General features: G+C 30.8%; 49 protein-coding genes and 8 pseudogenes (2 of these 57 cut by a window edge). 35 read left to right on the top strand and 22 right to left on the bottom strand.

All coding sequences use genetic code 11. The features are described from left to right. The 6 genes and pseudogenes from CM54_RS09705 to CM54_RS09680 form a co-directional block, all read left to right on the top strand. A protein-coding gene (locus CM54_RS09705; protein WP_037550830.1) for a two-component system regulatory protein YycI crosses the window boundary here: on the top strand, positions 1-384 show its 3' portion. 405 nt of this gene lie to the left of the window's left edge; 384 of the gene's 789 nt are visible here — the last part of the coding sequence; the start codon falls outside the window, past its left edge; its stop codon occupies positions 382-384. A 623-nt stretch (positions 385-1007) separates the two neighbouring features. Then, entirely contained in the window at positions 1008-1790 is a 783-nt protein-coding gene (locus tag CM54_RS09700) for an MBL fold metallo-hydrolase (RefSeq protein ID WP_002445012.1), read from the top strand. A 410-nt stretch (positions 1791-2200) separates the two neighbouring features. Continuing rightward, positions 2201-2680, top strand: coding sequence for a 23S rRNA (pseudouridine(1915)-N(3))-methyltransferase RlmH (gene rlmH / locus CM54_RS09695; protein WP_037550827.1), 480 nt, complete (start codon positions 2201-2203; stop codon positions 2678-2680). Between the two features lie 252 nt (positions 2681-2932). Further along, positions 2933-3418: a GNAT family N-acetyltransferase gene (locus tag CM54_RS09690; protein WP_037550825.1), complete on the top strand. Its 486-nt coding sequence runs from the start codon at positions 2933-2935 to the stop codon at positions 3416-3418. A gap of 180 nt (positions 3419-3598) precedes the next feature. Further along, positions 3599-3685: pseudogene (locus CM54_RS13155) on the top strand (hypothetical protein); the annotation flags it as partial. A gap of 460 nt (positions 3686-4145) precedes the next feature. After that, positions 4146-4961 (top strand): annotated as a pseudogene (locus tag CM54_RS09680) (restriction endonuclease subunit S); the annotation flags it as partial. On the opposite strand, the pseudogene CM54_RS12960 reads toward CM54_RS09680, so the two are convergent. Both CM54_RS12960 and CM54_RS09670 read right to left on the bottom strand, forming a co-directional pair. Further along, positions 4941-5226: pseudogene (locus tag CM54_RS12960) on the bottom strand (hypothetical protein); the annotation flags it as partial. The pseudogenes CM54_RS09680 and CM54_RS12960 overlap by 21 nt on opposite strands. 57 nt (positions 5227-5283) lie before the next feature. Further along, positions 5284-5781, bottom strand: a complete 498-nt coding sequence (locus tag CM54_RS09670) for a GNAT family N-acetyltransferase (protein WP_037550821.1) — start codon at positions 5779-5781, stop codon at positions 5284-5286. A 509-nt stretch (positions 5782-6290) separates the two neighbouring features. Here CM54_RS09670 and CM54_RS09665 point away from each other — a divergent pair. After that, a complete protein-coding gene (locus tag CM54_RS09665) occupies positions 6291-7418 on the top strand; it encodes a zinc-dependent alcohol dehydrogenase family protein (protein ID WP_037550819.1) in 1128 nt (375 codons plus the stop codon). A gap of 95 nt (positions 7419-7513) precedes the next feature. Here CM54_RS09665 and CM54_RS09660 read toward each other — a convergent pair whose 3' ends face one another. From CM54_RS09660 to ssb, 8 genes and pseudogenes are all read right to left on the bottom strand, one after another. After that, the gene (locus CM54_RS09660; protein ID WP_037550817.1) at positions 7514-7735 is read right to left on the bottom strand and encodes a hypothetical protein; all 222 of its coding nucleotides are present in this window, start codon (positions 7733-7735) and stop codon (positions 7514-7516) included. 14 nt (positions 7736-7749) lie between these two features. Next, entirely contained in the window at positions 7750-8253 is a 504-nt protein-coding gene (locus tag CM54_RS09655) for a DUF1643 domain-containing protein (protein ID WP_037550815.1), read from the bottom strand. 17 nt (positions 8254-8270) lie between these two features. Further along, a complete protein-coding gene (locus tag CM54_RS09650) occupies positions 8271-8582 on the bottom strand; it encodes a DUF960 family protein (protein WP_037550813.1) in 312 nt (103 codons plus the stop codon). A gap of 86 nt (positions 8583-8668) precedes the next feature. Beyond that, positions 8669-9019 carry an SAUGI family uracil-DNA glycosylase inhibitor gene (locus CM54_RS09645; RefSeq protein WP_037550811.1) on the bottom strand — a complete coding sequence of 117 codons (351 nt, stop codon included), beginning with the start codon at positions 9017-9019 and terminating at the stop codon, positions 8669-8671. Between the two features lie 516 nt (positions 9020-9535). Then, positions 9536-11161, bottom strand: a complete 1626-nt coding sequence (gene ccrB, locus CM54_RS09640; protein ID WP_037550809.1) for a cassette chromosome recombinase CcrB — start codon at positions 11159-11161, stop codon at positions 9536-9538. A 33-nt stretch (positions 11162-11194) separates the two neighbouring features. Then, on the bottom strand, positions 11195-12532 hold the full coding sequence (gene ccrA / locus CM54_RS09635) for a cassette chromosome recombinase CcrA (RefSeq protein WP_037550808.1): 1338 nt from the start codon (positions 12530-12532) through the stop codon (positions 11195-11197). A gap of 274 nt (positions 12533-12806) precedes the next feature. After that, positions 12807-14510, bottom strand: a pseudogene (gene cch1 / locus CM54_RS09630) (cassette chromosome replicative helicase); the annotation flags it as partial. Then, complete coding sequence (gene ssb, locus CM54_RS09625) at positions 14510-14806, bottom strand: cassette chromosome ssDNA-binding protein (protein WP_037550804.1); 297 nt, start codon at positions 14804-14806, stop codon at positions 14510-14512. The pseudogene cch1 and the gene ssb, both read right to left, overlap by 1 nt. 170 nt (positions 14807-14976) lie before the next feature. On the opposite strand from ssb, the gene CM54_RS09620 reads away from it, so the two are divergent. Further along, on the top strand, positions 14977-16554 hold the full coding sequence (locus tag CM54_RS09620; protein ID WP_037550802.1) for a hypothetical protein: 1578 nt from the start codon (positions 14977-14979) through the stop codon (positions 16552-16554). Positions 16555-16638: 84 nt separating this feature from the next. Here the strand turns inward: CM54_RS09620 and cstB are convergent, their stop codons facing one another. Together cstB and CM54_RS09610 are read right to left on the bottom strand one after the other, a co-directional pair. Further along, positions 16639-17967, bottom strand: coding sequence for a persulfide dioxygenase-sulfurtransferase CstB (gene cstB / locus CM54_RS09615; protein WP_037550800.1), 1329 nt, complete (start codon positions 17965-17967; stop codon positions 16639-16641). 18 nt (positions 17968-17985) lie between these two features. Next, positions 17986-19053 (bottom strand): DsrE/DsrF/DrsH-like family protein, encoded by a 1068-nt coding sequence (locus CM54_RS09610; protein WP_037550798.1) that lies wholly within the window; start codon positions 19051-19053, stop codon positions 17986-17988. 138 nt (positions 19054-19191) lie between these two features. Between CM54_RS09610 and cstR the strand changes: the two genes are divergently transcribed. The 6 genes and pseudogenes from cstR (at position 19192) to CM54_RS09590 (ending at position 23249) form a co-directional block, all read left to right on the top strand. Next, the gene (gene cstR / locus CM54_RS09605) at positions 19192-19452 is read left to right on the top strand and encodes a persulfide-sensing transcriptional repressor CstR (RefSeq protein WP_000456195.1); all 261 of its coding nucleotides are present in this window, start codon (positions 19192-19194) and stop codon (positions 19450-19452) included. Beyond that, entirely contained in the window at positions 19449-20207 is a 759-nt protein-coding gene (locus CM54_RS09600) for a sulfite exporter TauE/SafE family protein (protein ID WP_002473148.1), read from the top strand. Before cstR ends, CM54_RS09600 begins: the two co-directional genes overlap by 4 nt. A gap of 680 nt (positions 20208-20887) precedes the next feature. After that, positions 20888-21088: pseudogene (locus tag CM54_RS12795) on the top strand (hypothetical protein); the annotation flags it as partial. A 40-nt stretch (positions 21089-21128) separates the two neighbouring features. Continuing rightward, positions 21129-21299 (top strand): annotated as a pseudogene (locus CM54_RS13150) (copper-transporting ATPase); the annotation flags it as partial. Positions 21300-21313: 14 nt separating this feature from the next. Continuing rightward, positions 21314-22747 carry a multicopper oxidase family protein gene (locus CM54_RS09595; RefSeq protein WP_037550795.1) on the top strand — a complete coding sequence of 478 codons (1434 nt, stop codon included), beginning with the start codon at positions 21314-21316 and terminating at the stop codon, positions 22745-22747. Between the two features lie 19 nt (positions 22748-22766). Further along, on the top strand, positions 22767-23249 hold the full coding sequence (locus CM54_RS09590) for a YdhK family protein (RefSeq protein ID WP_002487267.1): 483 nt from the start codon (positions 22767-22769) through the stop codon (positions 23247-23249). A gap of 205 nt (positions 23250-23454) precedes the next feature. Here CM54_RS09590 and arsC read toward each other — a convergent pair whose 3' ends face one another. From arsC to arsD, 6 genes are read right to left on the bottom strand one after another with little or no spacing between them, the layout of a single operon-like run. Next, complete coding sequence (arsC, locus tag CM54_RS09585; protein ID WP_011274439.1) at positions 23455-23850, bottom strand: arsenate reductase (thioredoxin); 396 nt, start codon at positions 23848-23850, stop codon at positions 23455-23457. An 18-nt stretch (positions 23851-23868) separates the two neighbouring features. Beyond that, positions 23869-25161 carry an arsenite efflux transporter membrane subunit ArsB gene (gene arsB, locus CM54_RS09580; protein ID WP_037550792.1) on the bottom strand — a complete coding sequence of 431 codons (1293 nt, stop codon included), beginning with the start codon at positions 25159-25161 and terminating at the stop codon, positions 23869-23871. Further along, on the bottom strand, positions 25161-25475 hold the full coding sequence (locus tag CM54_RS09575; RefSeq protein ID WP_001830569.1) for an ArsR/SmtB family transcription factor: 315 nt from the start codon (positions 25473-25475) through the stop codon (positions 25161-25163). Before CM54_RS09575 ends, arsB begins: the two co-directional genes overlap by 1 nt. Beyond that, positions 25472-27136 (bottom strand): FAD-dependent oxidoreductase, encoded by a 1665-nt coding sequence (locus CM54_RS09570; RefSeq protein WP_037550790.1) that lies wholly within the window; start codon positions 27134-27136, stop codon positions 25472-25474. The genes CM54_RS09575 and CM54_RS09570 overlap by 4 nt, the downstream gene beginning before the upstream one ends. Further along, complete coding sequence (gene arsA, locus CM54_RS09565) at positions 27136-28857, bottom strand: arsenical pump-driving ATPase (RefSeq protein WP_197018905.1); 1722 nt, start codon at positions 28855-28857, stop codon at positions 27136-27138. Before arsA ends, CM54_RS09570 begins: the two co-directional genes overlap by 1 nt. Then, positions 28844-29191, bottom strand: coding sequence for an arsenite efflux transporter metallochaperone ArsD (gene arsD, locus CM54_RS09560; protein WP_002449502.1), 348 nt, complete (start codon positions 29189-29191; stop codon positions 28844-28846). Before arsD ends, arsA begins: the two co-directional genes overlap by 14 nt. Before the next feature lie 282 nt (positions 29192-29473). Between arsD and CM54_RS09555 the strand changes: the two genes are divergently transcribed. The 9 genes and pseudogenes from CM54_RS09555 to CM54_RS13145 form a co-directional block, all read left to right on the top strand. Then, the gene (locus tag CM54_RS09555) at positions 29474-29668 is read left to right on the top strand and encodes a hypothetical protein (RefSeq protein WP_002441924.1); all 195 of its coding nucleotides are present in this window, start codon (positions 29474-29476) and stop codon (positions 29666-29668) included. Between the two features lie 45 nt (positions 29669-29713). Beyond that, positions 29714-30034, top strand: a complete 321-nt coding sequence (locus CM54_RS09550) for an ArsR/SmtB family transcription factor (RefSeq protein WP_002449352.1) — start codon at positions 29714-29716, stop codon at positions 30032-30034. An 87-nt stretch (positions 30035-30121) separates the two neighbouring features. Continuing rightward, positions 30122-31006, top strand: coding sequence for a permease (locus CM54_RS09545; protein ID WP_037550786.1), 885 nt, complete (start codon positions 30122-30124; stop codon positions 31004-31006). Positions 31007-31019: 13 nt separating this feature from the next. After that, positions 31020-31148 carry a hypothetical protein gene (locus CM54_RS13060; protein WP_002449516.1) on the top strand — a complete coding sequence of 43 codons (129 nt, stop codon included), beginning with the start codon at positions 31020-31022 and terminating at the stop codon, positions 31146-31148. A 274-nt stretch (positions 31149-31422) separates the two neighbouring features. After that, positions 31423-32979 carry an RNA-directed DNA polymerase gene (locus tag CM54_RS09540; protein ID WP_037550784.1) on the top strand — a complete coding sequence of 519 codons (1557 nt, stop codon included), beginning with the start codon at positions 31423-31425 and terminating at the stop codon, positions 32977-32979. A gap of 43 nt (positions 32980-33022) precedes the next feature. After that, entirely contained in the window at positions 33023-33919 is an 897-nt protein-coding gene (locus tag CM54_RS09535; protein WP_037550782.1) for a hypothetical protein, read from the top strand. A 210-nt stretch (positions 33920-34129) separates the two neighbouring features. Further along, positions 34130-35686, top strand: coding sequence for a type I restriction-modification system subunit M (locus tag CM54_RS09530; RefSeq protein WP_037550780.1), 1557 nt, complete (start codon positions 34130-34132; stop codon positions 35684-35686). Next, on the top strand, positions 35679-36134 hold the full coding sequence (locus CM54_RS12955; RefSeq protein WP_051600356.1) for a hypothetical protein: 456 nt from the start codon (positions 35679-35681) through the stop codon (positions 36132-36134). The genes CM54_RS09530 and CM54_RS12955 overlap by 8 nt, the downstream gene beginning before the upstream one ends. A gap of 40 nt (positions 36135-36174) precedes the next feature. Beyond that, positions 36175-36888: pseudogene (locus CM54_RS13145) on the top strand (restriction endonuclease subunit S); the annotation flags it as partial. 233 nt (positions 36889-37121) lie between these two features. Here the strand turns inward: CM54_RS13145 and CM54_RS09520 are convergent. Further along, on the bottom strand, positions 37122-37934 hold the full coding sequence (locus CM54_RS09520) for a DUF6994 family protein (protein WP_037550779.1): 813 nt from the start codon (positions 37932-37934) through the stop codon (positions 37122-37124). A gap of 254 nt (positions 37935-38188) precedes the next feature. On the opposite strand from CM54_RS09520, the gene CM54_RS09515 reads away from it, so the two are divergent. The 7 genes from CM54_RS09515 to CM54_RS09485 all read left to right on the top strand — a co-directional run bounded on the left by CM54_RS09515 (position 38189) and on the right by CM54_RS09485 (position 49982). Further along, positions 38189-40195 carry an MrcB family domain-containing protein gene (locus CM54_RS09515; protein ID WP_037550777.1) on the top strand — a complete coding sequence of 669 codons (2007 nt, stop codon included), beginning with the start codon at positions 38189-38191 and terminating at the stop codon, positions 40193-40195. Beyond that, the gene (locus CM54_RS09510; protein ID WP_037550775.1) at positions 40182-41513 is read left to right on the top strand and encodes a 5-methylcytosine restriction system specificity protein McrC; all 1332 of its coding nucleotides are present in this window, start codon (positions 40182-40184) and stop codon (positions 41511-41513) included. The genes CM54_RS09515 and CM54_RS09510 overlap by 14 nt, the downstream gene beginning before the upstream one ends. A gap of 220 nt (positions 41514-41733) precedes the next feature. Further along, positions 41734-44886: a DEAD/DEAH box helicase gene (locus CM54_RS09505; RefSeq protein WP_037550773.1), complete on the top strand. Its 3153-nt coding sequence runs from the start codon at positions 41734-41736 to the stop codon at positions 44884-44886. 396 nt (positions 44887-45282) lie between these two features. Beyond that, entirely contained in the window at positions 45283-46980 is a 1698-nt protein-coding gene (locus CM54_RS09500; RefSeq protein ID WP_037550771.1) for an AAA family ATPase, read from the top strand. After that, positions 46980-48023 carry a 5-methylcytosine-specific restriction endonuclease system specificity protein McrC gene (gene mcrC / locus CM54_RS09495; protein ID WP_037550769.1) on the top strand — a complete coding sequence of 348 codons (1044 nt, stop codon included), beginning with the start codon at positions 46980-46982 and terminating at the stop codon, positions 48021-48023. The genes CM54_RS09500 and mcrC overlap by 1 nt, the downstream gene beginning before the upstream one ends. Positions 48024-48224: 201 nt before the next feature. Continuing rightward, positions 48225-49205: a sphingomyelin phosphodiesterase gene (sph, locus tag CM54_RS09490; protein WP_197018904.1), complete on the top strand. Its 981-nt coding sequence runs from the start codon at positions 48225-48227 to the stop codon at positions 49203-49205. 258 nt (positions 49206-49463) lie between these two features. Continuing rightward, positions 49464-49982 (top strand): dihydrofolate reductase family protein, encoded by a 519-nt coding sequence (locus CM54_RS09485; protein WP_037550766.1) that lies wholly within the window; start codon positions 49464-49466, stop codon positions 49980-49982. A 264-nt stretch (positions 49983-50246) separates the two neighbouring features. Here CM54_RS09485 and CM54_RS09480 read toward each other — a convergent pair whose 3' ends face one another. Both CM54_RS09480 and CM54_RS09475 read right to left on the bottom strand, forming a co-directional pair. Further along, on the bottom strand, positions 50247-50741 hold the full coding sequence (locus tag CM54_RS09480; protein ID WP_023350866.1) for an isoprenylcysteine carboxyl methyltransferase family protein: 495 nt from the start codon (positions 50739-50741) through the stop codon (positions 50247-50249). A gap of 219 nt (positions 50742-50960) precedes the next feature. After that, positions 50961-51938 (bottom strand): tRNA dihydrouridine synthase, encoded by a 978-nt coding sequence (locus tag CM54_RS09475; RefSeq protein WP_037550764.1) that lies wholly within the window; start codon positions 51936-51938, stop codon positions 50961-50963. 307 nt (positions 51939-52245) lie between these two features. Between CM54_RS09475 and CM54_RS09470 the strand changes: the two genes are divergently transcribed. The 3 genes and pseudogenes from CM54_RS09470 (at position 52246) to CM54_RS09460 (ending at position 55792) form a co-directional block, all read left to right on the top strand. Beyond that, positions 52246-53295 (top strand): ABC transporter permease, encoded by a 1050-nt coding sequence (locus tag CM54_RS09470; RefSeq protein ID WP_037550761.1) that lies wholly within the window; start codon positions 52246-52248, stop codon positions 53293-53295. Positions 53296-53307: 12 nt separating this feature from the next. Then, positions 53308-53969: pseudogene (locus CM54_RS09465) on the top strand (ABC transporter ATP-binding protein). 353 nt (positions 53970-54322) lie between these two features. Next, the gene (locus CM54_RS09460) at positions 54323-55792 is read left to right on the top strand and encodes a trypsin-like peptidase domain-containing protein (protein WP_051600357.1); all 1470 of its coding nucleotides are present in this window, start codon (positions 54323-54325) and stop codon (positions 55790-55792) included. Positions 55793-55938: 146 nt separating this feature from the next. On the opposite strand, the gene CM54_RS09455 is transcribed toward CM54_RS09460, so the two are convergent. Then, entirely contained in the window at positions 55939-56859 is a 921-nt protein-coding gene (locus tag CM54_RS09455; RefSeq protein ID WP_082243236.1) for a hypothetical protein, read from the bottom strand. Between the two features lie 328 nt (positions 56860-57187). Between CM54_RS09455 and CM54_RS12790 the strand changes: the two genes are divergently transcribed. Both CM54_RS12790 and CM54_RS09450 read left to right on the top strand, forming a co-directional pair. Then, positions 57188-57337 (top strand): hypothetical protein, encoded by a 150-nt coding sequence (locus CM54_RS12790; RefSeq protein ID WP_002454314.1) that lies wholly within the window; start codon positions 57188-57190, stop codon positions 57335-57337. A gap of 190 nt (positions 57338-57527) precedes the next feature. Beyond that, positions 57528-57671: the 5' end (the start) of a phosphotransferase gene (locus CM54_RS09450; RefSeq protein ID WP_037550757.1), read on the top strand. 813 nt of this gene lie beyond the right edge of the window; the window shows 144 of its 957 coding nt (coding positions 1-144); its start codon is at positions 57528-57530; the stop codon falls past the right edge of the window.

Below are 57671 nucleotides of genomic sequence, written 5' to 3'. Positions count from 1 at the left end.
AAAATCACTTACGAACAAACCTTTGAAGGTTATCCTATTATGAATAACAATAAAGCACGTTTAACCTTTAATTTAAATGATGGAAAAGCAACAAGCTACAAACAAACAGCGATGAATAATATCCATATCGCAGAAGGGTCAAATAGCACTAAGAAACAAGTCATTAGCCCACGTAAAGCCGTCGAAGCACTTTACTTCAACAGATATCTAAAACGAAACGACCAAGTCATCGACGCACGCTTAGGCTATTACTCAGTCGTTAAAGAAACCAACGTACAATTACTACAACCCAACTGGGAAATCAAAGTTAAACACCACGGCAAAGACAACATAGAAACCTATTACGTCGAAGCCACCACCAAAAACCCAAAAGTTATTAACTAGGTGCTGAGAAAAGCGCTTAGGTCGCGAGCAATAACTAGCATCAAGCGAAAATTGTTCCTCAAATTTTAGCGCGATGCGTATTATTGTCGAACGACCTGCTTTTCGAAGCCCGTCAATTAAGGTGCGAAAGTGAGCGGTTAGGTTTTGAGCAGAACCGAAAAGCGAGCAAAACTGTTCTTTAGTTTTGACGAGACTTTGAGAGTTTCTGCCGAAAAACCTGCTCACTGAAGCCCGTCCATCATTCCTGCAACACTCAGTACAATAACGTTCATCATAAACGACTACTCACCTCTGTAGAGTGGTCGTTTCTTTATGCTATGACGAAGCGGTCAGAAAATGATATTTCGCGACACTAATTATTCATAAACTGACAATTGGCACACACCTTCTAAAATTGGTATAGTATAATATAAAGGAATTTTAGAGAACGTTTCGTTTCGAGAATTCATATTTAGAATCAACACACCTCGAAACCTCATTTATAACTCACATTAACGTGCAAAAAAGTAAAATAAAACTCAAGAACTACTAGAACCAAATGCACGTCTCACCCGCATCACACAAACAATTCTCAAACAAATACAGATTGTACATATTAGAAAGGATGAAGCCGCTTGATACGTATGAGTGTATTAGCAAGTGGTAGTACAGGTAACGCCACTTACGTAGAAAGTGAGAAAGGTAGCCTACTAGTAGACGTAGGTCTAACCGGCAAGAAAATGGAAGAGCTATTTAGCCAAATTGATCGAAATATCAAGGATCTAAACGGCATTCTAGTCACACATGAACATATCGACCACATCAAAGGACTTGGAGTTCTCGCACGTAAATATAACCTTCCAATTTATGCGAACGAAAATACTTGGAAAGCCATTGAAAAGAAAGATAGCCGAATCCCAATGGATCAGAAATTCATCTTCAATCCATATGAAACAAAGTCTATTGCAGGATTCGATATCGAGTCATTCAACGTCTCACATGACGCGATTGACCCACAATTCTATATCTTCAACAATAACTATAAGAAATTCACGATGCTGACGGACACAGGCTATGTGTCAGACCGTATGAAAGGCATGATTCGTGGTAGCGATGCATTCATGTTCGAGAGTAATCACGATGTTGATATGTTACGCATGTGTCGTTATCCTTGGAAGACAAAGCAACGTATCCTCAGTGATATGGGACACGTGTCCAATGAAGATGCTGGTCTCGCTATGACAGATGTCATCACAGGCAACACGAAGCGCATTTACTTGTCTCACTTATCTCAAGATAACAACATGAAAGACCTGGCTCGTATGAGTGTAGGCCAAGTTTTAAATGAACACGATATTGATACAGAGAAAGAAGTACTTCTCTGCGATACGGATAAAGCTCAAGCAACACCAATTTATACTTTATAATTGAATAACAGTAAGACACCCGACCTACTTAAGTATTTTTTTTAAGTAGGTTCTTTTTTTTGAAAATATTCTGTGGAAAAGTAATGAAAAATGAGGAAAATAATACGTAAGTTAGTCTAAAAAGTAGGTTATATATGCTATAAATGTAATTATTGAGCTTAGACACCCTCGAAGTTATCCACTAAAATGTCCATAGTTATCCAGTATTGTGTACAATACACACAAAAATACCCACATTATACACAGAGTTATCCACAAAATAACAGGTTATTACACAGGGAATGTGCATAAATCTCAAAAATAATTAAGAAAGTATAAATATTATTGTTATAATAAGAGGTAATAGTGTGCACAAGTGAATAACTTGTGGATAAGTTAGATAAATCATACATATTTACATGGAGGATAAAATGAAAATTACAATCCTGTCAGTAGGAAAACTAAAAGAAAAATATTGGAAACAAGCAATAGCAGAATATGAAAAACGACTAGGACCTTATACCAAAGTTGAAATTATAGAAGTTCCAGATGAGAAAGCCCCAGAAAATATGAGCGACAAAGAAATAGAACAAGTCAAAGAAAAAGAAGGCCAACGACTACTCGCTAAAATCAAACCACAATCCACAGTCATCACATTAGAAATCCCAGGCAAAATGTTGTCATCAGAAGGATTAGCTAAAGAACTACAAACACGCATGACCCAAGGACAAAGCGACTTTGTTTTCGTCATAGGTGGATCAAACGGCTTACACCAAGACGTCTTAAACCGCAGCAACTACGCACTCTCTTTCAGCAAAATGACCTTCCCACACCAAATGATGCGAGTCGTCTTAATCGAGCAAATCTACCGCGCCTTTAAAATCATGCGCGGCGAAGCGTATCATAAATGATGCGGTTTTTTTAGCCGCTTCGTAAAGGGATTTTGAACGTATCATACTGTATGAGGTTTTTAAAAAGAGTACTTAAGTTTGCTTGAAGCATATCATAAGTGATGCGGTTTTTTTGATTGATAAAATGTATTGTGAAATATTTATGCTTGGTCAATAGTTTATTATATTTGAATTAAAAAATATTATGTAGAAAAAGCAGGCCTAGATGAATACTTAGCAAAGAGTATTTTTAAAAGCAAGGGGGATGATTTTATGAGCATTAATATTCAACGTTTTGAAGAAAAGGATGCTGAGGAAATTGTTAAGCTAATTCATCGAGCAATGTTTGAAACGAACATCTCTGATTATTCTAAAGAAGATTTGGTAAAAGATGCTGAGAATATAACTGTGTCGTCAATCATCGAAAGAGCTTCTTGGACTCACTTTTATGTATTTAGAGATAAGGAGATTATCATTGCGACAGGTGCAATTGGTCCCTATTGGGATAGTCTAACAGAGAGTAGTTTTTTCACTATTTTTGTTTTACCTGAATACCAAGGTAAAGGGATTGGAAAACTTATTATTAATACATTGGAAGACGATGAGTTTTATAAGAGGGCTAGCCGGATAGAGATACCAGCATCAATTACTGCAGTTCCTTTTTATCAGAAGTTTGGCTATAACTTCAAGGATGGAGTTAGTATTGCTGATGAGGAAGGTATAGTAAGAATGGAGAAAAAACTTTACGACTTAAATTAACGTTACAAGTTAAGTAATTTTTAGTAAAATTATTAGTCGGATTTACAGATAAAAAGTAATAAATATACTATATTTTAAAAAAGTTCGTTATTTATCTAGTATAAAATAACGCGTCCAATATTAATTATTACTAAATTTTGATATATTTAAAGAAAGATTAAGTTTAGGGTGGATGAATGAATGGCTTATCAGAGTGAATATGCATTAGAAAATGAGGTACTTCAACAACTTGAGAGTTTAGGATACGAACGAGTAAACATACATAACGTTGAATCAGAAACTAACGACTACCTCAAAAAACTAGGAGTGTTAAAACATGACTGAACAAATATGTACTCCAAAAACTGAGATTTCCAGAGTTTAGAGATGAATGGAAAATGAAAATTATTAAAGAATTATTTAATGTTGTTTCTGGCTCTACACCTCTTAGATCTAATACTTCTTATTATGAAAATGGAAATTTAAAACTACAGACTTAAATAATTCATTAATTAATGATACTTCTGAAAAAGTAACTGATATTGCTTTAAATAACTTGAAGCTTTTACCTAAAGATACCGTTACTAATAGCTATGTATGGTGGATTTAATCAAATTGGTAGAACAGGAATTTTGAATATCAAGGCAACTACTAACCAAGCAATTTCGACTCTAATAAAAAAGGTAATTATAATTCTAAGTTTTTGCAATCTTATCTCAATTTTAATGTAAAACAGTGGAGACGTTTTGCAGCAAGTAATCGAAAAGATCCTAATATTACTAAAAGGGACATAGAAAAATTTAAAATACCATATACATGTCTAGAAGAACAAGAAAAAATAGGAACTTTCTTTAGCAAACTCGACCGCCAAATTGAGTTAGAAGAAGAGAAACTTGAAATTTTAGAGCAACAAAAGAAAGGCTATATGCAAAAGATTTTTTCACAAGAGTTAAGGTTTAAGGATGAAAATGGAAATAAGTATCCTAAATGGACTAACACCTTATTAAAAGATTTTTTCATTAATAAAGGTGGCACTGCTTTAGAAAAAGAATTTGAAAATAATGGTGATTATAAAGTTATAAGTATAGGTAGTTATTCTATGAATAGTACTTATAATGATCAAAATTTAAGAATAAATAAAAATGAAAAGACTGAAAAGTATATTTTATCACAAGGTGATTTAGCAATGGTTTTGAATGATAAAACTAAAGATGGAAATATCATTGGTAGAAGTATCTTCATAGATAAAGATAACTACTATATCTATAATCAAAGGACTGAAAGATTAATTCCACTAAGTGAAAATGATAATAAATTTTTATGGTTTTTAATGAATACAGACATAGTTAGAAATAAAATAAAAAGTATGATGCAAGGTGCAACACAAGTTTATATAAACTACTCGTCTATCAAGAATATATCGCTTCAAATACCAAGTTTTGAAGAACAGATAAAAATAAGAGAATTTTTAGAAATATTATTACACTTGATTACTGAGCAAGATAATAAAGTTAAATTATTAAAACAACGTAAGCAAGGCTTACTACAAAAAATGTTCGTTTGATACTGATAAAAACCTATTATGTAAAGTGTTAAATAGAGATAATATTATGAAAGCGAGTCCGAGATATAAAGTTTTTGAATAAATAAAAAAGACAATTTCTATCAAATTAATATAGAAATTGTCTTTTTTCATAAATTTTTTGATTATTTTCAGCTGGTTGAGTCGCTACTTTTCTTATATTGAATGCCATTAGCACAAATCCTAGTTCTCTTTTGACTTTATTTATCCCTCGAACGGACATTCGAGTAAAGCCCATTTTGATTTTATTAGAAGTAATTTAGGTTTGAACCTACCTAAGTGAATATATGAGTTGTTTTTTATGCTATAAAATATATTCAGATTTCAATAATGACATAAAATAGGCATCTTTATATTTACCTTTAGTATAGAATTGCTCTTTGAGTAATCCTTCTGTTTTAAATCCTTGTGACTCGTATATATGCACAGCTTTTTTGTTATCTGTATCAACATATAGATAGATCTTGTGCATGTTTAATATATCGAATGCATAACTTATCGCTTTTTCGAATGCAAATTTTGCATAACCTTTACCACTGAACTCAGGTTTAATAATTATTTGTATTTCACAATTACGATGGATGTAATTAATTTCTACTAATTCAACAATACCTACGACTTGATTTTCATCTTCAACAATAAAGCGTCTTTCCGATTCATCTAATAAATGCTTATCAAATAAATACTGAAGTTCCGTTAAGGATTCATAAGGTTCTTCAAACCAATAAGACATAATAGAATATTCATTATTTAATTCATGAACAAAAAGTAAATCACTATACTCTAATGCTCTTAGTTTCATAATTCCACTCCCAAAATTTTATATATATATTTGCATTATAAATATAAATAAAGAATAAATCATCATTCACTGTGAACACTTTATTTTAATAATTCACTGAATACTAATTCTCATTTTCTTTTTACCCTCTAATATCTCAGATTTATTACTCAGTGAAAGATGCTCTATCTTTATCAGCATATAGTTTTTATTTTGATAGATACTGATTAATAATCGTATGTAAATTATTGTTAAGTAAGGTTGTGATAGCGTCGTTATTCATAAAATCTTCATAAAGTATATTAAGTATTTCTTCAATATATTTTTAATTTTCACACCTTAAATTCACTTGAAAACAAAATCACTTCTAAATTATGACTGTACATAATAAACGTTAATAATAAATTTTTAAAAATCGGTGTTATATAAAGTAATCAAAATAATCAGAATTTTTTGTAAATAATAATATTAAAGTGTAAAATAACAGATAAGAATAGACTTAATATATATAAATTAAAGGAGTGTTGGAAGTGAAAACTAGAGCAGCAGTTTTACATGAAATGGGAGCTAAAAAGCCCTATAAAGAATCTAAACCTTTAAAAATTGAATACTTAGAACTTGATGATCCTAGTGAACACGAAGTATTAATTAAAATTCATGCAGCTGGATTATGTCACTCTGATTTGTCAGTAATTAATGGTAACAGACCTAGACCTTTACCCATGGCACTTGGTCATGAAGCTTCCGGTGAAGTAATTAAAATTGGAAAAGCTGTTACAAGAGTTAGCGAAGGAGATCATGTGGTATGCACATTTATTCCAAGTTGTGGAAAGTGTATCCCATGTAAAGAAGGACGTCCTGCATTATGTGAAAACGGAGCAATATCTAATGAAAAAGGCGAAATGTTAGAGGGAGGAGTGCGTTTATCTAATGATGAAGGAAAAGTATATCATCACTTGGGGATATCAGGTTTTGCTGAATATTCTGTTGTCTCTGAAAACTCTATAGTTAAAATTGATAAAAAAATACCTTTTGAACGTGCAGCTGCATTTGGTTGTGCTATTATCACAGGTATCGGTGCTGTGGTGAATACAGCTCAAATCCGTTCTGGTAGTAATGTAGCGGTGGTTGGTTTAGGAGGTATTGGATTGAATGCTATTATTGGAGCTAAACTAGCGGGAGCCAATGAAATTATTGCTTTAGATATTAACGAAGATAAATTTGAATTAGCAAAGCAATTTGGGGCTACAGCAACATTTAATTCAAGTGATCAAGATATTGATGAGCAAATTAAAGAATATGTTCCTGGTGGAGTAGAATATGCTTTTGAAACAGCGGGTGTAGTGCCAGCTATGAAAGTTGCTTATCAGATTACCAAACGAGGGGGAACAACTGTAACAACAGGACTGCCTAATCCTAAAGATAATTTTTCTTTCCCTCAAGTTACTTTAGCGGCTGAAGAACGTACCATTAAAGGGTCATATGTAGGAAGTTGTGTGCCTGACAGAGATATACCAAGATTCGTTAGCCTATACAACCAAGGACGTTTAAATATTGATTCACTCATTAGTGAAGTTATCACTCTAGATGAAATAAATGAAGGCTTTGATCGTTTGTCTAATGGTGAAGTCGGCAGAATTATAATGAAGATACATTGAATATAAATATTTTAAAACTAGTTACTAATAACTTTTTTAGAATAAAAAAAAGATATAAGAGCATCCCTCACCGCAAAGTGAAGGATGCTCTATTTTTATTTTGATAGGTAGTGATTGATGATCTCTTGGAAATCATTGTTGAGTAAGGTTGTAATAGAGTCATCATTCATAAAATCTTCATAGATGTTATCCAATATTTCTTCATCTTCAATAGCTGTAAAATGATGTACTAGTCCTTTTACAATTGAAATATAATTTTGCGATGCTAAGCAACTAGCAACTGTTCGCCAGTCTGATTGTGTGGTTTCATGGTTCATAGATAATCCTCCTTTTATTTCAATGTCCATTTTTGACGTGCTTTAGGGTTAAGTGGATGCATGATTTCGTTCGTTACTGGATTAATGAGCTTTTTGACTTTCTTTTTATGAGGTTTTAACATTTCCATCACTTGCGCTACACGTTCGACTACAACAGGGCGCTTCGCATAGGCACCATAAGCAAGAATCACTGTTTCACTTTCACTTATCGCTTTCATCAAGTGAATGTCGGTGTGTTCATCGTATGGCTCGTTGATATGTTTGAGATTTTCTGGACTTTTAATATTAGAGAATAGATTTACAAGATATACAGCACCGTATCGTTCTGAATTCGCTAATTGATTGAGGATAAGAACAGTTGTGAGATCGAGTGATAATACACCATCTAAATGAGAGTACATCGTTATCACTGTACAAGCGGGTTTCTTTTCATCCCATGTTTTCTTGAGTAAATAGCGGTGTTTTTCATCCTTGCTAAATATAGCTTCTGTGTGTATCGTATTTTTAATTGTATTCATATATATAATCACTTCCTTTAGTATTCTTCTGGCAAAAGCATCACATAATAAAAAGTGTCTACGTCATCTTCTCGGATGACGTAGACTTTCTTAGGTAATGCGTTTTGATTTTTTTCATAGTTTGTATAGTGATATTCCAATTTGTAGGCGGGTTGTTCTTGTTCATGTGTGATTGAGAGTATATTCTCATCTTCTTGTAGTCTAAAAATGTGTAGGTAATCTGTATGGCCTTGATTATCTTTTTCTTTTACCATATTCCAAAGTAAGATTTGAATGTCTAGAGATAGTTGTTCACTAATGCCTCGTGTAATGTATCGATTGATTTTCATACTATTTTACCTCGTCTTGAATTTCTTTCATGATGATAATCGCTTGGCTAATAATCGTAACAGATATTTGTGCCACTTTGATCCAATTATTCATGGTGAGATCCTCCTTCTCTTAGTAGATGACGTTCATCGATAATCGTATTTTTAGTATCTGTAAGATATAGAAAGTCCATATCAAAATGATCGAGATAACCAATGCTGATGAGCTGGTTGTTAGCGTACATAAGGAATGGATAGATACTTAGCTCATGTAGCTCATCATTATAGTAGGTATAAGTTTCAAGTGTAAGATGTGCAAGTGGGGTATGGTCTACAAAGCGAGTAGGAAGTATATTTTCTGCTGCATCTTCTAACGCTTCACATTCCCATGTTTCATTGTCAGATAGTTGGAATAGACGAGTTATATATTGTTTGAGTTCTTGAGTGATTGTTTGCATATTATTGCCTCCTAGATAGTGTGATAGTGATGTAGTTGATGTACATCATTGAGATAATATATATTTGATTTGTCATTTATTACGAATCCCGGTGGGGATAAGAGAAAATTCCGATCAAAAACCCGTGATAAACGTTGGTATGACAAGGAAATCCCGGAACCCCACTCATTTTGACGAACAATCAACTCATTATTTATAAGTATTGATGATAGGGTTGGGTTTCTACTTTCTTATATATTATTTATTTATAAAGAATAACGGGATTTTGGGATGGTGCTTGCACAATCCTTCTGCTTCTTCGAGTAAGCAAATCCCATTCATTTCCCATAAAAAATCATTGTGGGATGTTCTTTAGCAATTTCAATATAAGCTTCGTGTAGTAGTAGATAGATGATGTCAATTCGCTATCTCATTAGATAAGTGTTATTGAAATTGATAAAGAGAATTCTAAAAATCGTTAGATAAAATAAGTGAAAGAAGATAGGAAAGATTATTGTCAAATAATAGTTCTATTAGCTAAATAGTAAGATATAGGGTTTGTGGCAAAAATAAAGACGAAGTGCTGAGAAGCACTTCGTCTAGATTATTATTATTGAAAAGTTGTTTAATAATTTCATTATTAAGTTTTAGTGTAACAAAGAATTGCTTTTTATGATTCTCATCTTTACGGATGTCAATACGGTCAATAACCGTTAGGTACAAAGCTTTGAGCTGTGATTTATCCATGGATTCTATATTTTGAAATATTCGTTGTAATAAAGCAGCGATTTGTTTAGTATCATAAAATGGTTTCTCTTGATTTTGTTGGTGCTTGAGTTGATTAATTTGGTTTGTGATATCATTCAGTTGTGTTTCATATTGATGAATGGTTGGTTTGAGTGTAGATGTTAAGTCTGGATTGTCTTCGATGGTTTGAATTAGATTTTTAAGTTTAGTGCTAATTTCATCAAATTGTTGTTGTTTATAAGCAATATCATGGTTAAGTGCAGCTACATCGACTTGATTCTCTTGATTGACACGTTCGACAACTTGTTTGAGAACTTTATCACTTTTGACAATTTCAAGTATTTGGTCCATAACATATTTTTCAATGACATCGGCTCTAACACTATTCGCAGAACATACCTTTGAGCCTTTATTTCGAAAATTACTACACGAATAGTAACGAATACGTTTTTTAGTGCCATCTTTAAGTGTGTTTGTGGTGTTACTCGCAGCCATAGGTGCAGAACATTGGGGACACGAAATTATTCCAGTTAAAATATTGGTTCCTTTACCATGGACTTGTGGTTTTTCACTTACTTGTTTCTTACGTGCTTGCACTTTATCCCATAAATCTTGACTAATAATAGGTGTGTGTTTGCCTTCAGCGATCACTGGATTATCATTCAAGCCTTTACGTCGTTTATCATTCCAATCTTTGTATTTCGCGAATTGAATTTTACCAATATAGAATGGGTTTGAGAGAATATAAGTAACAGCTGAAATACTAAATGGATTACCTTTCTTAGTGACATAACCTTTATGATTGAGTGAATTGGCTATTTTACGATAACCATGACCTTTGGCATAAGATTCAAAGATATATTTAACGATGTTAGCTTCATGTTGATTAATCATTAATTCTTTTTTATTATCAGGTATGTTATTATATCCTAATGGAAGATTGCCTTGATAATAGCCCTCTAAAGCTCTTTGACGTTGTCCGGTGTAAATATTCTCTAAAATTGTATTTCTTTCAAATTCGGAAAAACTTGCAAGTATCTGGAGCATTAACTTGCCTGTTGAATTTTTGACTTCCATGCGTTCAGACAAGCTAAAAAATTCAACATTTTGACGATGAAGTTCTTCGACGATTGTAAGTAAATCGGAAGTATTACGTGCCAAGCGATTTGTTTTATAAACCATAACACAGTCTAATTTTCCATTTTTAGCATCATTTAACATGCGCTGTAATTCAGGACGGTTCATAGATTTTCCTGATATACCCCGATCTGCATATATATCAACGAGTTCATAGCCGTTAAATTGGCAATATTGCTCTATTTGTGTAATTTGACCCTCGATGCTATAACCCTCTACTTGTCTCTCTGTGGATACGCGAATGTAGCCTCCTACAAGCTTTTTCTTCATTTTATCCATTATAATCTATCCTTTCTTTAATTATACAATTGATTATTTCATAGTCTGCTTTACAATATTCAGTGGTTCGTTTTTGAAATAGATGCCAGCGAGGCTTTTATTTTTAGAAATATTAATTTCATCAATATAGGGGTACAACATGTTTAGTGTGAAACGTTGTTGAATGATGTTTTGGAAAGCTTTTCGAATTTGATACGCACTGATTGATGATATAGGTTTTGATTGTTGATGTAATGATTGCGTTTGTTCTCTGAACGTTTCTGCATCAATTTTGCCTTGGGCTAATTTTTCTATCAGCTGCTCGTGATTGAGTGTATTTTTAGTTTCTACATCTCTTTGTCTTTTGAGTCGTTGTTGAATAGTATGGTTTATTTTTGAATAGAGCTGTTGATTTTGAAAGAAGTCCTGACAAGTCGCTAAAACACTTGTTTCTAATTCTTGTGCGTTGATTCCTTTAAATTCACAAACAAAGCGAGCGTTATTCATATTTTGCGGACAGACATAGTAACGCAATGAATGATCTGGTTTTCGGACAGTCATGTTTGTGAGTGTCGAATGACAATAGGGACATTTGATTTTTTGTTTGAGCTGATTTTCTGACGGCTTACGTTTTACTTGTTTCTGAGTTCGGGTAACTTGAGCATCTTCATATATCGTTGTACTGACAATAGCTGGGAACATGTTTTCATATTGTCCGTATTGATTGATAACACGGCCACAGTAATTAGGGTTGAGGATAATATTACGTACTTGATAAGGCTTGCGATTAATGAAGTTATCATCAGCTTCTAAGTATTGCGCAATTTTTTTATAACCATAACCTTGAAGGTAATAATTGAATACAGCTTTTATTGTTGGTGCTTTTACTGTGTCTATTGTGAAAGTACCATTATGATATTGATACCCAAAGGGTGCATGTGTTGTAATCATTTTACCTTGTTTCGCTTTTTCTTTGATTCCATTTCGTGTTTGTTCACTGATATTATTAGACTCCATTTCAGCTAGACTCATAAGTATGTTTAGGCGAAAGCGGTCAAATTCTTTAGATAAGTCAAAATAACCATCATTCACACTGATGATTGTGACGTGATGCTTTTTACAAATTTCAAAGAATTGTATGGCATTTTTCAAATTACGATGTAGTCGATTCAAGCGATAGCAACACAATACTTTACATTTTCCAGACGTAATCATTTCTACCATTTTTTGATAACCTGACCGTTTCGTATGTCGACCGCTTCTCTTATCATCATAAAACGTCACATTAGACCATCCATATTGCTTAGCGGTATCCATAATAAGCGATTTTTGCGTCGCTAAGCTTTGTTGTTTGAGTGTACTTTGACGTACATAACCAATGGCTTCTACCATGTTAAACACCTCCAAAAAGATAATATATATTTGTGAGTAAATTAGAATGAAAGGTCCAACGTGCTTTTAACACGTTGGACCGCAATGATTAATTATCGTTCTGTAGCTCTTCAACGACTAAATCAGCTAGTAATTCAATCAATTCATCCATTTTATCTACTCCAGTACTCATATCAATTTATGTTAATACTTTATTTAATTAAAAATCAGAATAATCTATGACATTAGACTTGATGAACTCTACATCTGGTATTGATTCTTCGAATTCTTGTTTAGTCTTATTTTGAACTCTTACATTTTCTTTGTTTAGTCCAAGAATTGATGCATACTCTGAATCTAACTTTAAATGGTAAAAGACAAGTGACTGTTTTTTGCCATTGTCATCTTTGACTGTTCTTTTCGTAGTTGTTCGATCACGGTCAGATTCGATAAATCCTTTATCCTTTAGTGCATTCACGACATTATTAACATCTTGGAAGTGATGCTCTAACAACATATTTTTAAATACAGACGCAATGATTTTGACTTCGATATACTCATCTTTTAAGGCAATTAGTCCATGGTTCTCCATCATATTCTTTAACGCTTTGTCATCAGAAAATTTACCACGGTTTTGTGCTACAAATTGCGTAATGACTTCGATCGCTTTATCTGCCAGTGATCGTTCAGAGACTGTATGAGCATGATAATCAATAAAGTAGTCTCTTATTTTAGCAATATCAATATCTGTAGCTAAAACACGACTTAGAATCTTGGCAGAAGTAGTGATAGTCGCATATCGCTTAAACATACGAATACCAGTATTATTTGTTTCATCTTTCAATGTTTTATTAAACCAATGATACTCCTCTTGAAACCATTGAATGACTTCATCTTCACGGTTTATAAGATATTTAGCTACTAACGGTAAAACATGACCATAGTTTAGTGCTACAGATTTTTTAATATTATCAGAATTTGTTGCATCTTTAGTAAACTCTTCATTAATTTCAATAGTTCTCACTCGTAAACCATCATTTTGAGCAGAATCAGTAAAGATACTGTATTCAGAGGTTGAAATCACAGAAGTGCCCCAATTCTTAGGCGTTTTAACTTCTCCGTGTACATTGGAACGTTGACGCCCTTGACCTTCAGCGATAGAGTACAATAACCCCGTTGTATCTTTAAAAGTTGCTGATGAGAGTTCATCAAATACAATAGGTATACCAAAATTGTTACTCAAGTAACTTTCAAGTGCATTACGTGTGGCATTCCAACCTCGAAAAAGTGTTTGATTACCTTTAGTTGGATTTCCAGCGACGGATACTGCTAAAGCTGCTGCTGTTGATTTACCAGTTGATGACTGGCCTGTAAAACTAAAGATAATTCCTGCAAATTCGATTTCACGTTTGTACTTCAGAAAGCTTGTCACTAAGGCAGAAATTCCAAATACGACCGCTAACTCTAGAAGAAGATGACCTTTGACTTCGTTAATATACATATTTAACCAATCTTTAAATGTACCTTTAGGCTCTAATGGATAAGCACTATCGACAATAGGATCTAAAGATGCTAACTGATCATATTGTTTAGATGTATAAATGGTATCTATCATTACAATATAACCGTGGGGTGTTTCTATGATGCCCGAGCCATCATATAAATCAGAAGTGGGCAGTTTATCGCGCATTAACTGTAGTGCATAGCTCAAATCTCTTATATAATTTTCATTGATACTGTGACCATATTTAATCAAGGAAGGTAAGTTTCGAGTTGTTAAAATATCAGATTCAAATGTATGTTCCTTATCTTTACCGTTAGAAATAATTATCTTTTCTGTATTTTCTGAGGCATGCCAAAATTTAGCTTCAACAGTGATACAACTAGACATAGTCACTACTTTTTCTTTATCTCCATCTTTTTTAGGTGGAATAGTTTTATGCCAACCCATTGTATCTAAATGGTATAGACCTAGTCTAAAAATGTCATGATGACTCATTAGCGAACACCTCCTTTCGAAGGGTTGCTGTTATGCTGTGGATTAGGACCTGTTTTAAGATAAACTAAGTGTCCATGAGTATCCTTACCGATAACGATAAATGGGACATTTGGCGCATGTTTTACAAAATATGCGAACCAACGCCCAACATTTTGTTGTACTGCTTTAGAACACGATACATTTGCACGACGGTTCAAGTCATGGAAAGTAAATGTTTGTCCTTCCGGTAAATTAATTGAAATACCTAAAATTCTATTTTTTATTTTTTTAAAATCATCTTCTTGCTTGTAAGACATTTGAATTCCTCCTGATTATTATTAATTAATTCTATCTTCTGTTTTTTTCAGAAGATTACATTGCTTATAATAGAGGTGTCCTGTCTTTATTGCTCGAATAGTATTTAGCAAAAGACGAACATATAAATGCAAGCCTTTTCGCTTGACAAGTTAGAAAAGAGGAAATCAAAGTGTATGATTTTTTAGAATATTTACATCGTTATTGTATAAAATCAATTAATAATTGGGAGGCTGTTGCAGACATATCATGCAAAGTTGAACGTGGAAATGTTAGTACGGGCTATTATGTTAAACAAGATAGAGTTGTAATAAATGATAGTGATATACCTCCAATTATTAAAATAAGTGGAAGTTATATAGCAGCAGACATATTAGTTACTAGATATTTAGATGGAATGGGTGAATTTATAAAGGTATCAGAATTAGATCGATCGAGCTATTACGAATGGTTTATGTTTGTTGAAGAAACGAGAAGAATATTTAGAGGTACAGAAATAATTTATCAATTTTTAAAATATCTATTTACGCATACCTATGAACACAAAAATGAAGAACAAAGAATAGAAAAATATATGAAAAATATTATCATAGATAATCAATTTAGAGGGGAGAATAGTAATGATGTCGTCCGTTTAGATATGAAAGATGATAATATGTTATTTTACAATTTTGATATATACGATACAAATATTCTTTATGAAGAAATAGACGAGGAAAAATTACTTAGAATTTTAGATGAAATAAGTAATACTGACAATTACAAAGCGCTATTTAACATTGTAAGTGAGAACCAAAAGAAATTTTGGGAGTCAAATATTAAACCAATTGTAAGTGAATGTTCAGATGGTATAAATACAAGCCCATTTGATTTATATGCTTATGTAAATAAGTATATAAGTAATAAAGTGTTTGACTGTGATAATTATTTAATTACTAAAAATGAGGTCATAAATTTCTATTTTAATCATGGTAGTGACTTTAATAATTTCAAGAAGGGACAGAAATGGACAAAGTCCAATTTTAAGCAGGGAAATAAACTTAAAATACACGAATTTATCATTGCAGTAACTTATGTGAATTTATTAAATCATTCATATATGAAATATATAAATGCTGAAAATTACTATGATTCTAGCAAAAAGATAACAAAAGGAATGAAAAATAAATATCATGAATTTACAGATTCATTCAGTGATTTTATAGAAAGAGTAGACGATATAACATGGAGAATCCGTGATTCGTTTGATTATATTGGAGGATTAAAAAATAAAGAAATTAGCGAAGATGAGAACGAATATATCGAACAATTAATTCAATTTGTTATATTATCTAAATTCGGCTATATGAATGTGGAAAATCATTTTAATTATATTGAGAACTTAAATACACTTAATAACGAATTAACGACTATATTAAGAAGTGAATTCGCCTACATTTCAAATGATATGTATAATAATTTATTTGGTAATTTATTCGATGTTGTAAATACATGGAAAAAAGATTATTCAAATAATTTTTATGATAATACTCAGAATACTATACCTACAGAAAAGTTAGATATAATATCTTCATTTATAAAACAATATGATAAACCATTTGAACGAGACGAACATAACAAACACGTTAAAGCAAAAGTGTTTGAAGGTATAAGTGATTTTCATAAGCGTGTAAAAGAAGGATTTGATAATAATGATGTGCTATTGCATTTGAGATTGGAAATGAGTGTACATGAAAATAAGTATGATTAACTACTAGTTTATCCAATAATATAAAAAGGGACTATAAGCTATATCTAACTACTTATAGTCCTTTTTCATTAGCATAAATAATTATTAAGAAAGGTGTATATCTTTGTAACCTTCGTTTACATTAATAATGTTGTGATAACCTTTGTGTTCTAAAATACCAATAGCTATAGAACTTCTAATGCCAGATTGACAGTGGACATAAATAACATCATTTTTATTGAAAGGTAAATCTGTTTCTAAAAGTTTACCGTGTGGTACATGAACCGCTTGAGATAAGTGGCCATTATTCCATTCATTATCATTACGTACATCCAATATATGTGATTCGTTACCTGTAATATCCTCGCTATGAATGGAACGTGTTTGAATCTTAGATTGAGGTAATTGATATCCAGCAACATCATCGTATCCAATGAGTTGTAAGGTGTGTGTTGCTTTTGAAACAAGGTGATAGTCTCCAATCAAGTTAATTTCTTGATCATAGTTTAGATACCAGCCAATTTGATTGATGAAATTTTTATCATATGGAATATTGATTGTACCTTCAATATGTCCACCATGATATGCCTCCTTACTGCGGAGATCAAAAGTTAATCTGTTTGTATTTGTAGCTGGATAAACCGTATAAGGTTGATATAAATTCATACCGAATTGATTAATTTTTTTCATTTGTGCAAAATGATGTGGTGGTGCAGGTTGGTCAGAAATGAGTTTATCGATAAAGGTAGCTTCGTTATTTTCAGAAAAAGCCCAGTTCGTTTGTTTTTCATAGCCAAGAGTAGATATTGGAATAGCACCTAAAGATTTACCACAAGGACTACCAGCGCCATGACCAGGCCAAATTTGAATGTAGTCTGGCAAGTCTTTAATACTTTCAATAGATTTAAACATTTGTTTAGCGCCTATTTCAGATGATCCTTCTACTTTAACAGCTTTTTCTAGTAAATCAGGTCTACCGATATCTCCTACAAAAATAAAATCACCACTGAATAGTCCCATTGGAACTTGTGCTCCAGCACCTTCGTCAGTAAGTAAAAAACTTATACTTTCTGGCGTGTGACCCGGTGTATGAAGCACTTTTAATTTTATATTTCCTACATAAATATCGTCATTATGTTGAACAAAATGAGTGTGGTTAGGCATATTTTTATAACCTAATGTGTCATCACTTTCACCCGATACATAAATATTAGCATTTAACTTTATAGCAACATCTCTAATTCCTGAAGCAAAATCTGCATGTATATGTGTTTCAGCTGCATGAGTAATGGTTAAACCTTCTTCATCAGCAACTCGAATATATGAAGATAAGTCACGCATAGGATCAATAATCATGGCTTCTCCAGTTTTTTGACAACCGATTAAATAAGATGCTTGAGATAAATGTTTATCATAAAATTGTTTAAAAAACATAATATCATTCCTTTCTAATTATATAAATAAATTGTGATTAGCTTGTTCTGTATATCCAATATACGCACCTACGCCACCGTATTCTACATCATCGCGTAGTTCTTCTTTTGTAATGCCCATCACATCCATGCTCATTGTACAAGCGATAAGTTTAACACCTTGTTCAACTGCTTGATTGATAAGAGAAGGTAAATCATCGACATTTTTCTTTTTCATGACATAACGCATCATTAAATTTCCTAAACCAAACATATTCATTTTTGAAATAGGCATTTTAATTGGTGAATTTGGAAGCATGAAGTCAAAAAGTTTTGCAATACCTTTTTTCTTAATGCGTTGACTTTGAGTTTTTTTAAGTGCATTTAAGCCCCAAAATGTGCAAAAAATGGTTACATCTCTACCTGCGGCTTTAGCACCATTGGCAATAATCATTGCTGCAACTGCTTTATCTAGCTCGCCGCTAAATAAAACAATTGTTGTTCCACTTTTCGTGTGTGTCACTTCTATATTTTTATTTTCTTCTTTTTGAATAATAGCGCGAATTTCATTACCAAAATCGTTGAGTCTAACAAGCGTATGTCCAGTTTGTTTGACCCAACTTTTAATATCATTTAAAAATCCGTGATCAGTCACAACAACTTCTATTTGATCACCAATAGCGATGTTTTTGATTTCTTTACTAATATTAACAATAGGTCCTGGACACTGTAGATTACTATAATTGAATGTCTTACGATTATCTTTAATTTCTCTATCTTCTTTTACTTTAGATAAATTATCATTATGATGTTGTTCTTCATATGCGGTATAACCTCCGTCTAAATTCACCACATCGTATCCGCGTTGTGCAAGAAATTGACTGGCTTTTCTACTTCGATTACCACTTTTACAATAGATATAGTAAGTTTTATTTTTGCTTTGTTTAAAAGTCTCTATATTTTCAACTGAATGTAATAAAGCATTTTTAATGTGTCCTAATTCAAATTCTTCAGGCTGTCGAACGTCAATTAATTGACCCTTAGAACCTAATTCTTCTAATTCCTTTTTAGTGAAATCATTAATGTGTTTCGTTTCATATTGTGACATAATTACCTCCTTTTAAATACCTATGGGGGTATATTATAACGAATTAGATAGTTTGTCAAATACCTATGGGGGTATTTGACAAAATAAAATTTAATCAATATGATGTAATTATTAAAAATGAATGTGGAGTGAAATATATTGGAATATAATAAAAAGATGATTAATCGTATTCATCGCATACAAGGACAGCTTAATGGAGTCATTAAAATGATGGAGGAAGAAAAAAATTGTAAAAACGTCATTAGTCAATTAAGTGCCTCTAAAAGTTCTATTCAACGGTTAATGGGTATTATCATTAGTGAAAACTTAGTAGAATGCGTCAAAATGTCTGAAGAAAATAGTGAAGATTCTCAGGCACTAATTAATGAAGCAGTTGAATTATTGATAAAAAGTAAATGATAAGTATAACCACCATTATAGTAATGTTAGTTATTGGTATCTTAGGAGGATTTATTTCTGGATTAGTCGGTATAGGGGGAGCCATTGTTATTTACCCGGCTCTCTTATTATTACCACCATTATTTGGTTTACCTACTTATAGTGCTTATATTGCTTCAGGATTAACTTCAAGTCAGGTGTTTTTTAGTACATTGAGTGGATCTTTAAACGCATATAAAAATAAAAATTTTTCTAGAACGCTTATACTTAATATGGGAAGTGGAATGGTAATAGGTAGTATGCTAGGTGCAATCTTAGCGAATTTAATAAATGTTCAGTTTGTTAATACGGTTTATATTATTATTGCATTACTAGCTCTTATTCTAATGTTTATAAAAGTCACACCATCTACTAGTCATATTAAGTTTAATCGTCTACTTTTAATTACAATAGGTGGTATCATCGGTTTGGTATCTGGTATTGTAGGAGCTGGTGGAGCATTTATTATTATTCCAGTACTACTTGTTATATTTAAATTACCAATGAACATGGTGGTTACAAATAGTATTGTAATTGCATTCATTTCTTCTATTGGAGCATTTATGATTAAATTATTACAGGGGTATATTCCTATCAATAGTGCAATACCGTTAATTTTAGGTAGTATACTATTTACGCCTCTAGGTATGAAAATGGGCCAGAAAATACCTGACTATATTCAAAAAACGATAATATGTATTTTAATCGTCGTTGCAATTATTAAGTTGATATTTTAAAAACATGGGAGTGGGACAACATTCATTTTAAATTTGTAGTCTCGCTCCCTAAATTAATTCATACTATATTTAATTTAAAAGTTATTTTACATGTTTAAGATTTATGATAAAACAATATAAAAAAAACCGTATCATTAACTGATGCGCAGACTCATACTATAAATAAAACTAAAAATGAGGTTATATATAACTCACTCTGAAATTGATTGAATATATAGTATCTTTAATAAAATGCAGCTATTGTGGCGTAGAATTTGAGAATCAAAAAATGATTAATATAGTTTGAAAAGACTGAATATAAATACTAGAAAAGTAGCCAGTAAATGAGTTTATTATGAATTCATTTACTGGCTTCTTTAAATCATGATCTAGACAATTTGCTTTTCTAGACCTACTTTGAAATGCGTTATTTTCTTTAAGAATAGTAATATATGACTTGTGTTGATAATGCTAACCTTGGTCAGAGTGTATTGTCATGCGATAGTTCAGATGAGATTTTTTAATTAAAACCTTGTTTTAAACATCGATGACAACGTCTAATGTAGGACGTGTAGACATCATTTTCAGAATGATATAAATAAATCCATAAATGGAGATAAATCGAAACTATTTATACCCTAGGGGGTATATGTTATAGTATAAGTAACTTTACTATAACATTTTTATTAGGAGGGGTTAATTTGAATAATAATGGTGAAGCGCATAATCATCAAAATCACATGAATCATTCCAATCAAATGCATCATGATAACCATGCCTCACATCATCATAGTGGCCATGCACATCATCATGGAAATTTTAAAGTTAAGTTTTTTGTTTCATTAATTTTTGCAATACCTATCATTCTTTTATAGCCACTGATGGGTGTTAACTTACCTTTTTAATTCACATTTCCAGGTTCTGAATGGGTAGTGTTAATATATGGTGCAAAACTTATGGTAGGGTGCAGGTTATAATATTGTTGCTGTACCTTTAGCAGCTGGCGCATTAGCTTTTATCGGGTTAATATTATCACCAGCTGTAGGAGCAATATTAATGTCTTTAAGTACAGTTATAGTAGCGATTAATGCTTTTACATTAAAATTAAAATAAAAGAGGTAAACCCTATGTATAATAAAGTTTTTACAATTTTAATTATAATTTTTTCCATAATAATTATTGCGTCTAATGATACTTTCGCAGAAAGTAAGAATGACATGATGAACATGAAAGAAGATAAGAAAAATACAATGGACATGACAAATATGAAACATCATGACGAAAGAAAGAAATTAAATTCTTCACAAGGAAAAAATGAAATAATATTTCCTGAAGTTGCAGAGTCAAAAAAAGATAACAATGGTTATAAAAATTATACATTAAAAGCTCAGAAAGGAAAGACAGAGTTTTACAAAAATAATTTTTCTAATACTCTAGGCTACAATGGAAATTTACTTGGACCAACTTTAAAATTAAAAAAAGGAGATAAAGTTAAAATTAAGTTAATAAATAACTTAGATGAAAATACAACATTTCATTGGCATGGATTAGAAGTAAATGGAAAAGTGGATGGAGGGCCTTCTCAGATTATAAAACCAGGAAAAGAAAAAACTATAAAATTTGAGGTTAATCAAGATTCTGCTACGTTATGGTATCACCCCCACCCCTCTCCAAATACAGCTAAACAAGTTTATAATGGCCTATCAGGATTATTATATATAGAAGATAGTAAAAAGAATAATTATCCTAGTAATTATGGAAAAAATGATTTGCCTATAATAATCCAAGATAAAACATTTGTATCTAAAAAATTAAATTATTCAAAAACGAAAGACGAAGATGGCACTCAAGGTGATACTGTTCTTGTGAACGGAATAATAAACCCCAAACTGACAACAAAAGAAGAGAAAATACGTTTGAGACTTTTAAATGGTTCTAATGCTCGAGATTTAAATCTTAAGCTAAGTAATAATCAAAGTTTTGAGTATATTGCTTCAGATGGCGGTCAATTAAAAAACGCTAAAAAATTAAAAGAAATTAATTTAGCTCCTTCAGAAAGAAAAGAAATAGTAATAGATTTATCCAAAATGAAAGGCGAGAAAATCAGTCTGGTTGATAATGATAAAACTGTAATTTTACCGATTAGTAACAAAGAGAAAAGTTCTAACAAAGGTAATACACCAAAAGTAAGTAAAAAAATAAAATTAGAAGGTATGAATGATCATGTTACCATTAATGGTAATAAATTCGATCCTAACAGAATAGATTTTACACAAAAGTTAAACCAGAAAGAAGTATGGGAAATTGAAAATGTCAAAGGTAAAATGGGTGGTATGAAACATCCTTTCCACATCCATGGAACGCAATTTAAAGTTTTATCTGTGGATGGGGAGAAACCTCCAAAAGATATGAGGGGTAAAAAAGATGTTATATCTTTGGAACCTGGACAAAAAGCTAAAATAGAGGTTGTATTTAAAAATACTGGAACATACATGTTTCACTGTCATATACTTGAGCATGAAGATAATGGAATGATGGGTCAAATAAAAGTAACAAACTAATCAATAGGGAGATTTTAATATGATGAAAAAAGATAAAGACACTAATGACCAAAAAAGTGAGAGCCATATGAAGCATAATGATGAAAGTAAAGTTCCTGAAGATATGACATCGACTAATGAGGGTGAATTTAAAGTAGGAGATAAAGTAACGATTACAGCAGGGCATATGCCAGGGATGAAAGGTGCAGAAGCTACTGTAAAAGGTGCGTATAAAACTTATGCCTATGTTGTAAGTTATAAACCCACAAATGGAAATGAAAAAGTAAACAATCATAAATGGGTCGTAAACGAAGAGATCAAAGATGCACCTAAAGATGGATTTAGTAAGGGCGATACTGTTAAATTAGAAGCAAGTCATATGTCTGGTATGAAAGGTGCTACAGCCAATATAGATAACGTGAAAAAGACGACTGTTTACGTAGTTGATTACAAATCCAAAGATAATGGTAAAATCATTAAAAATCATAAATGGATGACAGGAAATGAGCTGAAAGCACGATAAAAATCTAGTTCTAGATTGAGAAATAAATAGATATAAAAATATCCTCCTTAATCAATAATTTAAATAACTTATTATTGTTAAGGAGGATATTTTTTAGTGTGTAAATTAAAAAGATAAGAAAAATGACTAATCCTGGAGATAAATCAAAAAGTATAAAATAATTAATAATAAAAAAGCGTCCCAATGATATTGAGACGCTTAAAGTTTATCTAGTTTTAAATGATTCAATGGCGGTTTTGATTTCATCTCTAACACGTTGGAATTCTGACCAAGGTTTGCCTGCTGGATCATCAAATCCCCAATGTTCTTTTTTTACATTCGGCGGCAATATAGGACAATTATTGTCAGCATCACTACATAAAGTTACTACTAAATCGGATTGGTTTAGTATATTTTTGTCAATTAAATTAGAAGTATGATTTGATATATCAATTCCAACTTCTTTCATAGCTTCGATTGCTTTTGGATTTACACCGTGTGCCTCAATACCTCCAGAATATACTTGCCATTCGTCACCTAAGATTTTTTTACCCCAACCTTCAGCCATTTGGCTACGGCATGAATTACCTGTACATATAAAGTAAATTGTTTTTTTATCCATAAATAGTTTCCTCTTTTTTTAGAAAATAATAAGTGTTAGATATAACCCTAACAGTGTGATAAATAATACCGGAATCGTTATAATAATACCGATTTTAAAGTATTGTCCCCAAGAAATTTTAACACCTTTTTGAGTAAGCACATGTAACCAGAGAAGTGTTGCTAACGAACCAATTGGTGTTATTTTAGGTCCTAAATCAGATCCGATAACATTCGCATAAATCATGCCTTCCTTGAGTATGCTTGTTGTTTGAGATTGACCAATCGCTATTGCATCTATTAAAACAGTTGGCATGTTGTTCATAATGGATGAAAGGAATGCAGCTATAAAGCCCATGCCCATGATACTACTAAATAAGCCGTAATTTGAAATATTTGTTAGTACATCACTAAGAAGCGTTGTGATGCCCACATTTTTTAGACCAAATACCACAAGATACATACCAATAGAGAATAAAACAATATTCCATGGCGCACCTTTAATTACTTGTTTCGTATGCACAGCCTTAGACTTACGTGCTAATAATACAAATATTAAAGCAATGATACCAGCAATAATTGATACTGGAATATTTATAAACTCACTTATTAAATAACCAACTAGCAATACAGTGAGTACAATCCATGAGATATTAAAAAGCTTTTTGTCCTTAATCGCTTCTTTTGGTTCTCTAATATTTACTGCATCAAATTTTCTTGGGATAGACTTTCTAAAATAAAGCCATAAGACAAGAATACTTGCGATTAAAGAGAATATATTAGGTATAATCATTTTACTGAAGTACTCAACAAATCCAATATCAAAGTAATCAGCAGAAACAATATTAACTAAATTACTAACAATTAATGGAAGAGACGTAGTATCTGCAATAAAACCACTAGCAATAATAAATGGGAATATCGCTTTTTTATCAAATCCTAAACTACGTACCATTGCTAAAACAATAGGCGTCAGTATTAAAGCCGCACCATCATTTGCGAAGAAGGCTGCTACAACTGAACCTAAGAGCATGATAAAGATAAACATTTTCAAGCCATTACCCTTTGATGCTCTTACCATATGTATGGCAGACCATTCAAAGAATCCAATTTCATCTAATATGAGTGAAATAAGAATAACTGCAACAAAAGTTAAAGTCGCATTCCAAACAATTCCAGTAACTTCTAGTACGTCTGAAAAGCTTACAACGCCAGTGATTATAGCAACTACAGCACCAATTAATGCAGTAATACCAATATCTAGACCTTTAGGTTGCCATATAACAAAAATTAACGTTAATACAAATATTGTGATTGCTAATATCGTCATCATTAACACTCACCTTTCTCTACTGTTTCACATATACATGGGCCAGCACTGGAACTCAATAGAGTCAGTCGTGATGTAACGTCATCCAATACGTCATGATTCAATTTGTATAAAATTTTATTACCATCTTTTCTGGATGTAATTAAATTATTGTCTTTTAATACTTTCATATGATGACTTAATGTGGGTTGAGAAAAAGAAAAATGCTCTAATAAATCACAAGCGCATAATTCACCACAAGATAACAAGTCTAATATTTCAAGGCGGCTACTATCAGCAATCACTTTTAAGTATTGTGAAATTTTTTTATAATTCAATTTTTCTTCTTCCTTTCTACTTGAAACCTTTTATAACGTTGATAATTTTTATTACCACCTGACAAATTAAACACTTGTTTAAAACCTAAATTAATAAGTACGTTTTGTGCAGCATTCCCAGTAGTACCTTTATTACAATAAGTCACTATCTTTTGATTTTTATCTAATGTTTTTGCATAACTTCTCAATATTTTCAATGGGACGTTAATCGCTCCATCAACATGATTAACTTCAAATTGCTTTGGAGAACGTACATCTAAAATCAATAAGTCATTATTTTGTTTTATGACTTCTTCAGGCGTTATAATTTTGCGTCCTCGAGTAATATTGTGTCCAATCATCCCTGTATAAATAACAGGATCTTTAGTTGTAGAAAAAGGAGGCGCATATGCTAAATCTAAATGAAATAAATCTTCTGCATGGGCGCCAAACGTTATAGCAGTAGCTAGTACATCTATTCTCTTATCTACACCTTCATACCCAATAATTTGAGCACCCAGTAATTTAGAATTGTTTTTATCAAATATAGCTTTAATTACCATTTCTTGGCCTTGCATATATTCTGGACGATTCGGTTTCACATTGTGTAATACGTCAATATCAATATCTAAATCAATAGCTTCTTTTTCAGTTAAGCCTGTTTGGGCAATTGTCATATCAAATATACGAACAATGCCTGTTCCTAAAATGCCTTTATGTTCTAGATTTCCACCAGTTAATCGATCTCCTAAAATACGTCCCATTTTATTTGCTGTAGAACCTAGCGGTCTATATATAGGGTCACCAGTAATTAAATTATAACTTTCTGCTACATCACCAATTGCATATATGTGAGGAATATTTGTTTCAAAATACTTATTGGTTTGTATTGCTCCAGATTTTCCAATATTAATACCAATTTCTTTAGCTAATTTAGTATTTGGTGTGACACCAATCCCAATAATGATTAAATCTGTATCAATTAATTCGCCAGTTTTTAAGCTTACTCTATTTATTGTATGATTTTCATCATAATCAATAATATCTATTTCATTATAGGTATATACGTTAGCTTTATCTTCAATATATTCTTGAATCATAAAACTGATATCGTAGTCTAAATGAGGCATAAAAGTACTGCGTTGAATAATTGAAGTATTGTAGTTAGATAATTGTTCTAACATTTCTAGACCAATAAATCCACCACCAATGATTGTTATATTCTGAACATCATTGCTCTCAATATAATTATAAATTGCTTTCGCATCATTAATATTCTTAACTTTAAATACATTGTTATATTCTTCGCTATTTAATTGAGGAAGTTCCTTAGGTGATGAGCCTGTTGCTAATACTAATTCGTCATATTCTTGAATCATCTTTTCATCATTTACTAAATTGGTAACAGTTATTGTTTGATCAGTATCATTTATCTGATTCACTTCATATTTTGTATAAATATCTATATTAAAGCGCTCTTTAAACCATTTAGCATTTCTTGGCGTGAGTTCATCAATATCAGATACATTACCGCCTATATAGTAGGGGATACCACATACTGAATACGAAATATCACTATCTTTATCAAAAACGATAATTTCCACATCTTCACTATTTCTTCTTGCTTTAGCCGCGACACTTGTACCGGCAGCAACTGAACCGATGATTACAATTTTTTTCATTATGATACCCCCCCATAAGGTATGACAAAATAATTATCAAGACTTTCATTTTTAATCTTGTTTATCCAAAATGATTCATCTTCTTTTTTGTTACTAAAAAGGTCATCACGTTGATTTAGCGTAACTAACGATTGATTAACAACCCACCAATTATGGCCTATATTAGCTCTATTTAAATCTTCTACTAAACGTTTAGATTCTAAATAAGGTGTTTTTTCTGCTAGTGTTACGATTATCATCTGTGTTAAATTTTTATTTTGAATTTTAGGTAATAATGTTTCAACATTACTGGTAGTTTGAGTTGATTTTTTCTTTAATTCTCTATGATGATTTTCACTAGAATCAAGTAACAGCAAGGTATGGCCTGTAGGAGCTGTATCTACAATGACGTAATCCATGTCATCTTGATTCTCCATAATGTCACTAAAGGCTTTGAAAAATGCTATTTCTTCTGTACAAGGTGATTTTAAATCTTCCATAATATAATCAATATCGTCTTGTGGTGTATCATCATTCACTGTGGCTAGTACTTCTTTTTTATACTTTTCTAATGCTTGTTCTTCATCAATATAAGCAGTATTTAAATTACTTGTAGTTTCAACATTAATTTCTTTAGTAGGGTCAGTAGTTGCTAAAAGAACACGATATCCTTTATTAGATAATGCTGTAGCTAATTGCGTTGCTACTGTCGTTTTACCAACGCCACCTTTTCCCATTGTAAATAAATATTGAACTTTACTATTTTCAATTTCATCGATTAATTTATTGAATTGCGGATGATCTTCAACAATAAAGTCATCATTTTCAATTAAGTTATCATCATTTAATAGATTAGTTAAACTTTCTATACCTTCTTCTTTCTGCTTTTTATATGGAACGTAATAAGCATGATTGTTATTTAACCATTCAGTAAAATGATTAATGTTTTTATCTTGTTCTGATTTCATCTGACTCGAAATTAAACCGTGACTTTCTTCTATATAGTTGTTAATGATTACTTTGAATTTAGAAATTGACAGTTGTTGTAATTCTTGTTGTGCTCTTTGAATTTCATATATAGAAGAGTGAGTAGGTCTCGCAACTAACATCATGGTCGTATCATCTTGGTTACGTAGTTTTTCAAGTGCTGAATTATATTTAACTCTATTTTCATTTAAACCTGATAATTGACCTAAGCAAGAAGCGTCATTACTCGTTGTATTTAAATAATCTGTCCATGCAGAAGGTAATTCAAGCATTCTCAAGGTGTGACCTGTTGGAGCTGTATCAAATATAATGAAATCAAATTCTTGTTCTAAAGTTTTATCGGATAAAAAATTTGTAAATTCATTAAATGCTGCTACTTCAACTGTACATGAACCACTTAACTGTTCTTTCATTTCAGAAAGCACATCTTCTGGTAGAATACCCTCATAAGGTTCTATAGATTGTGCTTTATAATCGTCTGCAGCAGCAATCGGGTCAAAATTGGCTATAGAGAGATTAGGTATAGGTTGATATTTAGTTAATTTATTAGATAATTCCATTTGAAATACATCTTGTAAATTACTAGCTGGATCAGTACTTACTAAAGCTACTTTCTTTCCATTTTCTGCTAAGTTTAAAGCAATAAAACTTGATATCGTCGTTTTGCCAACGCCACCTTTACCAGTAAAAAACAAATATTTTGTTAACTCAATGTTATCTAAATTCAATTTATTTAAGTATTTAACAGCATCCATCTCCACCACAGCATCCTCCATTTCTCATTTGATTAACTGTAATAATTTCATCGGCTTCTTCTTGGGTAATATAAGCGCCCGTTTTAGCTATACCGCCTTCTATAAAAGTGATGGGTAAAACTTCATCACCTTTTTCTTGAATTAAACGAATAACTTCTTGATTTTTAATGAATTCATTCGGATTATTATTCATATTATAACGTTGAACTTCTATTTGATTTTGCTTTAAATATTCATTGATTTGGTTCGCTTTTATTAGTGTTTCATCCGGTTCTGGCCCACATACCCCAGTAGAACAGCACATAGCTTCTTCGTATATTTCAATATTTAACATTATACTCACCTCATTAATTAATTTACGATTATAGACTAACATCTATATAGATGGGTGTCTATGTTTTTATTTGAGTTTTAAAAATTTTACTAAATTTAATTCTTAATAATACAATTTATGAAGAAATTATTTTAGTATTTCTGTGAGCAATACCTAAGTTTATGTAAAATTATAGGTTTTCTTCTTGCGATAATATAGATATTGATTTATATTTAATATATCAAAAAAAATTGATGTATTAAATGATATAAAACTACGTTGACAATAAGGAGGCGTGCTTGATTGCGAGTAAACCATGCAAGTACTTTAACTGTGGGTTATTTTGTAAGTTATTTAAATCTTGTTATGCTATCAAGAGAAATCAATTTAAAAGAAGCTACAATATATATGGAAAAGGAGTTCTTTAAAGGGAACATTAATCAGTATGGAGAATCAACAAAAAATAACTATAAACAAGCAATTCAAGAATTGAAATAAAGATAATATAAACTCAATGAAATATTATAAAAAGGATGGTCTTTTATGGAAGTTATTAAAGCAAAGACTGATATGAGTGAAGATCAACAATTTGACTTTTATGAAAATATGTTTAATGCACTTGCCGATAAAATCAGATTAAAAATACTAAATCAAATTAGCCAAAGCTTCAATAAATCATTATGTGTATGTGATTTAGAAGAGTTATTAGATATAAAACAATCTAAACTTTCTTATCATTTAAAAAAATTAGTAGATGCAAATGTTCTTATTGCTGAAAAGCATGGCACATGGAATTATTATAAAATTAATGAGCAGCAAATACAGGTTGTTTTAAATGAAGATACTTGTTGTAAGATACTTTAAGTATCTTTTTTAATATAGTATTAATCAATTTTTTTTGATTAATACATCAAGAAATATTGATTAATTAAATTTGGAGGCATTATACTCATGTTAGATTCAATTATGGAATTTATAAAAACATTTGTGATGTTGTTTTTTGAACTATTCATACTATTTATCATCGTGAGCTTTATCGTAAGTATCATCCAGCAGATAGTTTCAGAAGAAAAAATAAAATACTTTTTAAGTAAACCTAATCAAGCTATTAATTATATTTTGGGAATGGCTTTTGGTGCGATGACACCATTTTGTTCTTGTTCTACAATTCCTATACTTGCAGGTTTATTAAATTCTAAAGTTCCATTTGGCCCTGCAATGAGTTTTTTAATTGCGTCACCTTTAATGAATCCATTAATGATATTTATGTTATGGGCCTTATTAGGTTGGAAAGTTGCTGTTGTTTATTTTATTGTACTAGCAATCTTTAGTGTCTTAACGGGTCTAGTATTTTCAAAAATGAATTTATCTAAAAGTTATAAAGGTGTAAATGTTAAAGGCGATGGGTTTTTCGCTAATAAAAATGGATCTCGTTTTAAACAAGCATTAAATGATGCTTGGGCATTCTTATATCCTATGCTTCCTTACTTATTTATCGGTGTATTTATTGGTGCTTTTATATATGGCTTTGTACCCGAAACATTTATTACTAAATATGCGAGTGGAGGTGGCATTATATCCGTATTTATTGCTTCTATTATAGGTATTCCTATGTATATTAGACCTGAAACAATGTTACCTATAGCTGAAGCATTAGCTTCAAAAGGAATGTGGCTTGGGACAGTTGTTGCTTTGATCATTGGTGGTGCTGGTGCAAGTATTCCAGAAGTTGTATTATTATCGAAATTATTCAAGAAAAAATTTGTAATCTCATTCGTTATCGCCATTTTAGTTGTAGCTATTTCTACAGGTTTGATAGTGAACATCGTTATTTAAAGGAGGTGAGATAATGGGAGTCAAAGACGTATTAAAAAAATTAAAACCTCAGGAACAATCTTGTTGTTCTGTAGAAATTGAAGAAAAAAAAGAGAAAAATGAAAAAGAGCAACAGGATAATAATTGTTGTTGTAACAATTAATTTAGAAGTCTGTAAAATATATGTTTCTAATAAATGAACGACAAATTCCAATGTAATAGTATGGAATTTGTCGTTCTTTCGTTTCAATTAAGGAAAATGATGTTGTTTATTTAATATTCTTTAAGACTTATAACAAAAAGACGTTAATTAAAAACCGCATCATTAACCGATACGCAGAAGCGTACCATAAATAACAGTTTTTTAGTAGCTTTACAAAGTGAATTTAAACACCCCATAACACATGGGAGTTTTAATAATAAAAATGGAGTTAAATATGAATAACAAATTAAAATTTATAACTGAGATGTCCCATACTGAAGCTAAACAATTTTTATTAAAAACAGAAAGTTATTGTAATATTGAATTACCTAAGTATTTTGATTTTAGCAAAGTTCTTAACGAAATAGATATATTTATTGAAGATTTACTTGCCCGAAAATCTACTGTAAATAAAGATATAAATCAAAAATTATTAAAACAATCGGATTCAGTAAATTGTAAAATTTATGCCAATAAAGATAGTAAATTTGATTGGAGACCGTTAGAAATTATAAACCCGTATCTGTATGTATACTTAGTAAAATGCATTACGGAGGAAAATAATTGGAAGGAACTAATAAAAGCTTTAAATAATAATAAAAGTGAGAACATTATTGTAGCTAGTATACCAATGGAAGCTTTAAGTAGACAAAAAGATCAAGAGGAACAAATTATAAACTGGTGGGATAAAGTTGAACAGAAATCTATTGAATTAGCTTTGAAATATAATTATGTATTGTTATTAGATATAAGTAATTGCTATGGTTCCATATATACTCATTCAATTTCATGGGCAATTCATGGTAAAGAAACGGCCAAAAAAAATCAATCTGGATTAAATTTACTAGGCAATAAAATAGATAAATACATAAGATACATGCAATGTAACCAAACTAATGGTATTCCTCAAGGGAGCATATTGATGGATTTTATTGCAGAAATAGTTTTGTCTTATGTTGATAAATTACTACATGAAAAAATAAGTATTAAAGATGAATTAAATAGTGAATTTACAATAATTAGATATAGAGATGATTATCGTATATTTTCTAATTCTAAAGAAGATATTAATAAAATCGCTAAATTATTGAACGACACTCTAATGAGTCTTAATTTCAAACTTAATTCTAAAAAAACTATGTATTCTGACGATGTAGTATTAACATCCATTAAAAATGATAAGATAGCTTATCAAAGTTTATTGCCTACATTGTATGTAAAAGATTCATATGGAAAAAAGCACTTTCAACTTAATTTACAAAAACATCTTTTTCAAATTTTAGTATTTAGCAAAGAGTTCCCTAATTCGGGTAGTGTTGTAAGAATGTTGAGTGAATTTAATATATTGAGAACAAAATACATGAAGAAAAGTTTAGAACTTAATGATCAAAATAATTATATACAATGTATAAGTATTATTACTGAAATTATGATTAATAATACAAGATGTGTTCCGTTATGTATTTCAATAATTAGTAAATTCATAGTTTTGTTGAGTAAAGAAAAGAAAAATGAAGTAATAAATCAAATAAAATCAAAGATAAATGCATTACCTAATACAGATATGATTGATATTTGGTTACAGAGGTTAGTTTTAAGTGATAATCAAACTTCTCATTTTGATACAACTATTTGTAGGCTTGTAAATGGAGAAACAGATACTATTTTTGATACAAATTGGATAAAAACAAAAAAATATAAAATTTCAGATGTTAATGTTTTAAATCAAGAAGAGATAGAAAGTATTTCTACTACTATAAATAATGAAGAAGTAGCACTATTTAATTATTAGTACGAATAAGTCATAAGTAAATAGTTCAAGGAGAGGGAGACATATGTTTTTAAATAGTCTTATAATATTATTTTTAATCATTGTTGTGATTGTTAATGTAGTCAGAATCAAAAATAAGTCTTATATCCAATTTTCAAAGTATTGGAAAAACCTAAAAAAGTATATAAAAGAGCTATTTAAGAATAATATATTTGATGTTGAGATCAAAACTGAGGTTTTAATAATAAATTCAAAGAAAAAACTAGGGTTTTTTATATGCTTAGTTTTAATCTTAGTTTTATATGACTTTAAAATAAATTATATTTTAAAGTTTGCTTTTATAGAGTTTATTATATTTTTTATTTCATTAAATATTTTAAATTTTGTAATAAAGCAATCGCAGTTTTTTAAACTTTTTTTTGGACAATTTTATGTTCCGCTTATAGGTACCTATTTAGCGATTGAATTTTTAATATTAGAGTTGAATCATAGAAATGTTAGTTTCCAGACTTTTTATATTTTTATGACTTTATTAGTTTTATCTTTATATATATCTATTTCAGTTTATTATAGTGTTGATAATGAAAAAATTAAGTTAATCCATTTGGTTTTCTGTTATTTAAATATTATTTTAGTATGTTTAATTATGTTTAGTTACATTGGATACGGATTTATGATTTACGATATTAAAGAGTTAAATTTAGGAACAAATGAAGGTTCTTTAAATGTTAAAGGTCCAGAAAACATAATTAGTCAGATAGCTGTCTTAATTTCTTATGGGGTGGATCATTTATCTCAAGGTAGTGGAATTGAAATAAAAAAATCTAATCATTTAAGATCAATTAATTCTAACAAAATAATTTTTAGTTTAGTAAGTAAAGTATTTGTTTCAACTTATATAGCTTTAGTATTAACCTTTTTAGGTAATACTTTATTTAAAGAAAATGAACGTGGAGGTTAATTATAAGTATTAAAAAGATGGTGTAGCTAAGTATTTAAGTTATTTAATAGATAAATTTATAAAATGTAATCAAAAATATTGGTTGTATAAGGTTAAGTGGATGTTCCCACTTAACTTATTTTATTTTGTGCTATAAAATTATAAATAAAAGACAAAATAGGTGGACAGCTATTTATTTATAGATTTTGTACTAAATGGAGGGAATGTACATTGACTACATCAGAGAAGCAACGTCAACAACAAGCAGAACTACAAAAGAAATTATGGTCCATTGCGAATGACTTACGTGGGAATATGGACGCCAATGAATTTAAAAATTACATACTCGGACTCATCTTCTATCGTTTCTTGAGTGAGAAGGTTGAAGAGACATCCGCAAGACTTCTTTCAGAAGATAATATTTCATATACAGAAGCAATGAATAACGAGGATTACCGTCCTATCGTTGAGAAAGAACTCATTCAACGTATTGGTTTCGTTATTGAACCGGAAAATTTATTTAGTAATTTAAAAGCTAAAATTGAAAACCAGACATTTGAAATTGAAGATTTAAGCAATGCGATTAAAAATGTTGAAAACTCTACACGTGGTCATGAAAGTGAAGATGACTTCATCCATTTATTCGATGACATGGATTTAAACTCCAGTCGTTTAGGTAATACCAATGCAGCACGTACGAAATTAATTGGGAAAGTCATGATGAATATTTCTACATTACCATTCGTCCATAGTGATTTAGAAATCGATATGTTAGGCGACGCGTATGAATACTTAATCGGTCAATTCGCAGCTAGTGCGGGTAAAAAGGCCGGTGAATTCTATACACCTCAACAAGTATCAACGATACTTGCGAAGATCGTCACAGATGGTAAAGAAGATTTAAGAAGTGTATATGACCCTACATGTGGTTCTGGATCATTACTCTTACGTGTGGGTCGAGAAGCTAAAGTACGTAACTATTATGGCCAAGAATACAATAGTACAACTTATAACTTAGCTCGTATGAACATGTTACTTCACGATGTGAACTTTAAAGCCTTCCAAATTGAAAATGGTGATACCTTAGAAGATCCAGCACATCGAGGCGAACAATTTGATGCGGTAGTCGCAAACCCACCATACAGTGCGAAGTGGAGTGCGGAACCTTCATTCTTGGATGATGAACGATTCAGTGATTACGGTAAACTTGCGCCTAAATCTAAAGCAGACTTTGCATTTATTCAACATATGATTTATCACTTAGATGATGAGGGAACAATGGCTGTTGTTCTTCCACATGGTGTTCTATTCTGTGGTGCAGCCGAAGGCACTATTCGTAAATATTTAATTGAGGAGAAGAACTACTTAGACGCCGTGATAGGTCTACCTGCCAATTTATTCTTTGGTACAAGTATTCCAACGTGTGTCCTAGTCTTTAAGAAGTGTCGTAAAGCAGATGATGACGTAGTATTTATCGATGCGTCTCAATCATTTGAAAAAGGTAAAAACCAAAACCATTTAACAGATGAAGATGTAGAAAAAATTGTCGAAACATACAGCAAAAGGGAGACAATAGATAAATACAGTTACGTCGCAAGTTTAGATGAAATTAAAGAAAATGATTACAATCTTAATATTCCTAGATATGTAGATACATTTGAAGAAGAAGAGCCGATTGACTTAGACCAAGTCCAACGACAACTCAAAGACATCGACAAAGAAATCGCTAACGTAGAATCAGAAATCAACGAATATCTTAAAGAACTAGGAGTGTCGGATAATGACTGAACAAAATACTCCAGAACTCAGATTTCCAGAGTTTAAAGAAGAATGGGTAAAAACAAAATTAGATAAACTACTTTCTTTTAGTAATGGTATTAATGCAAGTAAAGAGCAATACGGTTCGGGGAAAAAATTTATAAATGTTTTAGATGTACTAAATAATAATTTCATAACTTACGATAAAATTATAGGAAAAGTTAATGTTTCAGAAGAGATTCAAAGTAGAAACAAAGTTGAATATGGAGATATTCTATTTCTAAGAAGTTCTGAAACACGAGAAGATGTGGGAATTGCAAATGTCTATTTAGACAAAGAGTTTGCGCTATATGGTGGTTTCATTATAAGAGGGAAAAAAATAAATGATTACTCCCCGTTATTTTTAAAAAATACATTAAGCAATCCAAAAACAAGGCATACTATAGGGTCTAACGCTGGGGGGGAGTACACGTTTTAATGTCAGCCAAGATATATTAAAGAAAATAGCAGTATATTTACCTAAAGTAGAAGAGCAGGAAAAAATAGATGATTTATGTAGCAAACTCGACCGCCAGATTGAGTTAGAAGAAGAGAAACTTGAACTACTTGAGCAGCAGAAGAAAGGATATATACAAAAGATTTTCTCACAGGAATTAAGATTTAAAGATGAAAACAATAATAGCTATCCAGATTGGAAAATTGAAAAGTTAGAAGAGATATCAGAATTTCAAAATGGTAAAGCACATGAAAATTTTGTATCAAACACTGGAAGGTTTATATTGGTAAACTCAAAATTTATTTCTACAGAATCAAAAGTAAAAAAATATGTAGATAAACAACTAACACCTTTAGAGATAAATGATATAGCTATAGTAATGAGCGATGTTCCAAAAGGTAAAGCTTTAGCTAAATGTTATTTAATAGAGAATGATAATACCTATACACTTAATCAAAGAATTGGTCGTATTTTTAACATTGAGGGAAATTCAAGATTTCTATTGACACAAATAAATAGAAATAAACAATTATTAAAATATGATAGTGGCGTCGGTCAAACTAACCTCAAAAAATCAGAAATCATTGACATCAAAATTTATTGGCCTAATAAAAAGGAACAAGACAAAATTGGAGATTTCTTTTTAAACTTAGATTCAATAATTGAAAAACAGTCTTCAAAGGTTGAATTATTAAAACATCGTAAGCAAGGTTTATTACAGAAAATGTTTGTGTAATTCTGATAAAGTCCTATTATGTTAACTTAAAAAGAAATTAAATTATAGAGAAGAGTTTTATTTTTCCAATATAAAGGGATAAATTTAAAGCATCAGAATTTAGTTTTTTAGAATGAGAAAGAGAGAAAATAGACGAGATCTTAGATGAATTAATTAATAATAAATATTAGTAAATAATCACAAAAAACTAAAAGGCATCCTTTATCGCAAAGTGAAGGATGCTTTTTCCTTTTTTATACATAATAATCATACATCAAGTCTGAATGGACATAAGATAATTCTTCGCCACATTCTTTAATATACTGAAGTATATTCGTAATGTAATTTTTATCAATTTCAATTTTTTGTGGAATGTCTTTTAAACAATGTGAAAAATCACATTTATAGGGTATAGATAAGTCAATAACTTCATATTCTAATGTGTTGGGATTTTTATATACGAAGTAGTTTAATCTCATATTATCTATAAATTGATTGAATGAGCCAAACGACGTTAGCCATTTTCGAGTTGCTTCTTGATCGTAAGCTTTTTGTAACTTTAGATTAGTTTCGTTATCGTAAAATGATTTTATATCAAATAGCGTGTAATCAAGCCTATCTTTTAATAAAGTACCCCTAAGTTGATTGAGTGAATTTCTCTGAACTGGAAAGGCAAAATGCCCCATTCTATTACCTCTAATAAGTTCAAAATCTTCTAACCATTGTTTGTCACCATTTCTATAATGAAAAAGTGGTTTCCATCCAATAATTGCATCTAAACTACATTTTTGATGATTAATACTAAGATAGTATGGCTTAGCAATGTATTGTGGCTCTTGTAATTCATTATAAAAATCCTGCATTTCAGCTACGAGAGCTTTATCGACACCATCAGGATCCACATATATAGATTCAATTAGGGATTTAAGTTTGCGTAATGAATTATCTTTTTTTAATTTATTGTTTTCCTGATAATACGCTGCGTCTACTTTTACGATTTTCCAAAAGTTACTTTCATATAATGATTTAATTAAATAAATATCATTTTGATAAACGTATTGCTTCATTAATTTAACCTCTACTCTTAAAATTTAAATGTATAGAGTATATTATTTTATCAGTTTAACATTTTAAGCTCTATTCACTGATTAAAATTTTTGTCATTTTTTCTTTTATTAGTGATTTCTTTAATTATTTTCGGTTGTAGGATGATTAAATTAGTAAATATGATAATAAATATAGTATAAGGGCAGTGAATTTTTAATGTAATTTGCATTATAATATTAATATAATTTTTATCTTAAGAATTGGGGTAATTTAAATGTCTTTGTCAAATTTGATTAAAAAAATAAGTCATACATATTTTAAAGAAAAGGCAACCGGTAAATTTAAAGACGCACCGGTTGGAGACTTAGTACGGGAAGACATGGTTGCGGAACTAAGTAATATAGAAGAACTAAAAAACTATAAAATTAAAGGCAGTATTGGGAATGGTCAATTTGCTGCTATACCTTGGGTTGCTATTATGGATAAAGACGTAACAACAACTACTTCTAAAGGTATGTATATTGTTTTTTTATTTAGTAGTGATGAAAAAGAAGTTTATCTAACTTTAAATCAGGGTGCCAAATACTTAAAGGATAAAAAGTTAAAAGATCATGACATAGTAAAAATATCAAAGTTAATTTATGAAAGCTTAGACTCTCCAGAAAGTGAACCTATAGATATTAATTTAAAATCTGAAACGTCGTTAGGTAGGGCTTATGAAAAAACTGCGATTAGTGGATTTAAATACTACAGTGATGATATGCCTGATACATCAATAATAGTTAGTGACATTATTAAACTATTGAATGATTATGAACAATTAGTGAGGACATTCAAAGAAAAGGGACAAAATATTGACCAATTTTATCAATATATACTAAATCCTAAAGTAAGCAAATATCAACTTTTCAAAAACTTATTCAGAAATTTTGTAGAACAAAGTCAAATTAATATTACGAGTAACGATAAAAGTACTGAAATCAAACATGAAGGTCTTGAAGATATAGAAGTTACAAAAATTAAAGATTATAACTCCATAAATATGAATGGTGTTGATTTTCATGTCCATTTATTTAATAGCGGACAATATGGGAGAAAAAATGGGAACGGAAGCGGTAAAATTCCATATATATGTTATAAAACTTCTAACTCAAGATGGGTAAATATTAGAACAACATTTGAAAATTACAAAATGACTGTTGCTAGAGTGACATTATGGGACGAAATTAACCGAAAAGAACAAGAAACAGACCATATTTATAATATAGAAAAAATGGATTTATTTTCTGATAATCCACCTAATGAATATTTCAAACAATTTTATAATGATTATATGAACTATAAAAACGAGGGGAGTCTTATGATAGATAGTGGGATTGTGAAAGACATAACTAAGAAATTGATTAAGTCAAAAAATATTATATTAAGAGGGGCACCTGGTACGGGTAAGAGCTATTTAGCTAAAGCAGTAGCTTCCCAAATTATTGGAATATCTGATGAACAGCTAGATTCCTCTGAACAATTTGAATTTGTACAGTTCCACCCAAATTATGATTATACTGATTTTGTTCAAGGTATAAGACCTATTATAGATGAAAATGGAAACATGGGTTTTAAACTAAAATCTGGAATATTCAAAACATTTTGTGAGAAGGCGATACAAGCACAAAACAATATTTTTTCTGATGAACTAGTAGAAAACCATGAAAATGATAAGAAGTATGTATTTGTAATTGATGAAATTAATAGAGGAGAAATTTCAAAGATATTTGGAGAGTTATTCTTTTCAATTGACCCTAGTTATAGAGGGATTACTGGAGCAGTAAAAACTCAATATTCAAATATGGAATCTGAAAGTGATAAATTTTATATTCCTGAGAATGTCTATATCATAGGCACCATGAATGATATTGACCGTTCCGTGGATACATTTGACTTTGCTATGAGACGTAGATTTAGATTCATTGAAATTAAAGCAAATGAAAATATTGAAATGTTGGAGTCACTAGGAGATAAAAAAGAGGAAGCTACTATTAAAATGATTAGCCTCAATAATGCAATTTCGCAAGTAGAAGAATTGGATAGTAATTATCATATAGGTGCAGCTTATTTTCTAAAATTAAAAGATATGAGTTTTGAAGAACTATGGGAAGACTATTTAGAGCCACTATTATCTGATTATGTAAGAGGCTTGTTTAGTGAAGAAGAGATTATGGAATCGTTTAAAACGGCTTATACTAATCCAAATTTAGAATTAGGTTCAGAAGATGAATCTGATTAAAATTAAAGATAATTCTTCCAGAAACTCTAATGAATTTAGCGAGATTCCTAACATAATTTCTTCGGTATTAGATAAAAGTGTCTCAGAACTTGAGAAGACAGGTATATTTGTCTTTCCTAATAATTTAAAAGAACAAGAAGGGATAACTGAAGAACAAACAATCCTAAATAAAGTGGGGCAAAATTATCGTTCTAGCAACATTATGGGATTCCTTGGCTACAATCAAGAGAATTTGATCATTGAGTCACGTTTTTCAGAAGGACAAAATGATTATTTTTTTCAATATTTAATAGAAAATGTCTTAAAAATTCCATATGTAATTGATCTAAATACAATAATTGATAGAGATGAAAAAGTAATTGATCTTTTTATATTTATATTTCCTTATTATTTAAAGAAAGCTATGCGAAAAGGGTTGTATAAAGAATATACAAGAAATGAGTACAATAATCATAATGTAAAAGGAACTATAGATATTCAAAGACATATTAAAAATAATACACCATTCATAGGTAAAATAGCTTATTCTCAGAGAGAGTTTTCATATGATAATTATATTCTTCAGTTAATTAGACATACGATAGAATTTATTAAGAAGAAAAAAGAAGGCGTCAATGTATTAAGCAATGTTAGGAATGAAGTAAGAGAAATTTGTGAAGTCACTACTAGTTATAATTATTTAGATAGAAATAAAGTATTAATGTTTAACAATAAACAGCCTATCAGACATGCATATTATAAAGAGTATAGAGAATTACAAAAACTTTGTTTAACAATTTTACAACAACATAAGCATTACATAGGTAGTAACACTGAGAAAATTCATGGAATCATATTTGACGGTGCATGGTTATGGGAAGAATATATTGACACTTTAATTCATGAAGATTTTTACCATCCTAAAAATAAAGGTGGTAGTGGAGCTCAAAGATTATTTAGTACACAAATGAGTGCCAAAATAGGATTGGTTTATCCAGATTTTATTGGGCGTAATCAAAAATATAGAATAATAGGAGACGCTAAATATAAACCAATCCAAAATATAGGGAATAGAGATTATTTGCAAGTTTTAGCTTATATGTTTAGATTTGATGCTAAAACAGGTTATTATTTCTTTCCAAATCAAACTGGAAAAAATAATGAAGTATTATTTTTAAATCAAGGAATAACATATGAAAAAAATGTGCAAATGCGTGAAGATATAAAAATTATTAAAGTTGGACTCACAATCCCTAAAGAAACGTTAGATTATAGAGAGTTTGCCGAGAAAATGAAAATATCAGAACAAGAATTTTTAGAGAAAATAAAGTTTATATAAAAAGTGAATTGCTATAATTTTATAACAACTGAATAAATAGATTAAGGACTATTGAAAGAGCGACTCATAAGCATTTCAATAGTCCTTTTAAGTTAAAATAGTATTTACAACTCTGTATTAAAAGAAATTATAGTATTTTTAGTAGATCCTCTTATATATATAATTTATTTGTTAGAATAAGCATAAGTATAAAATAATAATATCTAAGGGTGGGATAATTTTGGGACAGTTAGTTAATGATACGTTATCAGCATGGTTGTTGATTGAGTCTTTAAATCCTGGGGAAGTGAGCTATACCACAGATGATTTACTTTCGCAGAAACATTTTAAGAATAATGTTCAACAAGTCCAACTACATAGTTTTGATGAGTACTATGATATATGGAATGATGAAAGATTTATTATTTCAGATGAAATGAACATACAAGGAGACCGCGTATATAAATTTTATAGAAACTGTTTTCGATATAACCAAATAAATCTGAAAATTCAAGATATTTTTACCAGTCATTCTGAAATTTTCAATCCCAATGCTACACATTGCTATGGTTATACATTTAATACTGATGAGAATGGAAACGTAATATTAGATTCTATACACGTTCCAATGATTATGAGTGCTTTGAAAGAAATTGAACAAGATAAAAGTGCTGATATTGAAACAAAATTTAATGACTCTTTGGAAAAGTTTTTACAAAAAGTGAGAGAAATTTTAGCTGATCAACCAATAAATGCGCAAAAGTTAGAAAAAATGGATCGTGTATATGACAAATATTTTTCAGTTTTAAAAACAAATGAAGATAGATTATTTCAACACTATGTAGCGATTGAATTTGTAGGAAAAAAGGAACTACCTACACCAGAGTTTAATAGCTTCTTTATCAGTGATATTGAAATGGCCAGAAAATCTCCTAATCAAACATTGATTAAATACATTGAGGGGCTGAAGGATCAACAACGTATTGAAATTGATGAAAATAAAGAACAAATTGAAAAATTCTTGCACCCGTCAAACCTACCTGATGGACGATGGCCTTCACAAACTGAATTTAGATTATCATTGATGCAACAAGTAGCTGTAAATCAAATAACTAATATGGAAGACCCAATTAGTTCGGTAAATGGTCCACCTGGTACAGGTAAGACTACCTTATTAAAGGATATATTTGCTCACTTTGTCGTTGAACGCGCTAAAGCATTAACACAATTAGATAACCCTAAACATGCTTTTGAACCAACTAAAATTCATGAAACCGATGAGAAACCCGTATATTTATTAAAAAATGATATTGCTAAATATAAAATGGTTGTTGCTTCTAGTAATAATGGTGCAGTAGAGAATATTTCTAAAGACTTACCTAAAATAGAAGAAATTATTCGAAATCCGAATGATTGCGCATTTCCTGATTATGAAAGTGATTATGCATCGCTAGTTAGGGAATTAGAAAGCTTTGCAAGTATAGCTAAAGACTTAATTGATGAAAGCGCGTGGGGTCTATTTTCTGGTGTGTTTGGTAAAAGTAAAAATATTAGCGAAGTCATGGAACATTTGTTAAAAACAGACGATAAGTCAGTTGGTTTATCAAAAATGCTACAAAATGAGTTTGAGAATATAGGGTACAACGAACTCATGAAACAATGGAAAAAACAAAAGAAAGCTTTTTTAGATGAATTGGAAGAAGTTAAAACATTAAAAGAGAAGTCGTTTGAAGCATTTGATGTATACAAGAAATTTGAAAAATCTTTATCTGAAGAAAAGGCTTTAAAGGAAAGTGAGAAAAAAGCTCATTCACAACTAGTAATATTAGAAAATGACATTGATAAAATCAAAGAAAATATAAATCAATTCGACAAGCAAATGAATGATAAAGATAGAAAGTTAGAAATTATTAATGAATATCTAGAAATTACACAACAAAAAGGTATTGTTAAAAAACTTAAATCAATATTTAGTTCAGAAACTGATGAACAATCACAACACATTGATGAGAAAAAACGACTATTAGACCAAAAGTTAGATATAGTACAAGCTAAACAAGATAAGGAAAGCGAATTATCAAAAAAGATTAAAGAAAAGGATAAATGTTCCAAACAAATTATCGCACTACAAGAACAACTAAAAGAAAATGATGAGGCTGTTCAACAATTTGATCAGTATCGTATGAATTCTGAAATTGCTATTCCTTCGAAAGATTTTTGGATTGATAAAAATTATGATGAGAGACAAGTTTCTAACTTATGGACAAGTGATGCGTTACAGTATCATCGAGCAATGCTTTTCTTAAGAGCAATGATATTACACAAGTTATTGTTAATTGCTAATTATAAAACAATATATTTTTCATTAAATGATTTTAAAAACCGTCGTAAGTTAATAGATTCTAAACCTGAAGTGGTATATAACGCGTGGAATGTAATGCATTTGATATTCCCAGTTGTAAGTACTACATTTGCAAGTTTTAAATCGATGTACCAAGGCGTACCAAAAGATTTTATTGATTACTTATTTATTGATGAAGCGGGGCAAGCTGTACCACAAGCTGCTGTTGGTGCTTTATATCGCTCTAAGAAAGTAGTTGCAGTAGGTGATCCAATACAAATAGAGCCAGTGGTTACACTTGAAAGTCATTTAATTGATAATATTAGAAAGAGCTATAATATCCCAGAACGCTTATTATCTAAAGAAGCTTCAGTTCAATCTGTAGCTGATAATGCTAATAAATATGGATTTTGGAAAGGTGATAGTACGGATGATGAACAAAAAAGTTGGATAGGTATTCCACTATGGGTTCATAGACGTTGTTTAAATCCAATGTTCACTATCGCAAATCAAATTGCCTATGATAATAAGATGGTTTTACCTAGTAATATTAAAAAAGAAGGTAAAGCAGGCTGGTACCATGTGACAGGTAAAGCTTCTAGCAAACAATATGTTAAAGAACATGGTGAGAAAGTGACTGAATTATTAGCGAATGATTGGAGAGAAGCATTAAAAGAAGGTAAAAATGAGACAAGTTCATTTGTCATATCACCGTTCTCAGCTGTACAAATGCGAGTTAAATCTTTAGTAAAACAAAAGTTACCAGAGATGTTAGATATGGACAAAGAAACGGTTAATAAATGGGCTAATAAGTCTATCGGCACAGTTCACACTTTCCAAGGAAAAGAAGCACAGAAAGTATACTTTGTAGTGGGCACTGATAAAACACAAGAAGGCGCAGTAAATTGGTCTTGTGAAAAACCTAATTTACTTAATGTTGCTGTGACAAGAGCTAAAAAAGAATTTTATGTTATTGGTGATATGCCAAGAATACAATCTAAACCTTTTTATGAAATCATATACAAAGAATTAAATACATTTGAAGAGAGATAATGTATACTACCATATGGTTACGTAAGTTGAATAATAAAGATGTAAAAGAAATTGAATTATCAAAAATTAATAACTAGAGACTTATTATATAAAGAATTCGGAGTTTAGAAAAATTACAAAGTTAGAGAAGGTGGAGGCAGAATTGTCTCCGCCTCACTTATACTTAGTAATTTAAAATATTAGTGGTTTATAAAATTTATCATGAAGTTGTTCCTCTTAGATATATGATAATTATAAATTCTTCAATACCTCAATTTTTGAATTTGTAAATTTACAAGTAGTTAGTAAGAATTACTAAAAATTGAAACATTAAATATCTTACTTTAAAACTTACAAGTCACTCAAATAAACCTTTACTATATAATATAGTAATAAAGATAATTGGGGGGACATGTGATGACAGAAAGTATCGATAAAACATGGGTTAATTTTTATAAAGAGTTAGCAGAAAAGTTGGTTCATTACCAAGATAGACGTAAAGAATTAGTTCAATTAGTAAATAACGTTTACAAAACTACAGGGATAAAATTTCCCACTTTAGAAAGCGATAACGTTTTAATTGATATAGATCCTTTTACAATATTTGCTCTATTTAATAAGGCTTCTATGAGAGATATCAACAAAACTAAAATATTAACAGAATTTGCTTCATATTTTGACATTAAATCTGAAGTTCCGACAAGTTTTGATAGTATTCCAACGGTTAATAATCAGAATGCTACATACTATAACTTTAAAGGGTATCGAGATGAGGATGATATTGATAAATTATGGGGATTATTTATCAATGCACTCAATTATGCCAAAAATCCGTCCGGAGACAATAAAGTAAAGTTTATTGAAAGTTTTAATGAGAATATCATTAAATTAGGAAATGGAAATAGCAAACTGACAGGAGGACTATATTGGATAGCTCCAGAAACTTTTGTTAACTTTGATAAACGTTCTACTTGGTATATTTTCGATACATATAAACTCCCTAGAGAACTGATTAAAGCACAACTAAAACCTAATGGAAAATTAACAGGTGAGCATTATTTAGAATTAATAGACATGGTAAAAGCGATTCTGAATAGTGGGGAGACAAGCATTAATAATTTTATAGATTTAAGTTACGAGGCGTGGCGTTATTCTGAAGAAGTAAACAAAGCTAAAAGGAACGGGAATGAATCTTTTATTAATGAAACTACAGATGATGAATATAAAAATGAACCTAAAAATATTAATCAAGAAGCGGATAACGTACCATACGGAAAGCAAGAATTTTTGAATGAAGTTTTCATTAATGAAACAGAATATGACCGATTAGTACAACTTCTTCAAAGAAAGCAAAATGTCATACTACAAGGCCCTCCAGGTGTAGGAAAGACATATGCTGCGAAGCGTCTTGCGTATTCAATGATAGGTAGTAAGAATGATGAACGTATCAAACTAGTTCAATTTCATCAGAGTTATTCATACGAAGACTTTATTATGGGATATCGACCTAATGGTTCAGGGTTCGAACTAACTACTGGCGCTTTTTATGACTTTTGTAAGAAGGCTGAGAATGATCGCGAGAATGCTTACTTCTTTATTATCGATGAAATTAACCGTGGTAATTTGAGTAAAATTTTCGGTGAATTATTTATGCTGATTGAAAATGATAAAAGAGATGAAGAAATAAGACTGCTTTATAAAGATGAACCATTTTCAGTGCCAAGCAATATCTACATTATAGGTATGATGAATACAGCAGATCGTAGTCTAGCTATATTAGATTACGCATTACGAAGACGCTTTGCTTTTTATAATATGCAACCAGCTTTTGATACTACTAAATTTAAAAATTATCTTAAAGCAATGGATAATACTGAATTTGAATTGTTAATCAATTGCATTGAAAATTTAAATAATGAAATCATTCAAGACGATATGCTAGGTAAAGGATTTGTGATTGGTCATAGCTATTTTAGTAATATGAAATCTATAACTAAATTGGAACTTTCTAATGTCGTAGAATTCGAAATTATCCCATTGTTGGATGAATATTGGTTTGATGAACCTTCAAAAGTTGACTTTTGGGCTGAAAAATTAAGGAATGCAATTAAATAATGATTAATATTCAAAATATCTACTATATGCTTTCTTATGCATTCACCGTATTAAATAAAAAAGGTTATCAAAAACTAGCTACAGAGCAGTTTGAAAATATGCTTGATTTATATTCAGCTATACTTATTAAGGGGATATTAAGTCAATTGAAGAGTGGGCTTCATCATGAATATGTAGAGCATAATGATTCTTTAAAAGTTGTCCGAGGGAAAATAAATGTCACAAATTCAATTCGAAATTTAGACATTTTAAATCACCGTATTAATTGTAATTATGATGAATTTTCAATGAATACATATATGAACAAGATTTTAAAGACAACGATGCAAATATTAATAAAAACAGATATTGCTAAGAAGCATAAGAAAGAGATTCGAAATCTATTAATTCATTTTAGTGGGGTTGATACATTAAACCCTAGTGCTATTCAATGGCAACTTCCTTTTAATCGAAATAATCATACATACAAAATGTTGATTTCTATATGTTATTTAATTCATCAAGGTGTAATACAGACTGAAAGTAATGGGAATAAGCAGCTTATGACCTTTGAAGATGAACAGCAAATGGCTCGTCTATATGAAAAATTTATTCTTGAATATTATAAGAAAGAGTTCCCAAAGCTCACTGTCACAGCTTCACATATACCTTGGGCATTAGATAATAATGAGAATGTGAGTCTATTACCTATCATGAAAAGTGATATTATGATCAGCTATAAAAATAAGTGTCTAATCATAGATGCAAAATATTATAAAAACTCACTAAGTAACTACTATGACACACCAAAAATACATTCAGCTAACTTATATCAAATCTTTACGTATGTGAAAAATCATGAATTAAATTTGAAGGATAAAGGTACTAAAGTGTCAGGAATGCTGTTATATGCTAGAACAGACGCAGACTTTGTACCAAATAATACGTTTCATATGAGTGGCAATCAAATAGATGTGAAGACTTTAGATTTAAATAGTGATTTTGCTAGTATTTCACGTCAGTTGAATGAAATAGTACATGAGATCTTTGACTATAATATATGAATGTTGTAGAAGGGGTCGAGGGCTCATTACAAGCATATAAGTATGCTCACTGACACCGTAAGTTCACATCAAGTAATTTGGTTTCCATATTTTTTAATTATTTATTAAAATTTTATTTAATTATAGTAATTTTTAAAAATAACATAATTTCTTTTGTTATACTCATTTCATCAAATGAAATGAGGTGTATCAATGAGGTATTTGAACTGGCAACGCAAATGTTTAATCACTACATTCCTAATTATAAGCAGTTTATTATTAGTATTTTCATCGATTACCTATGCTAATGAAAGTAAGTCTAAAGACAGTCTTAAAATCACAACACATAACGTCTACTTCTTACCTACAGCATTATATCCCAATTGGGGACAATCGCAGCGCGCTGATTTAATTTCAAAAGCTGATTATATACAAGATCAAGACGTCGTTATTTTTAATGAATTATTCGATAAAAAAGCATCCAATCGTCTTTTAACAAATTTACAATCTCAATATCCTTATCAAACGCCTATTGTTGGTAAAGGTACAGACGGTTGGCAACAGACTTCAGGTACTTATAGAAAAGTAAAACCAGTGAGTGGTGGCGTTGGTATTGTAAGTAAATGGCCAATCGTTGAACAAGAACAACATATTTACAAAAAGGGTTGTGGCGCTGATAAAGCAGGCAATAAAGGTTTCGCATACATTAAAATTAATAAAAATGGTAAATACCAACATATAATTGGAACACACCTTCAAGCTGAAGATCCAATTTGTATTAAAGGAAAAGACCAAAAAATCAGACAGAGTCAAATGGATGAAATTAAACAATTTATCAAAGATAAACATATTCCTAAAAATGAACCCGTATATATTGGCGGTGATTTAAATGTCATTAAAGGTTCAGAAGAATATCAACAAATGCCTGATAATTTAAACGTTTCATTGCCTACTCAATTTGAGGGCAACGCCTATAGTTGGGATACACAAAGCAATGGCATTGCTAAATATAACTATCCTAAATTAGAACCTCAACATTTAGACTATATTTTACTAGATCGCGACCATGCGCAACCAAGCTCATGGCATAATGATGTACACAAAGTGAAGTCACCAGAATGGTCTGTAAAATCTTGGGGCAAGACATATAAATATAATGACTATTCAGACCATTATCCACTTTCTGCATATGCATCAAATTAGTATTGCTATGTATTTGAATATTAATACTTAAAATAGGAGCTCTATGGAAATCACAATTTAAAATTGATTTCTCATATAGCTCTTTTTTTAAATTACCAATGCATGAGTATGGACCCTCTTAAAGTAACTTTACAAAGGAATTATAAACCAAACATGCTAATATGTATGAAGTAAATAATAAATGTAATTGTATGATTGTGAGGACGCTCAAATTTAGATTGAGCAACTTATATATAATAAAAAAAGGGGAGTTTTATTATGACGAGAGAGGTATGTGCGTATCTAGCTGTCTCGGTGGACGGTTTTATAGCTGATAAAGATGAATCAGTTCAGTTTCTAGAGGAGGTTAAAGGCGAAGGGGATAATGGCTATTCAGATTTTTATAATAGCGTAGATGTTGTAGTAATGGGTGGACGTACCTTTAGATGGTTAATTGATAATGGTGTTAAAGAAAATCCGTATCAAGGTAAGAAGGTAGTAGTAATCTCATCAAAAGTCACAGATATTGATTGGGATATTGAATTCTATAGTGGTGACTTAGACGAACTTTTTAATAGATTTAATAATAATGAAAAAATATGGATTGTTGGTGGAGGTGAGTTGATTTCAACTTTAATTAATTTGAAGATCATAACATCGTTAAAGTTGACCATAGCACCAACAATACTTACCCAAGGTGTTGAGTTATTCAATTCAATAGATGAGAGAGTAAAACTCCACTTACGTGATGTTACAAAATATAATCAATTTGTCGAGTTAGATTATGAAATTATTTAAGAAAACAAGGATGTAAATGATTAAATCTGCTTAAATATAATAGACATGATTAACATAAAGGTAAGTGTGACGGTTGTCTGAAGTAAGACAAACAGTAATGTTAAATTATCTTTTTGATATCAATTGGTTACTTTTACTTCGATTAAACAACTTAGTAAAATTCTTCCTTCACATATCTACTAAACATGTTAAAAGCCTATAATTACGGATGAGTACGTTACATTTAAACGCGTTATTCATTTCCGTGATTACAAGCTTTTCATTTTATATATTCATTAATTTCTCTTCTTGTTTAATACGCACAAATAGGAAATATGCATAAGGTATTAGTAATACCGTTGTATAAGTTGCGTGAGTTAATAATAACACCCCGATCAACTCTGGAATGATATTTAAGAAGTAATTTGGGTGCTTCGTCACTTTATATAATCCCGATTTAATAATAGGGTGATTTGGTAAAATGAATAATTTCAACGTCCAAATACCACCTAAAGTTTTGATAACTATAAATAACATGATGTAAGCAAAAATTAATATCATTAAACCGATGCTATTTACTAAACTCAAAGTATCTTTGTTTATAAATGCTTCTACACCCGCACAAACGTAGATTAAAATATGTGTGATTGCTAGAAATTTTGAATTTTTAACGCCATACTCGATAGCGCCATCTGTTATTAATTGTTGTGAATGATTAATAGATATTTTTAAACTAATTAATCTGATGCAGAAAAAGATAAGTAAAATAGTTAAAATCATGATGTCCTCCGTCTTTTTATAATATGTATAAACCTTAAATGGATAACATACAGTATTTTATAAAGGAAACGCATTAAATACTATTAACTATTTATTAATTTTAGAACAATGACATTATTTAATTTTTAGTTTAATCATTAGAAGTCAATCATTCCTAAAGTAATCTATTAATAAACATCCCCTTGTTAACCGTGTGATTAACAAGGGGATAAGTGTGTTTTAAGCTTCTGTATTATTTCTTTTAGCTTCAAATTCATCAAGCAGTTCACGTGCTTCGTCTATCGTTTCTGTACTCATCAACTTATGGCGCAATTGACTCGCGCCTTTAATGCCACGAATGTAGATTTTAAAGAATCTGCGTAATGCTTTAAACTGTTGAGTTTCCTCATTTGAATACTTTTCATACAATGATAAATGTAATCTAAACAAGTCTAATAGTTCTTCACTTGTATGTTCACGTGGCTCTTTCTCAAATGCAAAGGGATTATGGAAGATGCCGCGACCGATCATTACACCATCAACACCATATTTATTAGCAAGTTCAAGACCTTTCTGTCTATCTGGAATATCACCATTAATCGTTAATAAAGTATGTGGTGCAATCTCGTCACGCATTGTTTTAATAGCTTCAATCAATTCCCAATGTGCATCTACCTTACTCATTTCTCTACGTGTACGGAGGTGGATGGATAGGTTAGCGATGTCTTGTTCAAAGACGTGTTTGAGCCAATCTTTCCACTCATCTATTTCGTAATAACCAAGGCGTGTTTTAACACTTACCGGTAGTCCACCATCTTTAGTGGCTTGAATAATTTCAGCCGCTCTTTCGGGACGTAGAATAAGGCCAGATCCTTTACCTTTCTTCGCAACATTTGCAACAGGGCAGCCCATATTTAAATCAATCCCTTTGAAACCCATCTCCTTTAAACCAATACTCATTTTTCGGAATTGCTCAGGCTTATCTCCCCATATATGAGCGACCATAGGTTGTTCATCTTCACTAAACGTTAGACGACCACGAACACTGTGTATACCTTCAGGATGACAATAACTCTCAGTATTTGTAAATTCAGTGAAAAACACATCCGGTCTAGCAGCTTCACTCACAACATGACGAAAGACAATATCCGTCACGTCTTCCATTGGTGCCAAAATAAAAAATGGACGTGGTAATTCACTCCAAAAATTTTCTTTCATAATATATTTAAACCTTCTTAATTATTAGTATCTCGCACATTTATGCATGATGATATTACCATAAAAAGTGAACTTACACAAAATGAATTTTAATAGCTATCATTTCTGAAAAGGAAGTCTACGAGTAGTCTAAAATAAATAAAAGTATGATTATTTTCATCTAAAATAGTTACAAACGTTATGGCGCTTAACTTTCTAGATTTAGTTGTATGATTTCTGCCCGCAAATTCTCAGAAGTACATGTATTATCTTCCATAGTTTAATAACTGCTATACTAAATTAATAATACAGACAAAGGAGGTATTATATGTTTCTTGCATGGAATGAAATTAAACGCAATAAGCTAAAGTTTGGCCTGATTATCGGTATTTTAGTTCTTATAAGTTATTTACTCTTCTTACTTTCAGGTTTAGCTAATGGTTTAATTAACATGAATACAGAAGGAATTAAAAAGTGGAAAGCGGATGCTATAGTTTTAAATAAAGATGCGAATCAAACCGTGCAACAATCCATTTTCGAAACATCTAAATCGAACGATAAATTTAAAGAGACCTCCACATTAAAACAAATGGGTGTTATCGCCTCTAATGGTGATAGTGAAGAGAATGCACTACTCTTTGGGATTAAAGCAGATTCATTTTTAATGCCGAAAATAGTTAAAGGTAAAAAATTTGCTAAAGACAATGAAGTCGTTATTGATCAGACACTCAAAGATAAAGGATTTAAAGTAGGAGATAAGATTAAATTATCTCAATCCGATGAAAAATTACGCATCGTAGGTGTCTCAGAAAGTGCTAAATATAATGCTTCACCTGTTATTTTCACTAATAATAAAACGATGCAAAAAATCAATCCAACGTTAACTACAGATAAAACCAATGCAATAGTAGTGCGAGATAAACACTGGAAAGATAAAAAAGTAGACAAAGATCTTGAAGTGGTAGGTATTAATAAATTTATTGAAGATTTACCTGGATATAAACCACAAAATCTAACAATGAACTTTATGATTACATTCTTATTTATCATTTCAGCAACAGTGATTGGCGTATTCTTGTATGTTATAACATTGCAGAAGAAAAACTTATTCGGTGTTTTGAAAGCACAGGGCTTCACTAATGGCTACTTAATGAAGATGGTTTTATCACAAACATTTATCCTAGCATTGATTGGTACATTGATAGGTCTTGTACTTACTATCCTCACAGGATTTGTCCTACCAGAAGCGGTACCGGTTGAATTTAATATTGTGACGCTCATAGTGTTTGGGGTTGTTTTAATATTAACGTCCTTGATTGGCAGCTTATTCTCGGTATTATCTATTAGAAAAATTGACCCACTCAAAGCAATTGAATAAGGAGGTGCTACAATGTTGAAGTTTGATCAAGTATCGAAAGAATTTAAAGATGGTAACCAAATGATTGAAGCTGTTAAATCCACATCTTTGACCTTTGATAAAGGCGAATTAATAGCTATTGTAGGGCCTTCTGGTTCCGGGAAAAGTACATTCCTAACAATGGCTGCGCACTACAAACGCCTACACGCGGGGAAATATACATTAATGATAATAAAATTTCACAATTGAGTCAGAAACAACTTGCTAAGATGAGAATGAAAGAAATTGGTTTTATTTTACAATCTACAAATCTAGTGCCATTTCTAATTATCAAACAGCAATTTCGTTTATTGAAAAATTATAAAAAAGAAGTTTTAAGCACTGACGAATTTGAAAAATTATTAAATGATTTAGGATTGAAAGAAATCGAAAATAAATTACCATCTGAAGTCTCAGGGGGACAAAAGCAGCGTGTGGCAATAGCTAAAGCAATCTATACCCAACCGTCTATTATTTTAGCGGATGAACCAACAGCTTCGTTGGATACAGAAAATGCGATGGCAGTAATGAGAATTCTTAAAGAACAATCTAAACAACGTCATAAAACATGTATCATTGTGACGCACGATGAACGTTTAACAAAATTCTGTGATAAAACGTATCATATGGAAGATGGCTATTTAAAAGAAAAGTAGTAGAATAGCGAAATATAAAAATTATAATGATAACGAGTAAAAATTATCGGTTTAGTACACACCTCATCATTTTAGAACAAAATCTAGATGATGAGGTTTTCTGTTTTAGTTCTCTGGATCAGTGGTGATTATAAATATCATTGCTTATATAACACTATTTTATAATTAATTTCAATTCTATTTTAAACTGTAAAAAACTTTATTGATAATCAATTGTTTATATTGTGCAAAACTCACTCATGCATTATAGTTAAAATACATATAAAAAATATACTTATTTCGATAAGAAAGTGGGGACATGCACAGTGTATAGAGGGGAATTATTGGGAAAATTCATTTACACTTCAATTGTGATGCTAGTTATTTTTAGTCTCTCTGCGTTATTACATTTCAACGAGGCAGATGCTGCTACTAAAGGTAATACTGTGATCGTAAAAGAGACACCTAAACACCAAGTAGCTAAACAGTATACAAATCAAACACCTAAAACTAAAAATGGCATTCAACCAACACAAATAACTCATAAAAGTAATCAGCCTACTAGAACGACAAAATATACAAAGCCAACAAAACAAACAACAACACAGTATGTTAAACGTACGAAACCATCTTCGACTCATGTAGTAACAAACAATCTTCACAAACAAAGTACTACTAAACATGTGGGAAAGTCTTATTCAAAGCAAACGACTCAACCAAAACAACGTAAAACACTTAAACACACAATTATTCATCACAAAGTTTCACCAACTAAAGTTAAACCTCAAAAGACAACGAAAGCTATCAAACCGGGTAACAAGAAACCTCATTGGTTATCAACAGCAACTAAAACGAAAAAGACACCATCAACTTCAAAAGTTACTAAAACGACATCGAAGCGCACTTCCTCAACTGTAACAAAAAAGAAATCCACAAAACCGAGTGTCAAAACTTCAATCAAAACAACAACTAAGTCAAAAGCAAAACCAACCTCAACAGTAAAAGTAAAATCAAAATCAACGTATTCACAACCTAAAAAGAATTACTACAATAAACCACCTAAACGTTGGCCATCCAATGTACCAGGTGGGGATAACGTGCGTGATTTCGGTCAAACGACAAAAGAATCAGGCATTGATGATGCTCTAAAAATCATGAAGAAATCGGGTAATAAGGGCGTTACAATCGAACATACTAAAGCGAAAGACGCTAATATCGCAACGGTATTTAATTGGAATCCAACGGCTAAACAATTAACTTACGGTACGGGTACAGCAATTGGCAGACATACGATTTTAACTGCGAATCATGTAGTAAATGATCAACGTGCACACAAACCGTTAACACCTGCACAACCTGAGAACATGAGAATCAATTTATTACAAGAAGGTTCCAAAGTAGTTCGTTCGCTTCAAGTATTTGGCGTTCAAATGTTGCAATACGGAGATGTCGCATTGGTTTATACATATGAAGACATTTCTAAATATATGAAAATACGTAAGATTGCATCAGAAAGTACCATTAAATCAATGAAAGCTAATACGCCAATTCATATGTATCACTATGGTACGCCATATGGAAAATATAAAAATGATCCAGCTGGTACGATGTATCATTCTAAAGGTAAATATTCCATGACTGCACGAAATGTAAATCCTATCGGCTACTATCAAATGATGGCTGAACCCGGTTCATCTGGTGGAGCTGTTTTAAATAGCAAAAACGAAATTATCGGTGTTCACGCTTTTAGAGTGGATGCTGGAGATTATAAGAAATACCATTTAAACACAATGGCAGAAATTAGAGGTAAATTACGTAAGGAAATTATAGATAATATCGTGTAATGTTAAGAGGTTAGGGAAATTTTTTCACAACTCACACTAATCAATAAGTCTTTAGTAGATAATTAATCACTTAAAACAAACTAGATAAATATAAAGAGCGTTCTCAAAAATTTTTGAGAACGCTCTATTAATTATATAAATTTATTTTAGTCTCTGCTAACTGATTCGGGTTTTTCAACACTATTTTGTTGGTCGTTATTTTGGTTGTTATCAGTATCTTGAGAAGCGTTGTCAGTTTGCTGTTGCTGATCTTGTGTATCGTCATCTTGACTTTGTTCTACCGATTGATTTTGTTCTTGTTCACTATTTTGAGCAGCTTCGGTTTCTGATGTGCCTTCCTTACTTTGACTACTATCATCATTATTCGATTCTTGTTGTGATTGATCTTCGCTAGTTTGTTTCTGTTGGTTATTTTCATTTTGCGATTGTTGCGCATTTTGATCATTGTAATTTGGATGGCTTAAATCTTTACCAAATGCTTTTCTATTATTACTGTCTGGTCCTTTATATGACGAACTTTCATTAGCATGTTGAATATGTCTTTCTCTGTCTGCTTTAGTTCTTCTATCTATATAACCATTAACATGACCTGTCTGCTTATTAACAGTAGTAGCAGCCTTCATTGGATAGCCAGTGGCATCATGTGCTGTAAAGGTAATGTAGTATTCTTTACTATTAGATTGGTTTGGATCAACTTTGTAATCATCATTAGTTGCTGAATATTTAAAGTGCTCTTTAGCATTTTGAATCGCTTCATCTTCTGAAATAGTCCCATGATTTGTTTGATTATCAGAATTAGTCTCGTTATTGTTTCCTTCATTGCCTGGATTTGAAGCATCATTATTTTCGGAACCATTTGCTTGTCTTTGATTAGCTTGATTTGTTTGGTTATCTACCTTGGTATCTTTATTACTCTGCTTGTCTTTAGACTGACTTGAACTATGTTCACTACTTTCTTCATTATTCTTTTTACCTTCACCTTGATTATCGTCTGTACCGATATTGAGTGAACATGCCCCTAGTAAGAACGTACTTAATAATACAGTCCCTAATAATTGCTTTTTCATAATCATCCCTCCATTTATACATCGTACAATATTTTTAAATTATTGTTAATATTACGCTGTTTTATATATTTATTATCTTTTTTATATTTTGAATGATTTGAGTTCCTTCTAACGTAGCAGTCTTGAGTTTTTGAAAATTGATTTCACGATAAACTTACTTAATTTTTATTAAACATTAATATTATCTTTATACTAGTGACAATTTTATTATTTTATTTATTAAGATATTAATAATTTTAATGTAAATTTACATATAAAAATTGAATTTACTCTTTTTCAGAATTATAATGAAAGCGGTTGCTACCCTATAACATCAGGAGGAATCGATATGGAAAATATTTTAATCAACGGATATAGTCACTATACATCATCAAATAATATTCAACGAAGTGCAATTGAAGAAAGAGATTTAGGTGATGGTCGTACATCATCAATTTCTGCGTCCGTTTCTTATACAGTTACTTGGAGTGCAGCTTAACGCAGTTAATCATCAATAATGTTAAATTAAATGACTAAGATTATAGGGTAGTAACTTTTTAATATAAATAAAGAAATGGCTATGTGAGATATTAATATCTAATTCATAACGCCAAACATTACATAAATCATACCTTACACATTTTAAAAATAAAAAATGTAATTTACATGAAAGAAGCTTAGAAATTTTAATGCAAAAAGTTAAAGAAGGTCGTAATATCATCAGTCTTGAAGAAGATGGAACAACTCAATATTTACATAAAGTAATTAAAGGACCTAAAGTTGATGCGCTCAGAAGATACAATAATTGCTTGAAATGGGAAAACTTACGCACA

The organism is Staphylococcus sp. TE8, assembly GCF_000692055.1.
Lineage (GTDB): Bacteria > Bacillota > Bacilli > Staphylococcales > Staphylococcaceae > Staphylococcus > Staphylococcus capitis.
This window is presented reverse-complemented; position numbering and strand designations above follow the sequence as displayed.

Excerpts from the sequence above, each read along its gene's own strand:
- CM54_RS09645 (WP_037550811.1), bottom strand. The coding sequence starts at position 9,019 with ATGCAAACAATCACTCAAGAACTCAAACAATATATAACTCGTCTATTC.
- CM54_RS09475 (WP_037550764.1), bottom strand. The coding sequence starts at position 51,938 with ATGAAAGAAAATTTTTGGAGTGAATTACCACGTCCATTTTTTATTTTG.
- CM54_RS09610 (WP_037550798.1), bottom strand. The coding sequence starts at position 19,053 with ATGTCACAATATGAAACGAAACACATTAATGATTTCACTAAAAAGGAA.
- cstB (WP_037550800.1), bottom strand. The coding sequence starts at position 17,967 with ATGTTTTTTAAACAATTTTATGATAAACATTTATCTCAAGCATCTTAT.
- arsC (WP_011274439.1), bottom strand. The coding sequence starts at position 23,850 with ATGGATAAAAAAACAATTTACTTTATATGTACAGGTAATTCATGCCGT.
- arsB (WP_037550792.1), bottom strand. The coding sequence starts at position 25,161 with ATGATGACGATATTAGCAATCACAATATTTGTATTAACGTTAATTTTT.
- CM54_RS09545 (WP_037550786.1), top strand. The coding sequence starts at position 30,122 with ATGTTAGATTCAATTATGGAATTTATAAAAACATTTGTGATGTTGTTT.
- CM54_RS09670 (WP_037550821.1), bottom strand. The coding sequence starts at position 5,781 with ATGAAACTAAGAGCATTAGAGTATAGTGATTTACTTTTTGTTCATGAA.
- rlmH (WP_037550827.1), top strand. The coding sequence starts at position 2,201 with ATGAAAATTACAATCCTGTCAGTAGGAAAACTAAAAGAAAAATATTGG.
- CM54_RS09460 (WP_051600357.1), top strand. The coding sequence starts at position 54,323 with ATGCTAGTTATTTTTAGTCTCTCTGCGTTATTACATTTCAACGAGGCA.
- CM54_RS09690 (WP_037550825.1), top strand. The coding sequence starts at position 2,933 with ATGAGCATTAATATTCAACGTTTTGAAGAAAAGGATGCTGAGGAAATT.
- CM54_RS09515 (WP_037550777.1), top strand. The coding sequence starts at position 38,189 with ATGTCTTTGTCAAATTTGATTAAAAAAATAAGTCATACATATTTTAAA.
- CM54_RS09480 (WP_023350866.1), bottom strand. The coding sequence starts at position 50,741 with ATGATTTTAACTATTTTACTTATCTTTTTCTGCATCAGATTAATTAGT.
- CM54_RS09535 (WP_037550782.1), top strand. The coding sequence starts at position 33,023 with ATGTTTTTAAATAGTCTTATAATATTATTTTTAATCATTGTTGTGATT.
- CM54_RS09595 (WP_037550795.1), top strand. The coding sequence starts at position 21,314 with ATGTATAATAAAGTTTTTACAATTTTAATTATAATTTTTTCCATAATA.
- CM54_RS09660 (WP_037550817.1), bottom strand. The coding sequence starts at position 7,735 with ATGAACCATGAAACCACACAATCAGACTGGCGAACAGTTGCTAGTTGC.
- ccrA (WP_037550808.1), bottom strand. The coding sequence starts at position 12,532 with ATGGTAGAAGCCATTGGTTATGTACGTCAAAGTACACTCAAACAACAA.
- ccrB (WP_037550809.1), bottom strand. The coding sequence starts at position 11,161 with ATGGATAAAATGAAGAAAAAGCTTGTAGGAGGCTACATTCGCGTATCC.
- CM54_RS09540 (WP_037550784.1), top strand. The coding sequence starts at position 31,423 with ATGAATAACAAATTAAAATTTATAACTGAGATGTCCCATACTGAAGCT.
- CM54_RS13060 (WP_002449516.1), top strand. The coding sequence starts at position 31,020 with ATGGGAGTCAAAGACGTATTAAAAAAATTAAAACCTCAGGAACAATCT.
- CM54_RS09700 (WP_002445012.1), top strand. The coding sequence starts at position 1,008 with ATGAGTGTATTAGCAAGTGGTAGTACAGGTAACGCCACTTACGTAGAA.
- CM54_RS09600 (WP_002473148.1), top strand. The coding sequence starts at position 19,449 with ATGATAAGTATAACCACCATTATAGTAATGTTAGTTATTGGTATCTTA.
- CM54_RS09500 (WP_037550771.1), top strand. The coding sequence starts at position 45,283 with ATGACAGAAAGTATCGATAAAACATGGGTTAATTTTTATAAAGAGTTA.
- arsD (WP_002449502.1), bottom strand. The coding sequence starts at position 29,191 with ATGTTAAATATTGAAATATACGAAGAAGCTATGTGCTGTTCTACTGGG.
- CM54_RS12790 (WP_002454314.1), top strand. The coding sequence starts at position 57,188 with ATGGAAAATATTTTAATCAACGGATATAGTCACTATACATCATCAAAT.
- CM54_RS12955 (WP_051600356.1), top strand. The coding sequence starts at position 35,679 with ATGACTGAACAAAATACTCCAGAACTCAGATTTCCAGAGTTTAAAGAA.
- ssb (WP_037550804.1), bottom strand. The coding sequence starts at position 14,806 with ATGTCTTACAAGCAAGAAGATGATTTTAAAAAAATAAAAAATAGAATT.
- CM54_RS09655 (WP_037550815.1), bottom strand. The coding sequence starts at position 8,253 with ATGAATACAATTAAAAATACGATACACACAGAAGCTATATTTAGCAAG.
- CM54_RS09590 (WP_002487267.1), top strand. The coding sequence starts at position 22,767 with ATGATGAAAAAAGATAAAGACACTAATGACCAAAAAAGTGAGAGCCAT.
- CM54_RS09485 (WP_037550766.1), top strand. The coding sequence starts at position 49,464 with ATGACGAGAGAGGTATGTGCGTATCTAGCTGTCTCGGTGGACGGTTTT.
- CM54_RS09470 (WP_037550761.1), top strand. The coding sequence starts at position 52,246 with ATGTTTCTTGCATGGAATGAAATTAAACGCAATAAGCTAAAGTTTGGC.
- arsA (WP_197018905.1), bottom strand. The coding sequence starts at position 28,857 with ATGGATGCTGTTAAATACTTAAATAAATTGAATTTAGATAACATTGAG.
- CM54_RS09510 (WP_037550775.1), top strand. The coding sequence starts at position 40,182 with ATGAATCTGATTAAAATTAAAGATAATTCTTCCAGAAACTCTAATGAA.
- CM54_RS09650 (WP_037550813.1), bottom strand. The coding sequence starts at position 8,582 with ATGAAAATCAATCGATACATTACACGAGGCATTAGTGAACAACTATCT.
- CM54_RS09455 (WP_082243236.1), bottom strand. The coding sequence starts at position 56,859 with ATGAAAAAGCAATTATTAGGGACTGTATTATTAAGTACGTTCTTACTA.
- mcrC (WP_037550769.1), top strand. The coding sequence starts at position 46,980 with ATGATTAATATTCAAAATATCTACTATATGCTTTCTTATGCATTCACC.
- CM54_RS09520 (WP_037550779.1), bottom strand. The coding sequence starts at position 37,934 with ATGAAGCAATACGTTTATCAAAATGATATTTATTTAATTAAATCATTA.
- CM54_RS09570 (WP_037550790.1), bottom strand. The coding sequence starts at position 27,136 with ATGAAAAAAATTGTAATCATCGGTTCAGTTGCTGCCGGTACAAGTGTC.
- CM54_RS09550 (WP_002449352.1), top strand. The coding sequence starts at position 29,714 with ATGGAAGTTATTAAAGCAAAGACTGATATGAGTGAAGATCAACAATTT.